Genomic DNA, 53,214 nt, shown 5'->3' with positions numbered 1-53,214 from the left:
ACGCTCGGGTGCGACCAGCGAACCCTTCTGAGCAACGTGCGTACCAAGCACCTCGCGCAGCGCCTCATGCAGCAGGTGGGTGGCGGAGTGGTTGGCGCGCAGACGCGAGCGGCGGTCGTGATCGACCGTCAGCTGCACGGCGTCATCGAGCTTTAATCCACCCTTGGACACCGTGCCGGAATGCACGAAAAGGCCCTCGCCCTTTTTCTGGGTTTCTGAAACGGTAAAGGTGCCGTTATCGCCAGAGATTACGCCGGTATCGCCCATCTGACCGCCGGACTCGCCATAAAATGGCGTCTGGTTGACGACGATCTGAACCGTCTCGCCCTCGGCAGCACTATCCACCAACTTGCCGTCCTTGACGATCGCCTGAATAACGCCTTCGGCGGTTTCAGTGTCGTAACCAAGGAATTCGGTCGCGCCGAGCTTTTCCTTCAGTTCGAACCACACCGTTTCGGTCGCCTTGTCGCCGGAACCAGCCCAGTGCGAGCGTGCTTCCGCCTTCTGGCGCTGCATGGCATCGGTGAAGCCGGAAATATCGACGCCGATTTCGCGGGCGCGCAGCGCATCCTGCGTCAGATCGAGCGGGAAGCCATAGGTATCGTAAAGCTTGAAGGCGGTTTCGCCGTCCAGCATGTCGCCCTTGTGCAGGGTCGAAGTCGCGTCAGACAGCAGCGACAGGCCGCGTTCCAGCGTCTTGCGGAAACGGGTTTCCTCAAGCTTCAGCGTCTCGGAGATCAGCGCCTCGGCGCGAACCAGCTCCGGATAGGCGCGGCCCATCTGCTGTATCAGCGCCGGCAGCAGCTTGTAGATCAGCGGCTCGCGCGAACCGAGAAGCTCGGCATGGCGCATGGCACGGCGCATGATGCGGCGCAGAACGTAACCACGGCCCTCATTCGACGGCAGAACGCCATCGGCGATCAGGAAAGCGGAGGAGCGCAGATGGTCGGCAATGACGCGGTGGCTGGCGCGCTTCTCGCCCTCTGCCGGAACGCCGGTCGCTTCGACAGAGGCCGAAATCAGCGCCCGGAACAGATCGGTGTCGTAATTGTCGTGTTTGCCCTGCAACAACGCCGAAATGCGCTCGAGACCCATGCCGGTGTCGATAGAAGGGCGCGGAAGATCGATGCGCTCTTCCTTCGTCAGCTGCTCATATTGCATGAAGACGAGGTTCCAGATTTCGATGAAACGGTCGCCATCCTCTTCCGGCGAACCGGGCGGTCCGCCCCAGATATGATCGCCGTGGTCATAGAAGATTTCCGAGCAGGGACCGCACGGACCGGTATCGCCCATGGCCCAGAAATTATCGCTGGTCGGAATACGGATGATGCGATCGTCAGAGAAACCGGCGATCTTCTTCCAGAGATTAAAAGCCTCGTCGTCGGTGTGATAGACCGTGACCAGCAGACGGTTGCGATCGATGCCGAATTCCTTGGTGATCAGGTTCCAGGCATGGGTAATCGCCTCTTCCTTGAAATAGTCGCCAAAGGAGAAATTGCCGAGCATTTCGAAGAACGTATGGTGACGGGCCGTATAACCGACATTGTCGAGGTCGTTATGCTTGCCACCGGCGCGCACGCATTTCTGCGCCGAGGCGGCGGTGGAATAAGGACGGCTTTCGAGACCGGTGAAGACGTTCTTGAACTGCACCATGCCGGCATTGGTGAACATCAGCGTCGGATCGTTGCGCGGCACCAGCGGGCTGGAGGGCACAATCTCGTGTCCGTTCTTCTTGAAGTAGTCGAGAAAGGTCGACCGAATTTCATTCACACCGCTCATGCCCACACACCGCTCACAGCTGGAGTCCATCACCGCCATCCCGAATGATGGCTATCTTGCAAAATCAAAGGCTTTTATCGTCCGCATCCTGCCCTGTCCAGCCATGGAGGCGCACCAAGGCGTCTAGGCAAAGAAAAAGGGCCACGCGAGGAAAATCGCACGACCCTTTTGATCCATACCGGCTCATGCCGGCAAAGCCACCGGACGCGAACGCCCGGACCTTCGAATGCATCAGCCCTCGTCGGGACCGTCGTCGCTTTCGCCAGCTTCCGGGCCGCCATTTTGCAGGAACCGATCGGCGATCAGACCGGCGTTCTGGCGCAGCGCCAGTTCGATCTCGCTTGCCATTTCCGGATTGTCGCGCAGGAAGGTCTTGGCATTTTCACGCCCCTGCCCCAAACGCTGGCTGTTATAGGAGAACCATGCACCGGATTTCTCGACGATACCGGCTTTCACGCCGAGATCGACAAGCTCGCCGGTCTTGGAAACACCTTCGCCATACATGATGTCGAATTCCACCTGTTTGAAAGGCGGTGCCATCTTGTTCTTGACGACCTTGACGCGGGTCTGGTTGCCGACAACCTCTTCACGCTCCTTGACGGCGCCGATACGGCGAATGTCGAGACGCACCGAGGCGTAGAATTTAAGCGCATTACCACCCGTCGTCGTTTCCGGCGAACCGAACATGACGCCGATCTTCATGCGGATCTGGTTGATGAAGATCACCATGCACTTCGACTTGGAGATCGAGGCGGTCAGCTTGCGCAGCGCCTGGCTCATCAGACGTGCCTGAAGGCCCGGCAGGCTGTCGCCCATCTCACCTTCGATTTCGGCACGCGGCGTCAGCGCCGCAACCGAGTCCACCACCAGAATGTCGACGGCACCGGAGCGCACCAGCGTATCGGTGATTTCAAGCGCCTGCTCGCCCGTATCCGGCTGCGAGATCAGAAGGTTCTGCAAATCCACACCGAGCTTGCGGGCATAGACCGGATCGAGCGCGTGCTCGGCATCCACGAAGGCGCAGATGCCGCCCTTCTTCTGGGCTTCCGCGATCGTCTGCAACGCAAGCGTCGTCTTACCGGAGCTTTCCGGGCCGTAAATCTCAACGATACGCCCCTTCGGCAGGCCGCCGATACCGAGCGCTATATCCAGGCTGAGAGAACCCGTCGAAATGGTCTCTACTTCAACCACGTTTTCATTGGAACCGAGCTTCATGATCGATCCCTTGCCGAACGACCGTTCGATCTGGGAGAGCGCCGCTTCCAGTGCCTTGCTTTTATCCACCGATTTATCCTCTACGAGACGCAAAGAATTTTGTGCCATCCGATCCACCTTTAGGTTATTGAAGCCGCACAGGCAATGAAGCAGTATGGAAATAGGATGTACTCTATTTGTTCTCATATCGCAAGGCGCAGCCAGCATATTGAAAACAAATAGCGATAAGTGGTTTGTTCTGCTTTCGTTTTTCCGTGTCCGGCCTATCGCTGCGGACCGGATGTGAAGGGGAACAAACAGAAGATTGGGACGAATCGTCCACCTTTTCCATTCGCGAAAGAGGGAAACACAAGAGTGAAGAAAATACTCGTTCTGGGCGGCGCGCATATAGACAGGCGCGGCATGATCGAGACTGAAACGGCGCCCGGCGCCAGCAATCCTGGCTCATGGATGGAAGAGGCTGGCGGCGGCGGTTTCAATGCGGCGCGCAATCTTTCCCGGCTCGGTTTTGCCGTCCGTATCATTGCACCGCGCGGCGGCGACGTGACCGGCGAAGCGGTGGCGGAGGCAGCAAGGCAGGCGGGCGTGGAAGATACGCCCTTCGTTTTCCTCGATCGCCGCACGCCAAGCTACACCGCCATTCTGGAGCGCGACGGCAATCTTGTCATCGCACTTGCGGATATGGATCTTTACAAGCTGTTTTCGCCGCGCCGCCTCAAAGTTCGCGCGGTGCGTGACGCGATTACCGCGAGCGACCTTCTGCTTTGCGATGCCAATCTGCCGGAGGATACGTTGAAGGCGCTCGGTCTCATTGCCCGCGCCTGCCAAAAGCCGCTCGCGGCCATCGCCATTTCGCCCGCCAAGGCGGTGAAGCTGAAGGACATGCTCGCCGATATCGACATTCTCTTCATGAACGAGGCAGAGGCGCGCGCGCTGACGGGACAGACGGCAGACAATGTTCGCGACTGGCCGGGTATTCTCCGCAGGGTCGGCCTTGCTGGCGGCGTCATCACCCGTGGGGCAAGCGAAGTGGTAGCCTTCAACGCGACGCAAACCGCAAGCCTCCACCCACCCATCATCCGCGAGGTGAAAGACGTAACCGGCGCCGGAGACGCCATGGCGTCAGGTTATCTCGCGGCGATTGCGGAGGGCAAAACCATCGCTGAGGCCCTGCGACTGGGTGCCGCGGCGGCCGCCATCACCGTGCAATCGCCTTTCGCCACCGCCCAAGACCTGTCAAAAGACAGTGTCGAGACCATGTTGGGGCTTGTCCCCAAGGCCGAAATGCTGGCATGAACCCGTTTTTTATAGTCTGGAACAAACAGAATGACCCGCCCCATCTCCCCGCTCCTGCCCATCGTCTATTCGCAAGAGGTTGCCGCTGCCAAACAGCGCGGCGCGCCGATCGTCGCGCTGGAATCGACCATCATCACCCACGGCATGCCCTATCCCGGCAATATCGAGATGGCTGAAGGCGTCGAACAGATCATCCGCGATCAGGGAGCCGTTCCGGCAACCATCGCCGTCATTCACGGCACGCTGCATATCGGCCTCGAGAAGGAGCAGCTCGAAGCGCTTGCCCAGACCACCGACGCCATGAAGGTCTCGCGCGCCGATATTGCCTTTGCGATTGCCGAGCGCCGCACCGGTGCCACGACAGTGGCAGCCACCATGATTGCCGCTGCCCGCGCCGGCATCCGCGTTTTCGCCACCGGCGGCATCGGCGGTGTGCACAAGGGCGCGGAGGAGACCTTCGATATTTCCGCCGATCTGACCGAGCTTGCCAAAACCGGCGTGATCGTCGTCTGCGCCGGCGCCAAGGCCATTCTTGACATCCCGAAGACGCTGGAAGTTCTCGAAACCAACGGCGTGCCTGTCGTGACTTTCGGTTCGGAAGAGTTCCCGGCTTTCTGGTCGCGTTCTTCGGGCCTTCCCAGCCCGCTGTCGCTCAACAGCCCTGCAGCCATCGCCAATTTCCAGACGACCCGCGAACAGCTCGGCATCGATGGCGGTATGCTGATTGCCAATCCCGTGCCGGAAGAGGACGAAATTCCGCGCGAGGAGATGGAAATCTACATCAATCGCGCCATTTCCCACGCCGAGCGCGAGGAAATCACCGGCAAGGCCGTCACGCCCTTCCTGCTCGGCGATATCTTCCGCCTGACCGACGGCCGCAGCCTCGCGACCAATATCGCGCTGGTACGCAACAATGCCCAACTCGCCGCAGAGATTGCTGTGGCGCTTAACTAAGCGTTAGAGGCTGGATTATCCTCAAATTTGAGGATGATGGCAGGGTGAGAAGCATCCCAGTCATGCCGGATTTGATCACGCCGGACCCCGGATCTGGTCCGGCGTTACGGATAATGTGTCGGCCTGGGAACTTTGCTACCAATAAAAAAGCCCGGAAAGCTTTGCGCTTTCCGGGCTTTCATTTTTCAGTTCCTGAACCTTATCAGTTCTGGGCGACCGGTCTTACCAGCGGTGTCACGCGGCGGATGGTGACGCGGCGGTTCTGCTGTTCCGGGCCGAGTGTCTGAACCTTCAGGTAACGCTCGCCGTAGCCTTGCGTCGCCAGGTTTTCCGGCGGAATGCCGTAAACATCGGTCAGGACATTAGCGACGGAAGCGGCACGCTCGTCGGAAAGAACGAGGTTGCTTTCATCCGAACCAACGGCATCGGTGTGGCCTTCGATCAGGAAGGTTTCCGCCGGGTTCTTTGCCAGCGCCTTGTTGATCGCATCCGCTACCTTCCGCAGCGAACGGGCCTGCGCCATCGGAATGTCAGCGCTTCCAGTGGCAAATGTGATCGTATCGAGGTCGATACGGCGCACCTTGTCGCGGATACGGGCCGAATAACGCACTTCATCCAGCGAGTAGACACGCTCCACCGGCTCGACCGGCGGCTGCTCCAGGAAGCGGTAATAATCGCGGTCCGGATCGCTCGACGTGTCGATGATGTAGTCACGAACCGGAATGCGCAGACGCATCGGCGGCAGGTCGAGGCCGGGATCGCGATAGACATATTCACGGTCCGGTTCGTCCATCAGTTCCGGTGCATAGAACAGAACATATTCCCGGCCACGGTCGTCGATGCGCGAACGCTGGATGACGTCGCCATAGCGGTTGCGGATCGTCACCACCTGCGTGCCGTCGCGACGCTCGACGGTCTCGCGGACACGTCCGCCGGGCAGGCGCTCGTAATAGGGCTCGCCGCCATCGCGGATGAAGCGCTGATTGTCGTCGCCGCGCACAACCACGCGGTCGCCAAACTGCAGGATGATCGGCGCATCGCGATCCTGATCGCGCCGGCCGCCTTCGCGCGGCTGCCATTCCCGCGCACCTTCCGGCCGGTCATATTGCGGACGGCGGTCGACACGCTCGCCCTGCTGAGAGGTAATCGCCTCCATCTTCACGGGCGGCGGAGCCTTGCCTCCGGCAGCACCGGCGCGCTGCGCTTCGGCGTCGGAAGTCGGCACCTTCACGTCACCGGCCTGCTCACGCTCGCGGCGGCGTTGCTCGCGTGCCTGGTTGTTACCGGAGCGCTCCACTTCCTTGTCGCTGTCGAGAACGGCGGCACCCTTGTCGACGGGCAGAATGACGGTGTCGGCAGTCTTGGACGGGTCCTTGGCGATAGCCTTGGCCTTGTCCAGTTCCTGCTTCGTCGTCGGAGGCGCTTCCGTCTGCGGAATGGCGACCTGATTAGGGACGGCTTCGCCGGCAGGCGCCTGTCCTGTCGTGGCACCGCTTGGCGGCGGAGGTGTCGGAGTACCCGGCAGCGGCGCTGCAGGCTCCGTCTTGCCCTGGCCTTCTACCGGCTGCTTTTCAGAAGGCTGCTGGCCGGGCGCAGGATTGGGCTGAGCTTCCGGAGCCGGTGGCCGTGCCGGTGTCGGCGCTTCCGTTGGAACAGGAGCCTCCTTTACAGCTGGTTCAGGAGCCGCTGGCTTTTTCTCTGGAACGGCCTTTTCGGCGGGTTCCGATTTCGGTTCCGGTGCTGGAGCGGGCGCCTTTTCCTCTACCGGCTTTTTCTCGGCGGCGGGCTCGCGCTGTTTCGCCGGCTGCTCGGTATTTTCTGGGCGTGCGGCTGGCTGTTCGGCCGCCGGCTCCGGCTTGCGCGGACGTGCGGGGCGTTGCTCGCCCTCGCCTGCCGGCTGCTCGGCTCTAGCCGGTTTGCGCGGCCGTTCCTGCGGCTGCTGCTCGGCGGGTGCAGGTGCGGCTTCGGGCTCAGGCTGCGGACGCTGCTTGCGGGCGGGTGGCTGTTCAGCTGGCGCCGGTTCCGGCTGGGCTTCGCGCTGCTGCGGCTGCCGTTTCGGTTCTGGCTGAGGCTCGCGTTGCGGCTCGGGCTGAGCTTCACGCTTGGGTTCAGGACGCGGTTCGGCCGGTGCAGCTTCAGCCTTCGGCTGTTCGCGCTGCGGTTCCGGAGCCTGCTCCTGCTTTTTCGGCTCTGGCTCTGGCTTCGGCTGCGCCTCTTCTGCTTGCTGGCGTTGCTTGCGCAGCAGCTCTTCCGGGTTCTGCTCCTCCGCCTGCGGCTGCGCCTGCGCCAATATCACCGGGGCCTGTGCCTGGGGCATTTGCGTTTGCGTCCGTGCGGCGCCGGCATAACCGGCGGCGGCCGGCTCCACCGCGATCGCCAGCGACATGAGGGGGAAAACCACCCCCGTCAGCAATGTGTTCTTCTTCAGCATCGGTGCTTCCTCATCTGCCAATCGTTGTACGCCGCTTATGCCGCGACATTGTGAATCCGGCCGCGCGTGCAGGCGCTGGTCAACGCCTTGCATACGCTTCGGTTCCCATGATGACCAAAGCGTTCTGTACCGGAAATGAACAGATCAAGGCCATTTCGTGAAAGCTCCGCGACGAAAAAGAGGGCGCTAATATTGCAGTTGCATTTTTTGACCAACCGGACGAATAATTGCCGCGCGCTGAAGGCCACGAATGGCAACCCGTTCTGTTGCGCCTGCGCTCACGACGTCCGCACTGAAAACAACAACAGACTGCGGATGAACGACCAAAAGAGAGGATCGAAATGCCTATTTCCACCCGTCTGCTCGCAGCCGTATCGATTGCCGCCATCTCCCTGTTTTCCGGCGCGGCCCTCGCGCAGGACAAGATCGTCATCGGCACGGAAGGCGCCTACCCGCCCTTCAACAATCTGGAAGCCGACGGTACGTTGACCGGCTTCGACATCGACATCGCCAAGGCGCTGTGCGTCGAAATGAAGGCTGAATGCACCTTCGTCACCAATGACTGGGACGGCATCATCCCCGCCCTGCAGGCAAAGAAGTTCGACGCCATCATCGCGTCCATGTCGATCACGCCGGAGCGTCTCCAGAAGGTCGATTTCTCCAAGAAATATTACAACACCCCGCCGGCAATCGCCGTACCGAAGGACTCGCCGATCAAGTCCGTCGACGACCTGAAGGGCAAGTCGCTCGGCGCGCAGGGTTCCACGACCCACTCCAACTATGCCGAAAAGCACTTCCCGGGTTCCGACCTGAAAATGTACCCGACCGCCGACGAATATAAGCTCGACATCTCCAACGGCCGCATCGACGCCGTCATCGACGATATCGTCGTCCTGTCGGAGTGGCTGAAATCGGATGCAGGCAAGTGCTGCAAGATCCTGACGCCGCTTCCGGTGGATGTCGAGATCAACGGCAATGGTGCAGGCGTAGCCGTTCGCAAGGGCGATACCGCGCTCGCCGACAAGTTCACGGCTGCCATCGCCGGCATCCGCGCCAACGGCAAGTACCAGGAAATCAACAAGAAATACTTTGATTTCGACGTTTACGGCCAGTAAGCGGCGCGTCGCCTGTTGAAATCTGGTGGCGGAAGGCTTGCCCTTCCGCCATTTTTGTTTGAAAACGTAACCATAACAATCACGGCGGCTTAAGACCGCGGGGGAAAACTGGCATGAGCGGAGCATTTTCCGCCATAGGTGCGTTCTGGACCTATGTCTCGACACTTCTCGACCCTTTCTGTGGGCCGGTCGGTCTCTTCACGCTTTTCGGAAACGGCACCCTCGTCACCTGTGGCGATGCCGGCTGGGGCGACGAAATCGCCTTCGGCGTCAAGGTCACGATCTCGCTGGCGCTCGCCACCCTGCCCGTCGGGCTTGTGATCGGTTTCCTCATTGCGCTCGCCGCGCAATCGGAGGAAAAATCGCTGCGGCTGGCGGCCGGTGTCTATACCACCATCTTCCGTGGCCTGCCGGAACTCCTGACGCTGTTCATCGTCTATTACGGCATACAGATGCTGCTGCAATCGGCCGCCGGTTATGTCGGGATAACAGGCCCGGTAGAGATCAACGCCTTCGTGGCGGGCATGGTTGCGCTGTCAGTGGTGTTTTCGTCCTATTCCTCGGAAGTGTTGCTATCTGCCTTCAAGGCCATCCCAAAGGGCCAATATGAGGCGGGCCATGCACTCGGCCTCTCGCGCGGCCACACCATGGTGCTTGTCATCATTCCGCAGCTGGTCAGGATCGCCCTGCCCGGCATGACCAACCTTTGGGTCATCCTGCTCAAGGATACCTCTTACGTCTCGATCATCGGCCTTGCCGATATCGTGCGCCAGACCGGCATCGCTGCCCGCGTCAGCAAGGAAGCCTTCTTCTTCTACGGCATCGCCTGTCTGCTCTACCTCATCCTCGCTCTGCTCTCCTCCATCGGCATCGGCTTCATCGATCGCTGGTCGCGCAAGTCGGAGGCAAGCCGATGAGCCATATTCAGGAACTCATTCCGCCGCGCCCCGCGCCGGTTGCCACAGACAAGCCCCTCAACATATCGCGCGTCGTCGGCATCGCCGTCATAACGCTCTGGCTGCTGCTGGCCGCCGGGCTGATCTTTGCGATGATCGAAGGCTGGGACTGGGCGAAATTCGAACGTTACGGGCCGCGTTATATCGATGGCCTCATCACCACCATTACGCTGGTTGGCAGTTCGATCATCCTCGGCGCACTTCTCTCGGTGCCGATCGCCTTCGCCCGCATGTCGGAAAATCGCGTCATCAGCGCGCTGGCCTATGCCTATGTCTACGTCTTTCGCAGCACCCCGCTGCTGGCGCAGCTTTTCCTGATCTATTACGGCCTCGGCAGTTTCCGTCAGGGGCTGGAAACCGTTGGCCTGTGGTGGTTCTTCCGCGAGGCCTGGTATTGCGGCCTCTTGTCGCTCACCCTCAACACCGCCGCCTATCAGGCCGAAATTCTGAGGGGCGCGATCCGAAGCGTGCCACGCGGCCAGATTGAAGGTGCCGCCTCGCTCGGCCTGTCGAAATTCATCACCTTCCGCAAGGTCATTCTGCCGCAGGCCCTCATCGTGGCTCTGCGCCCCTACGGCAACGAGATCATCCTGATGATCAAGGGTTCGGCAGTGGTCTCCATCGTCACGGTCTTCGACCTGATGGGACAGACGCGCTACGCCTTCTCCCGCACATTCGATTATCAGGCCTATCTCTGGGCGGCGATCTTCTACCTGACGATCGTCGAGACGCTCCGGCATGTCTGGGCATGGCTCGAAGCCCGCCTGACACGCCATCTCAAGCGCTAGGGACACCGTTGGCAGCACTCAATAGAGAAGACTGCCAACATTTTGAAAAATATAACTATTTTGTGACAACCCAGACCTTTGGCAAGGTTGGGTTAACCCTGTCGTGTTCCCATATCAGATACAGCGACAACGCTGTGATCGGCAATCATGAGAACGGGAACAGCCGACATGAACAAGGAAATGGAAATGATGCTGAGGGGCTACGGCCTCACCACCGCCCAGATTTTTTATCGCATGCCGGACCATCCGCTGGTTCTCCAGACCTATGTCTGGCAGGACTATGATCTCGCCCCGGATTTCCCCGAAATGCACGGTTTCCTCAAATTCTGGCAGGAAAAGCTAGACGGTCCGTTGCACTCGGTCCGCTACGTACACCGGCAGGTTATCTCGGCGCAGGAATGGCGCGCATTGAAAGGAGAGTTCATTCTCCACTGAGGCCCATCGCCACATAAAGCATTGCGCCCATCCGTCTTGCGGCTTACAGCAGACTTCAACTGAAGATGCTGACGGATACCGCACGATGACGAAGAACCAGAAAATTGACGAAGAGGCGCTTGCCGAAGCCTATAACCGCGCGCTCGCGCTTGAAAAAGCCGGCGATGTTGACGCGGCGGTGAAGGCCTATGAAGAGGTTCTGGCCATCGACCCGGACGATCATGGCGGCGCAGCCGTTCGCATCGCCGCCATGGGCCGCGGCGAACCGCCTTCCAAAGCGCCCGACGCCTATGTCGAAACCCTGTTCGACCAGCACGCCGAAGCCTTCGAGGATATTCTTGTCGAACAGCTCGGTTATGCAGTGCCGATGATGGTGCGCCAGCGCCTGCAAACGCTCGATCTCGGCCCCTTCAAGCGCCTGCTCGATCTCGGCTGCGGCACCGGCCTCACCGGCGAAGCGCTGCGCGACATGGCTGATGACATCACCGGCATCGACATTTCCGAAAACATGGTCGAGATCGCCCACGAGAAGGACCTCTACGAGACGCTCTATGTCGCCGAAGCCGAGGACTTTCTCGAAGACAATGACGACGAGCCCTTCGACATCATCACCGCAACCGATGTGCTGCCCTATCTCGGCGCGCTGGAACCGCTGTTTTTCGGCGCCGCTGAAAACCTCGTCCCTGGTGGCCTGCTGATCTTCTCGTCGGAAACGCTGCCCGAAGCAACCATGGCCGGACGCCCCTATATGGTAGGCCCGCACCAGCGTTTCGCCCACGCCGAAACCTATGTTCGGGAAAGACTGGCAGCGACCGGTTTCGACATAGTCGAAGTCACCGACATCAACGTGCGCATGCAGGACGGCAACCCCACACCCGGCCATCTGGTGATTGCCAGGCTCAAGGGCTAAGGTAGAGGCAAGCGCTCCTGACATGGAGCGCTTGCCTGAATCAATCTCTCAGCAACAACAGCCAGACGATTGAAGAGCCTCAGCTTTCGCCCGGCTCAACTCGCTTTCGGACGCCAGACGATATCGGTAACCTTGAGTTTCTTCGGCACGATTTTCAGATCGTAGAACTCGTCGGCCAGCGCCTGCTGATAGCTGATGGCCTCATCCGAAACCAGCGAGACACGCCCCAGATCCGCTCCCGGACGCGTCAGCGACACCTTGGTTACATCCTGCGGGACGCCGGTTATCGCCGCCAGCAATTTTGCAGTCTCATCGATATTGGCCTGAGCCTTTGCGCCGACGCTTGCGAGTTCCTTAAGGATCAGCGGCACGAGGTCGGGATTGCTTTCCACGAAGTCGCCATTGGCGAGGAAATAGCTCCAGGGATCGACAATACCTTCGGCAGTCGCGAGAACTCGTGTCGTCGGCTCCTTTTCCGCCACGGCAAAATAAGGATCCCAGATCGACCAGGCATCGATGCTGCCGCTGCGGAAAGCGGCCGCCGCATCCGGCGGGGCAAGGTCGATGGATGTTATGTCGTTCAGCGTCAGACCGGCCTTTCGCAATGCTTTGACAGTAACGTTATGAGCGCTGGAGCCGCGCTTGAACGCCACCTTCTTGCCCTTGAGGTCGGCCAGCGTCTTCAGCGGCGAATCCTTCTGCACAAGGATTGCCGATCCGCCGGCGGCGCCCTTGTAAGTTCCCACATAGCGCAGATTGCCACCGGCAGCCTGCGCGAAAAGCGGAGGCACATCGCCCGTCGGTCCGATATCCAGCGCACCTGCGCCCAGCGCTTCAAGAAGCGGCGGCCCGGAGGAGAACTCCGACCATTTGACCTCAATGCCGCGATCCTTCAACAGCGCTTCAAGCGCGCCCTGGCTCTTTGCCAACGCGATCACGCCATTCTTCTGCCAGCCGATCCGTAATGTGGTGGTCGCGGCTCCAGCCCGCCGGATATGCGGCAGGAACGCCGCCCCCGTTGCACCCGCAATCAGTCCCAATGTTCCGCGTCGTGTGAGCATGTGGATATCCTTCGCTGTTGCCATCATCAGATATACAAAGCGTAGATATTCGAGTGATTTTATCAAAATCCCACTTTGCGCGGCGCGAGTGCAAAGAGAATTGAATGTGCTAATTTGCCGTCGCAGGCGGAATAAGATTGCCTGGCCGCCTCGGCACGCCAGGAGTGTGCATTCCCCGGACAACCGCCGGATGGCCGACTTGAGTGCTTGCGGAAAAGCAAACTGCCCAACGAAAAATGCCCTCCCCGGCAGCCGGAAAGGGCATTGTTCAAAAAGCCTGATCAGCTGGAATCATTCCTCGCCGGATTTGGGATTATCCAGCAGCATGTAATCGAGCGGCAGTTCCGTCGTATATTTGATCTGTTCCATCGCAAAGGCAGACGACACGTCACGAATCTCGATCTTGGCGATCATCCGCTTGTAGAAGGCATCGTAGGCCGCGATGTCAGGCACGACAACGCGCAGCAGATAATCGACATCGCCGCTCATGCGGTAAAACTCGACGACTTCGGGGAACTCGGACACCACCTCGGAAAACCGCTTCAGCCATTCGATGGAATGGGAGGCAGTGCGGATGGAGACGAAAACGGTGACCTTGGTGTTGACCTTGACCGGATCCAGCAGCGCCACGCGCCGGCGGATGACACCGTCCTCTTCCATCTTCTGGATACGCCGCCAACAGGGCGTCGTGGAAAGGCCGACCTTTTTCGCCAGATCAGCGACAGCCAGCGTGGAATCCTCTTGCAGAATGCGCAAAATCTTACGGTCTAGGCGATCCAATGCGTCTACCCTCCTGAATTAATTTCCTTTCAATACACTAATTTTTAGAGAAAAACAGAAAATTGTTTCACTAAAGTCGCATTTCCACATGTTCTCGCAGAACAGGAAGCAGCTCCTCGGTAAACCACGGATTCTTTTTCAGCCAGCCGGTGTTGCGCCAGCTCGGATGAGGCAGCGGCAAAATGGCCGGTCCCGAATTTGAATGAAAATAGCTGCGCCAGTCGTACACGGTCTCGGTCATGGTTTTCCGCCGTCTTTCGCCGAGATGAAATGCCTGGGCATATTGACCGATGGCAAGGACCAGCTCCACCTGCGGCATCGCCACCAGCACCTTCTCCCGCCATTGCGGCGCACATTCGCGTCGAGGCGGCAGGTCACTGCCCTTGTCGTCATAGCCGGGGAAACAGAACCCCATGGGCACGATGGCGAAGCGGTCCGGATCGTAGAATGTCTCACGATCAACACTCAGCCATTGGCGCAGCCTGTCGCCGGAGGCATCGTTGAAAGGCACACCCGTTTCATGCACGCGAAGCCCGGGCGCCTGCCCTGCAATCAGGATACGCGCCTTGGTCGACATCACCAGGACCGGTCGGGGTTCGTGCGGCAGGCGTCCGTAGGTCGGGGTGTCGCGACAGATGCGACAGAGGGCAATCGCGCCCCTCAGCCCGTCGTCATTCATCGGCAGGGCTCGATCCGCCTCAGCCATGATTCCATCCCAGAAGATGACGGATGATGGTGAGGAAACCCGCGGCGGGCGTTTGCAAATCCGCTGCGCGATGTTCGCGCCGCCACTCCGCCGGTTTTTCGAATTCTCCGGCCCATATGCCGCGAGCTTCTTTGCGCGCCAGCGCCTGTTCGCCGGAGAACTGGAAATAACCTGACGCGATGGCAAAACCCGACGCCACCATTTCCGAGGACACGTCCCGGTCTCCCGCCGAGCAATAGACCAGCAGACGTCCGTAACGGTCCCTGGAACTGCCGGAACAGGAAAAGGTCGTGCCTTCGATCATCTGTTGCAGAACGCGGCGCGCCTCCGCGCCGCATGGCCAGGTTTCGCTGCCGCGCCGGCACGTCTGCGAAAGCTCCGGCGCATCGATGCCGAGCAGCCGGAACCGGTCCTCGCCCTTTGAAAGCGTATCGCCATCGATCACAAAGAAACGGCCGGTATGGGTCTCGCTATTGATCTGATCGAGCTTGGCGGCAATCAGAATGCCGAGAAAAACGGTGGCAAGGAAAAGCCCGCCGTCGCGAAACGTCGAGAAAAAGCCGCGCCTGCCTCCATTTCGTCTCATGTCACAACAAACCCTTGTCAGAAATGGCAAACAAATCCTTTCACGGCAGCATCTTCTTAAGATTTTGTGCGTAGCCTGCAAAGGGTTCATGTCACCTGCGTTGTAACAATGAGTAAAAGCGTCAGCACGTCCACCGATAAGATCATCGTCGACCGTTCACGAAAGCACCGTAACAAGGCTGTTTTCGACACGGTGAAGACGACGCGTGAACGCTTGCAGCAAGGCGCTGGCGGCAGCGAAGCCTATGAACGTGAAATGCTGACGATGCACATCGCAGAAGCCCTTCAGGGCGCGATGGTCATGCCGCTTTTCATCGTATTCGCCTCCATCATCGGTTTGTATATCACGGGTGACATAGGGCTGATCATCTGGTCGCTCATTGCGCTGAGTTTCCATGCCATGTCTCTGGTGCTGGCCAAAAGAGCCGCCAAACAGGGGATAACGGCCGAAAATCTGCCGAAGTGGCGCAATCTCTTCCTTGCCATGCAGATCCTCATCGGTTGCGCCTGGGCAATGTTCGCCTTGGCCGAACCGGTGCGCAACAACCCGACACTCGTTATTTTCTTCAAGGGCGCGACGCTGCTGATCGCGCTTTCGCTTACCGCCATGGCCAATTTCATGCTGCGGCGGGCCACCTTCATGACCTTCCTGCCGGTGCTGGCGGCGCTGTGCGTCACCTCCGTCGTCTCCCGCGATCCCTTCGATGTTGGCCTCGCCCTGATGTTCGGCATGGCGATTCTTTTCTGTCATCGCATCACCAGCAGGCTTTACCAGACCAGCATCAAGCTGCTGTCGTCGCAGACTGAAAAAGATGATCTGATCGCCGAACTCGAAGTCGCCAACTCGATGTCGGATGAGGCGCGGCGGCGTGCGGAAGAGGCCAATCTGGCGAAATCGCGCTTTCTCGCCTCCATGTCGCACGAGCTGCGAACCCCGCTCAACGCTATTCTCGGCTTCTCCGAAGTCATGTCAGCAGAGGTGCTCGGTCCGCTCAACAATCCGCTCTATAAGGAATATTCCGGCGACATCCACCGTTCCGGCCAGCATCTGCTCGACCTCATCAACGAAATCCTCGACCTGTCGCGTATCGAGGCCGGTCGCTACGACCTCAATGAAGAAGCGGTCTCGATGCTTGAAATCGCCGAAGATTGCATCGGCATGATCCAGCTTCGCGCCCGCGCCAAGACCATCAGGATTTCGCAGCAGTTTGAAAGCAGCCTGCCGCAGGTCTGGGCGGATGAAAAATCGATCCGCCAGGTCATCCTCAACCTGCTCTCCAACGCCGTCAAATTCACCCCGCAGGGCGGTGAAATCCTCGTGAAGGCAGGCTGGACGGCGGGTGGCGGGCAATATGTGTCGATCAAGGACAACGGCCCCGGCATTCCAGAGGAAGAAATCCCCGTGGTGTTGTCTGCCTTCGGTCAGGGATCGATCGCGATCAAGAGCGCCGAACAGGGAACCGGGCTCGGCCTGCCCATCGTTCAGGCCATCCTTGCCAAGCATGACGGCCAGTTCATCCTGAAATCGAAATTGCGTGAAGGCACCGAAGGCATCGCCATCCTGCCGGCAAAACGCGTGCTGCAAAGCCTGCCAGCCGTGGAGGAAACCCACGCCATCCAGCCACGCCGCCGGTCCTTCGCCTAAGCGTCAAATCTGCCGTTCAGAAGAACAGCGTCGTCACCAGCGAATAAAGCACGAAAAATCCGTTTGCCGTCAAAAGGCAGAAGACGGCGAAGGAACCGAGATCCTTGGCGTGCCGCCCGACGGAAGAAATTTCCGGCGAGATGCGATCCACCAACTCCTCAATCGCGGTATTGAGCGCCTCGACCGCGAACAAAAGCAGCATCAGCACCGTAAAGACGAGAAGATGCGCAAACGGCGCGCGGGCGACCAGAAGCAGGGCAAGGCCGACGCCGAAGGCGAGAACCTCGTGCCGGAACGCCGCTTCCTGCCACAGCCGTCCAAGCCCCTGCAAGGAATAGCGGGCAGCAGCAAAAAGATGCCGCCATCCCTTTTCCTTGCGAAAGGCAGGTTCCGGTTGCTTCTTCTGCGGCGTTGCGTCCATCTTGGGCCTCAATGCTCAGTGTGGGAATGGGTACCAGTATCGACACCGGCAGCTTCGAAAGTCGCCATGCCGGAATGGCAGGCGGCGGCAGCCTTGACGATGCCGGCGGCCAAAGCGGCACCCGTGCCCTCGCCAAGCCGCATGCCCAGCGCCAGAAGCGGCGTTTTGCCAAGTTTCTCGACGGCAGCCAGATGGCCCGGTTCACCGGAGACATGGCCGATCAGGCAATGGTCGAGCGCCGAAGGATTGGCAGCCTTCAACAGCGCGGCAGCGGCAGTCGCCACATAACCGTCGATCAGCACGGGAATGCGCTGCACGCGCGCGGCAAGGATCGCGCCGGCAATCGCCGCAATCTCACGGCCACCAAGACGGCGCATGATTTCGAGCGGATCGGACAGATGGTCCTTGTGGAACTCGACGGCAGCCTTCACCGCCGCGATCTTGCGCGCCATGACCTCGCCTTCGGAGCCGGTACCGGGACCGGTCCATTCTTCAGCCGTACCGCCATAGAGCGCCAGATTGATCGCCGCTGCGATGGTCGTGTTGCCGATGCCCATTTCGCCAACGCAGAGAAGGTCGGTACCGCCAGCAATCGCCTCCATGCCGAAGGCCATGGTGGCGGCGCAATCGCGCTCGGAAAGGGCAGGCTCGCAGGTGATGTCGCCGGTCGGGTAGTCAAGTGCCAGATCGAAAATCTTCAGACCGAGATCGTTGGTGACGCAAATCTGGTTGATCGCCGCACCGCCTGCCGCAAAATTCTCCACCATCTGCTGCGTCACGGACGTCGGATAGGGCGTGATGCCGTGCCGGGTGACGCCATGATTGCCGGCGAAAATCGCCACCAGCGGACGGGTGACGGCGGGCGAGCGACCCGACCATGCGGCAAGCCACATGGCGATTTCTTCCAGCCGACCGAGCGAACCGGCCGGTTTCGTCAGTTGCGCATTGCGCTCCTTGGCCGCGACCAGCGCATGCGTATCCGGGCCGGGAAGCTCGCGCAGCAGCGCGCGGAAATCGTCGAAGGGCAATCCGCTCATGCTCATGGTATCTGTCTTTCTCGTCGTCGGATTGGCGGAAACTTGTGTTTTCCGGCAAATCGGTCTTTGTTGCGCCTCTCATAATCGCGGACGCGCCGCGGAACAACCGGAAATGCAAGCACAGCAGCGGAGAGAGCATGAAGGCCGGGGATTTTATAACAGATGTCATGCATTCCGTTGCCTTTCTCAGCCGCCTGCCGGTCCCATCGCGCTTCTTCGGTGAAGGTGACGGTCCATCGATGCGCCGGACAGCACGCGCTTTTCCCGCCGCAGGCCTCCTGATCGCCCTGCCCGCTGCTGTGCTCGTGGTGGCATTAGCGAAGTTCGACGCCTCACCGCAGCTCACCGGCTGGCTTGCCATCGCCGTCACCGCGCTCATAACCGGTGCGTTGCACGAAGACGGCTTGGCGGATATGGCCGATGGCTTCGGCAGCGGCAAGGACAAGCCGAAAACGCTTGAGATCATGAAGGACAGTCGCATCGGCAGCTATGGCACGATCGCCATGGTCCTGTCCTTTGCACTGCGCGCCACGGCACTCGCATCGCTTATAGAAACCCTGCCTGCCAAGACCGCCGCCGCCTGCCTGATTGCCGCGCTGGTGGTGAGTCGCGCCCTGATGGTATGGCACTGGCAGTCACTGCCCGCCGCCAAAACCTCCGGCATCGCCGCCGGCGCCGGCCAACCCGGGGAAAGCGAGCGCAACATCGCGCTCGCAACAGGGTTGCTGCTGCTCGTGCTTTTCACGCTGCATGCCCTGCCCTTTGTGTCTATCGTAGTCGTTCTGGCGGCTGCCTGCCTCGCGACGATGCTGTTCGGCAGGCTCTGTGTCAGCAAGATCGGCGGCCACACCGGCGACACAATCGGCGCCAGCCAGCAGATCACGGAGATCGTTACTCTCATCGCTCTTGCCCTTGCGACGTGACAGACTGATATAGATCCCCATGGAAACACCCTGCATTCATATCTGCTCCCTCGACGCCACAAACAGCCTCTGTATCGGTTGCGGACGCACGCTGGACGAGATCGGCGGCTGGGCAAGCTATAGCGACGAAAAGCGCCGCATGATCATGCAGGCGCTTCCCGAAAGACTGGCAAAAACAGGCAAGGACACCTCCAGGGAGACGCACACCGCATGAACAGGCTGACTTTCGTTCTTCTCTTGCTGGCCGTGGGTCTCGGCCTGCTTCTCGTCAATCACGACAGCGGCCGCACCTTCGGCATCGACAACGAGAAATTCGGGCAGATCGTCTATCTCCTGCCGATTGCGGGATTGCTATCCGTCGGCATTCTGGCGGGAAGCCGCGGCAGCTTCGCAAGCGTTGTCCGGCAACTCGCCATCTGGCTCGTGATCATCCTCGGCCTCGTATCCGTCTATCTCTATCGCTACGACCTGCAATCCTTCGCCGACCGGCTGCTGGGTGGACTGATGCCCGGCCGTGCGGTGGTGGTGACGACCGCTGGCGGCGAACAGGAGATCATACTGCACAAATCCATGAGCGGCCATTTCGAGGCGAATGTCAGCATTGAAGGCAAAACCATCCACATGCTGGTCGATACCGGCGCGAGCTCCGTGGTGCTGGCCAATGCCGATGCCGCCGCCATCGGCATCGACACCACGAAACTGCGCTACACCGTGCCGGTGATGACCGCGAACGGCCGCACGGCCGCAGCGCCCGTCACCCTGTCCGAGATCGGCATCGGCCCGATCGCGCGGAGCAACATCCCCGCCCTCGTCGCGCAGGAGGGCCAACTGGGCCAGAGCCTGCTCGGCATGAGCTTCCTGTCGACGCTTGGTTCGATGCAGATACAGACCGATGAGTTGAGATTGCGAGACAGGTGAAACCTGCCGGGCAGACAGTTCCTGCTCGAGATCAAAAAATAACGTCTCGCTATCCGAATACGAAAACGCGCGGTGCAAACCGGGCGTATCACATTCACGGCAAACCTCTTTCCGGTCAGTTGCGCAGCCGGTAACCGGTCTTGAACATCCAGCCGACGACGCCGAGGCAGAGTGCGAGAAACAGCGTGATCATCGCCAGGCTGATGACGGGATTGACGTCGGCGATCTCGTAGAAGCTCCAGCGGAAACCGCTGATGAGGTAGAGCACCGGGTTGAAATGACTGACCGTCTGCCAGAAGGGCGGCAGCATGTCGATGGAGTAGAAGCTGCCGCCAAGGAATGTCAGAGGCGGCACCACCAGCATCGGGATGAGGTTCAGCTGCTCGAAATTCGTGGCCCAGATGCCGATGATGAAGCCGAACAGGCTGAAGCTCACCGCCGTCAGCACAAAGAACAGGATCATCATAAATGGATGGGCGATGGTGATATCCACGAAGAAGGAGGCCGTTATCAGGATGATCGTGCCGATCATCAGCCCCTTGGTCGCCGCCGCCCCGACATAACCGGCAACAATTTCCGTCATCGCCACTGGCGCAGACAATATCTCGTAGACCGTGCCGGTGAATTTCGGAAAATAGATGCCGAAAGAGCCGTTGCTGATGCATTGCGTCAAAAGCGTCAGCATGATTAGGCCGGGCGTTATGAACGCGCCATAGGAAACCCCGCCAACCTCCTGAATCCTTGAACCGATCGCCGTTCCGAAAACGATGAAATAGAGAGAGGTGGAAATGACGGGCGACACGACGCTCTGCAACAGGGTGCGGCGGGTGCGCGCCATTTCGAACAGGTAGATGGACTTGACGGCTTCGAAATTCATTTCTGGTCTCCTACCAGCGAGACGAAAATATCCTCAAGAGAGCTTTGACGTGTCGAAATATCCTTGAAATGGATGTTGGCACCGGAAAGCGCAGTCAGCAGATCGGCAATGCGCCCCTGCTCGCCGTTGTCCTCGATCTCGTAGGTGATGGTGTTGCGGTCATCCGAGAGCGAAAGGCCGAAGGATGAGAGACTGTCCGGCAACGCCTCCACCGGCTGCGAAAGTTCAAGGAAAAGCTGCTTGCGGCCGAGCTTCTTCATCAGCGCGGTCTTTTCTTCCACCAGCAACAATTGGCCGCCATTGATAACGCCCACCCGATCAGCGATCTCTTCCGCCTCCTCGATGTAATGCGTGGTCAAAATGATTGTGACGCCCTTGGAGCGCAGCTCGGAAACGACATTCCACATGTCGCGGCGCAAGGTAACATCCACACCCGCCGTCGGCTCGTCGAGGAAGAGGACCTTCGGTTCGTGCGCAAGCGCCTTGGCGATCAGCACGCGTCGCTTCATGCCGCCGGAAAGCTCCCGCAGCATATTGTCCTTCTTGTCCCAGAGCGACAGCGATTTCAGGACCCGCTCGATCAGTTCCGGGTTCTTCTTCTGCCCATGCAGACCACGCGAGAAGCTGACGGTGTTCCACACGGTCTCGAACTGGTCTGTCGTCAGTTCCTGCGGCACAAGGCCGATCAGGGCACGCGTCTGGCGAAAATCCTTCACCACATCATATCCGCCAACGAGAACCGAGCCTTCGCCCGGATTGACAAGCCCGCAGATGATAGAGATCAGCGTCGTCTTGCCGGCTCCGTTAGGCCCGAGAAGAGCAAGGATTTCCCCCTCCCTGATATCGAGGCTGACACCTTTGAGCGCCTGAAAGCCATTTGAGTAGGATTTGGTCAGATTCCGTATCGAAACAATGGCATTCATCGCGAATCTTTCGAAAAAAACGAGTAAGATGCACGCCATATAGGCCGTACAACCCGCAATTGCCAGCCCAACGGCCTGAACACTGCATTCGGCGGAGAGGGAAAATCAGCTGTAGACGCTGTAGAAAAACTGGGCCGCGACGAAGACCAGAAACACCCCGAAGGCCCGCTCCAGCTGCTTCTTGCTGAGTGCATGCGCCAGCCGCGCGCCATAGGGCGCGACGACAAGCGTGATGGGGATCAGCAGCGCGACGGCGATCCAGTTGATGAAGCCGGTGGAAAAAGGCGGCAGACCTGCATCACCCCAGCCGGCCCAGATATAGCCGAGGAGACCCGGCAGCGAAATAAGCACTCCGACACCGGAGGATGTGGCAACCGCCTGATGGATGGTGCGTCCGTAAAGCGTCATGAAAGTATTGTTCATTACCCCGCCGCCCACACCCATCAGGCCAGACAGAAGGCCGATGCCGGTGCCGACCAGAAAGCGGACCGGGTTTTTCGGCAGGTCTGAACCGAGATGCCAGCTCGCCCGGTTGAAGATCATCCGGAAGGCGAGCGCAAGCGCAATGAAAGCGAAGATCAGCCGCAGGGCGACGCTCGAGGCATGCGCAGCCACCACAGATGCGAGGATGGTGCCGAGCGGCACGGCGACGATCCAGCCCTTCAGGAGATCGATATCAACGGCACCTTTCTGGCGATGCGTCAGGAAGGAACGAACGGAGGTCGGCACGATGATGGCGAGCGAAGTCCCAAGCGACAGATGCATGCGCACCGCCTCCGGCACATCCAGAAGCCCGAACACATGGTAGAACACCGGCACCAGCACAGCACCGCCGCCAATGCCGAACAGCCCCGCCAGAAGTCCAGCGACCACGCCCGCGGCCGCAAGCGCCGAAGCAAAGACCAGTATCTCTGAAACAGGGGGCATGAAAGCAGGCTCCAGCGGGCCGTTGTCACAAACATGTGACGCTCATAGCGTATCAGAAAAGGGCGGCAAGCCATGTTGGCCGCAGGTCAGTACGGCGCGATGTTTTTTGCCGGATATCCGCACCGGATGGACCGTTTTATGGGATTTCTTCCCATTGCATGCCCTTGCAAAGACGCCGATATCCCCCGATTTAGGCAGTCTTCTTCAACCGGCCTTAGGGCCGGTCTTTTTTTGGGCGGCTAACACCAAACCCAACAGGCCCAAATTGTAATGTGGTCACATCCCCCCACTCCGTCATTCCGGGTAGCACCGGGACGGACGGGAAGTTACGGGTCGACGTGACGTACCACAACTAATGCCTCACGCCTATCGTCATGCACCACGGTGTCGTCTCGTCGCCCCCTAGTCGCAATGCCTGTAACCGGACTTGCGGGTGCGCAGGTCGAAGTGGAAATGGTTCCAGTGGTTGGGATCGCTGCCCGGCCCGAGAACCGTGGAGAAATATTTGCAGCTATCGGACCTCACTGCCTTCAGCAGCGCCTTTTCCCGGAAGGCGAAGAAGTTCTTGCTGCGAACGTCGATCTCCTTGCCGTTGTTCAGCGTTATGGTGCCGATATCGATGGCGTTGCCACGCGCATGTTCGGACCACGGATTGCTGGAGCGCGAATTCATCTTGCGGCAGGAATAACCGCCCATGGGCGTGATGCGCCCGACGCCTGAGAGGTAACGGAAGCGGGAGGACGGCACGAGTTCGAACTTTACCCATTTGGCGAAGGCAAGCGTGACCTGGCAATTGAGCTTCACTGCCGGGCGGATGGCAACGCCGCTGGCAAGCCCGCTGAGTTCGATCGGATAGTCGATACCGCAGGTCGGTCCATCTGCAATGCGCGCAACATCGCGGAAGGCGACGCCGAGACGGCGCAGCTCGGAGCGACAGGCCACTTCCGAGGATGGCATGACGCCGGGCGGCATGGCCGAGCGGTTGCTTTGCAGTCCGTCGCGGGCCATCGGATCATTGGGCATCAGCATGGCGACCTCCTCCACCGGCTGGCGGCGGGAAGAAGACCCCGGCGGCGGTGGCGGTATCAACCGCGACTGACCCGCACTTTGTTGCCGGCGAGCCGGAGAAACGGCAACCGGATTGTCGGTGCCGATGCCGTCCACCACCGGCTGGGCGGAAGCGCCTTCGGCAATATCGGCATCCTGCTCTTCCGCAAGTCCGCGAACCGGCTCCACGCCCAGCATGGAATCCATGTTCACCCCGCCCTCGCCTTCGGCGATCTGATTTGCGGCGCCCTGCTGGTTGGGCATGGCTGGGGAGGCCATACTTTGGCCGTTCGCGGCCATCCGCGCCTGATGCTGGCCATCCAGCGTGGAATAGCCCTGGCCGCGCTGTGGCGATTGCAGCAGGGGATCCTGCGAGGCATAAGGCTCCGGCATCGGCTGCGACACGGCTGCGGGATAATTGGTGGCCTGCCCGGTCCGCTCGGCCTGATAGACCGCACCCGGCGGCGCGCTGTAGCCTTGCTGCCGCGACGACCGGATGGCGCCGACACGTGTCGTGCCGTCAACCTCGGCCGGCGGCACAAGGCCCTCCGCCGAACACGACACCATGACCGTGGAAATCATCAACAACGTCACAAGACGACGCGGAAGGGAAACATACGCCATACGAGAACCTGTACCTTCAGCGGCCGCTACCCGCGGCAATACAGGTAAATTTTAAAGAAACGGGGTAAACGAATCCTTATTGGTTGGGAGAAATAACGAACCGGGCTGTTCCGTGAAGCGAGAAATGCGGAAGCCTCGAGCGAAATCATACCAAAGGTGTCAGCAAAGCTCCGCAAACCAACGCCTCTCACGATGCAGACACACCACGGGTCCGGCACGACGGAGGAGAGGTTGTCTCACTTCCTCGAAACAGAAAGGGCGCAGCCAAAGCCGCGCCCTGTAAACTATCTCAAGCGGATAAAAATCAAGCCGCCCGCGAAACCTCGCGCCCTGCCCCATGCCCGAGTTCGAAACGGGACAGCAGCGCGCGGAGCTGCCGGCTTTCTTCGGCCAGCGTCTGGCTGGCCGCCGTCGTCTCTTCCACCATGGCGGCGTTCTGCTGGGTCATCTGGTCCATGTGGTTGACGGAGGTGTTGATCTCCTGCAGGCCGGTGGCCTGTTCCCGCGCCGCCGTGGCGATGGAATTGACGTGGCCGTCGACCCGGTTGACCAGCGTCACGATCTCATCCAGCGCATCGCCCGTGGAGCGAACGAGTGCTACACCGCCGCCGACCTCTTCCGCCGAACGATTGATAAGGGTCTTGATCTCCTTGGCGGCATTGGCAGAGCGTTGCGCGAGTTCGCGAACCTCCTGCGCCACCACGGCAAAACCGCGTCCCGCTTCGCCTGCCCTTGCGGCCTCGACACCGGCATTCAGCGCCAGAAGGTTGGTCTGGAACGCGATTTCGTCGATGACGGAAATGATCTGCCCGATGCGCCGCGAAGATTCCTCAATACGGCCCATCGCATCGACGGCATTGCGCACGATCTCGCCCGAGCGACCTGCGCTCGTTTTTGTATCCTGCACCATTTGTCGGGCCTCGTTCGCCCGTTCGGAAGCGGTGCGCACCGTCGCGGTGATTTCGTCAAGAGCCGCCGCCGTCTCCTCCAGCGCCGCTGCCTGCTGCTCTGTCCGGCGCGAAAGATTGCCGGTCGCACCGCTGATGTCAGATGCGCTATCGTTGACGACATGGCCGGTTCTGGCGATCGCCTCGATCGCCCCATGCAGCGCGCCGACGGCGCGGTTGAAATCCATGCGCAGCTTTTCATATTCGCCGCCGATATCGGCAAGCTCGACGGTCAGATCGCCATTGGCGAGTGCTTCCAGCGAACTGCCGAGCTCGTTCATGGCATGAGCCTGACGCTCGGATGCGGAGCGCAACGCCATCTCGTTGCCATGCCGCGCCTCCTCCAGCGCCCGCTGCTGCCCCGCCTCGCGGGCCTGCAAGGCGCTGCGCTCGTTGACGCTGTCACGCAGCACCAGCAACGTCTTTGCAATGGCGCCGATTTCGTTGCGACGGTCGGCGAATTCAATTTCCGCCTCGCCGTCACCATCAGCGATCCGCTTCATACTCTGCCGGATGCGATCAATAGGCCGTGTCACGCTGCGCACGACGGCTGCAGCCACGCCGACCACCAGAAGGCCGGACAGAACACACACTGCGATGTTGAAATAGGCGTTGCTCCAGAAAACCGCCTCAAGATCGTCGACATAAACGCCAGTGCCGACAATCCATCCCCAAGGCGCGAAACCGGCGACATGGGAAAACTTCTCGACTGGGTCCGGCGCGCCGGGCTTGGGCCAATAATAATCGACAAAGCCCTGGCCGCCCGCCTTCACCGTATTGACGAATTCGACGAACAGCGCCTTGCCGTTCGGATCCTTGTTGGCAGTGAGATCGCTGCCGTTCATCTCGGGCTTGATCGGATGCATCACCATCTTGGGATGCATGTCGTTGATCCAAAAATAGCCGCTGCCGTTGCCATAGCGCATCGCCGCAATCGTGGTCTTGGCTTGCTGCTGCGCAGCCTCACGCGTCAGGGTGCCACCCTGCTCCAGCCGGTAATATTGCTCAAGAATGGCGACAGCCGTTTCGTTCATGGATGCGAGCCCCGCTTTACGCTCGCGTTCCATCTCATGAAAGGTCTCGAACAGGCTGAATGTAAGTGCCGCAGTCAATATTGCCAGAAACAATGCAACGAGCGCATAAAGGCGCATAGATATCGTGACGTTTTTCATATTCCCCCCAACGCCGCTGACGGCACTTCGACCAGCGTATGTTAGAGTTAAAAAATTTATTATAACTGAATACGCTTATTATACGTTAGTATTATTCCAGACCTCCTCCTCCCAACCCGCCAATACTCTCCACGGCCCTTCAAAGCCGGCGCAGCGACCCGAAATTCTACAGGGTGCTGCCGTTTTAAAGAGCTCGTTAACCCTGACGTCCTATCCTCTTTTGCCAAAATACAGGTACAGGGAGACGCGCAATGTCACGGCCGAATTTCCGCTTTACACACTATGACCTGAAGGAATTGCGGGCTGGGACGACCATTGAGGTGTCCCTTTCGGCCGTCAACAATGTACGGCTGATGACAGGCGCAAATTTCCAGCGTTTCACAGAATTGCTCGATTTCAAATATCTCGGCGGCGTCGCGAAAAAATCGCCGATCCGCATCAGCATTCCCGAGACCTTGCACTGGCATCTGGTGATCGATGCCGAAGGGCATAGCGGTCTGGCGGAATCCTCGGTCAAGATGCTGCCTGCGCCGTCGCAAGTCATACAACACCGGAAGGCATCCTGATTTCCCTTTGGAAACAGTTGGATGGCGCGGTTTTACGACTCATTTTGGCAAGCGCCTGATTCTTTTTGTGAAGAAAGCTTTTTAACGCGAACCGCGCTCGCGGCGCAGCTTCGCCCACCAGTCGAGACGCTTGCGGATGTCCCGCTCGAAACCCCTGTCGGGCGGATCGTAAAACGTCTTGCGACCCATTTTTTCCGGAAAATAGTCCTGTCCCGAAAAGGCATCCGGCTCGTCATGGTCGTAACGGTAGCCGTCACCGTAACCCTCGCCCTTCATCAGCTTTGTGGGCGCGTTCAGAATATGTTTTGGCGGCACCAGCGAGCCGTTTTCCTTGGCCGCCCGCATCGCCGATTTGAAGGCTGTGTAAACGGCATTCGATTTCGGCGCGGTGGCGAGATAGACGCAGGCCTGCGCCAGCGCCAGTTCGCCTTCCGGTGACCCCAGATAATCATAGGCGTCCTTGGCGGCATTGCAGACGGCAAGCGCCTGCGGATCGGCAAGGCCGATATCCTCCACCGCCATGCGCACCAGCCGCCTCCCGATAAAGAGCGGGTCTTCGCCGGCATCGAACATGCGGCAGAGATAATAAAGCGCCGCATCCGGGTCCGAACCGCGCACCGATTTATGCAGCGCGGAAATCAGATTGTAGTGGCCGTCCTGTCCCTTGTCGTAAACCGGCGCGCGCCGCTGCACGATGCGCGTCAGCCCTTCGGTATCGAAAGTCTCGTCCTTGCGCGCCGCACGCCAGACCTCTTCGGCAAGCGTCAGCACGGCGCGGCCATCGCCATCGGCCATCCGGATCAGGCTGACACGCGCCTCCTCGGTCAGCGGCAGAGGCTTGCCCTCCGCCTCTTCGGCGCGCTTCAAAAGCTCGCCCAGGCTCTCTTCGTCATGCGAACCGAACGTGAGGACACGCGCCCGCGACAAAAGAGCGGCATTCAGTTCAAAGGACGGGTTTTCGGTGGTTGCACCCACAAGAATGATGGTGCCGTCTTCCATGACCGGCAGGAAGCTGTCCTGCTGGGCACGGTTGAAACGATGGATCTCGTCAACAAAAAGCAGCGTCTGCCGGCCGTTCATCCGGCGTGTGCGTGCTACCTCGAAAACCTTCTTGAGATCGGCAACACCGGAAAAGATCGCCGAAATCTGTTCGAAAGCCAGCCCGGCCTCGCCCGAAAGCAGACGGGCGACCGTCGTCTTGCCGGTGCCGGGCGGTCCCCAGAAGATCATCGATCCGAGTGAGCCGCTATCGATCATACGGCGCAGCACGCCCTCTTCACCCGTCAGATGCGGCTGCCCGGTCACCTCCGCCAGTGTCTTCGGACGCAGGCGGTCGGCAAGAGGCCGCCGGTTGGCGACCTCGACAGGCACCTGTGGGGCAAAGAGGTCATCGCTCATCGCAGGAACTGCCGGATACGTTGACCGTCACGCAGGATTTCCACCCGCCAGAAGCCGGGATTGTCGTCCAGCGCCTTTTCGACCGCAGCCGTGGAGCCGATATCCGAGCCATTCAGCGATAGGATGACGTCCTTCGGCTGGAAACCGACCCGATAGGCCGGCGAACCGCGCTTCACATCGGTGACGACAACGCCGGTCACCTGCGAAGGCATGCGCAGTTCATCCGCAAGCTTCGGCGAGAGATTGGCGACAGTCGCGCCCGCCAGGGGATTGCGTCCCTCCAGCAGGCGTTCATCACGCGGCGCGGTTTCCGGCGCCGTGTCGAGCGCAATGGTCACCTTCTTCTCTTTGCCCTTCTCCACCAGCGTCAATTCGGCAGACTTGCCGATGCCAGCCGTCGTGAGGCGATAACCGAGTGCATCGGGATGTTCCACCTCCAAACCGTTGACCGCCGTTACGACCTGCCCCGGCTCGATGCCAGCCTTCTCCGCCGGGCCGCCCTTGACGACGCTGACGACGAGCGCACCGCGCGCGCGGTGCAGGCCAAGCGCCTCGGCGACATCGGAGGTGACGGGATCGAAGGTCGCGCCGATATAGGGCCGCTGGAAGTTGGCGTCGCCACGCTCGGCGGCGGCAACGAAAACGCGGACCAGATTGGCGGGAATGGCAAAACCGATGCCGTTCGACCCGCCGCCCTTGGAGAAGATGGCAGTATTGATGCCGATCAACTCACCCGCCATGTTCATCAGCGCACCGCCGGAATTGCCGGGGTTGATGGAGGCGTCGGTCTGGATGAAGAAGCCGAAATCGCCCTGCGTCACCTGGTTGCGCGCCAGCCCCGAGACGATGCCGCTTGTTACCGTCTGGCCGACACCGAAGGGGTTGCCGATGGCAAGCACGAGATCGCCGACTTCAATGGCATCCGAATTACCAAGCGAAAGCACCGGAAACTGTTCCTTCGCGTCGATCTGCAGAATGGCAAGATCGACCCGGTCGTCCTTCAGCAGCACCTTGGAGGAGAATTCACGCCCATCCGCCAGCGCCACCTTGATGTCGTCGGCGCCATCGATGACGTGATTATTGGTCACCACGAGGCCGCCGGCCGTCACGATCACACCCGATCCTAGCGACGACTGTTTCTCCGTGCGGTTCGGCATCTGCTGGCCGAAGAACTGTTCGAAGAACGGGTCGCCGGCAAAGGGCGACGAGCGCCGCTGCACGATGCGTTCGGCATAGACATTCACCACAGCGCCTGCGGTACGCTTGACCAGCGGCGCGAAGGAAAGCTGCATTTCCGTGTGGCTTGCGGGCACGGTCTTGTTGTCCTGCGCCTGCGCTCCGACCGGAACGAGAAGCAGCGCCGCAAGAAAGCCGGTGGACAGATACTTCAGCACGCTCTGCATGTGATTCCTCATCCTCATCAGTATGATGGAGTTATAACGTGAAAGCCTATAAAGCAAAGCGCGGCAAGATGATGGCCGATCTTTTTCATGCGATGACCGGCTTGTGCTGGTGGAACCAACAGCACCCCATTTCGGTTTCCCCCACACGAGCCTGTCCTCAAAATGAGACGACCCATGCACATGAAACAGACAATCCTTGCCTCCGGCATCCTCTTCGCCTGCGCTTCACTGGGTTCGCCCGCCAACGCCGCCAGCTTCGATTGCACGAAGCCTGATCTGGCCGCGGATGAAAAGGCGATCTGCGACAACCGCGCCCTCAACGACCAGGACGTGAAGATGGTCACCACCTTCGACATCCTGACACAACTGATGGCGATGGGCGCACGCGACACCTTGCGCGAAGAACAGAGCCAATGGTTGAAAAAGCGCCAGGAATGCAACGCGGATGTCGCCTGCATCACAAGTGCCTATGAGGAGCGCATGAAGCGGCTCGGGGAAGCTTTCCAGAGCATAAACAGACCGCTCTGATTTTCACGCAACGCGAATGATATTCTCCATCAGCCCATGCAATTGGTCGCGATAACCGGTTCTCGCCGAAGGCGCATCCTCACGGGACGTCATAACCACCGAGAGCCGTTTGGCGGGGACGATATAGAGCATCTGCCCGCCATAGCCCCAGGCATAATAAACCGTCTCGCCCGCCATCTCCTTGATGAACCAGCAATAGCCGTAACCATCGCCGTTGAAGACGGAATTGGTGCGTTGTTGCCAGGATTGATCGATCCAGCTCTGCGAAATCAAACGCTCGCCGCCTGGCGTCACCCCGCCCAGCCGGTAAAGCTCGCCGAAAGCCAGCAGCGACCGCGCCGTCATCGCCATCTGGTTGCCGCCGAGATAGATGCCCTGCGGATCGCGCTCCCAGCCGCCGATTGAGAAGCCCTCCAGCGGCCGGAACCAGTCGCGCGCCAGCGACAGCGTCGAACGGCCGGATGCCTTGGTCAAAATCGCCGAAAGCAGATGCGTGGAACCGGTGGAGTAAAGCATGCCACCGCCCGGCTCTCCGGCAAAACCCGACCCCAGCGCCATTCGCACCCAGTTGCGGCTGGCGACCCAGCGGCCGTAGTTCGGGCCGGACATTCGTTCCAGACCGGATTGCATGGAAAGCAGGTTGCCGATGGTTACCCTTTCCAGACGCGCATCGGGGTTCGGCGGAAAATCGCTGCGCAGGATCGTGGCAATCGGCTGATCCGCCCCGGCCAATATCTTGCGGTCGATCGCCATGCCGACCAGCGCGGAAATCACAGATTTCGAGGCCGACTTGATGTTGGTGGAACCCATAAGGCTGGCGCCGTGATAGGCACGGCTGGCCACCTCCTGGCCGTCAATACTGACGATGGCGGCTTTCAGGCTCGAAAGCGCATCCGCCTCGTTGAGCAATGGACTGAAGCGGGCGCCATTGCCGGGTGTTTGCCCGTGGGCAAGGCGGGCGAAAGGCAGGGATGCGATAAGGCCGAGTGCGGTTCGTCTTTTCATGGTGCTGAAGTTAGGCATCGCGGCGCGTTGGAAAAGGGCAAGTGACGGAACATCACTCCAATGTGACTGCTGGCATGGAGGGTGGACGGCCGGATGGTTTAGAATTTGCGTTTCAGAAACAACGTGTTGCGCGAGCTTGGAGAATCAAGCTCTGAGGCAATTGAATCTGTTTCTTAACGACGCGCGTAATCTGGGTCAGAACAAGAAAAAGCCGCTCAGAAGAGCGGCTCAGGCTGCCTGCAATGTAGGACCCTGCCCGCCAGATTACTCCGGCAAAATCCGAACAGCACCCTTGTCGGCACTGGACGCAAAAGCCGCATAGGCCTTCAGCGCTGTCGTGACGTTGCGCTTGCGGAACTCCGCAGGCTTCCAGCCGAGCTGATCCTGCTCGGCGCGGCGGGCTGCCAGTTCCGCATCCGTAACTTTGAGGTTGATCGTGCGGTTGGGAATATCGATCTCGATCAAGTCGCCCTGACGCACGAGGCCGATAGCGCCGCCCTGCGCCGCTTCCGGCGAGGCATGGCCGATGGACAGGCCGGATGTGCCGCCCGAAAAACGTCCGTCGGTGATCAGCGCGCAGGCTTTGCCGAGGCCCTTGGACTTGAGGTAGCTGGTCGGATAGAGCATTTCCTGCATTCCGGGGCCGCCCTTCGGTCCTTCGTAACGAATGACGACGACATCACCTGCCTTGACCTCGTTGGAAAGAATGCCCTTCACCGCCGCGTCCTGGCTTTCGTAAACAACCGCCGGACCGCTGAATTTAAGGATGGATTCGTCGACACCCGCCGTCTTCACGATGCAGCCATCAAGAGCGATGTTGCCATAAAGCACGGCCAGACCGCCATCCTTGGAGAAAGGCTTTTCAACCGAGCGGATAACGCCGTTTTCACCGTCCGTATCCAGATCGTCCCAGCGCGACGACTGGCTGAAGGCCACCTGCGTCGGAACGCCGCCGGGGGCAGCCTTGAAGAACTGCCGCACGGTTTCGCTGTTGGTGCGGGTGATGTCCCAACGGTCGATGGCGTCGCCCAGCGTCGCCTCGTGCACCGTGTAGGTATCGCGATTGAGGAGACCGCCACGATCCAGCTCACCGAGAATGCGCATGATGCCGCCGGCGCGGTGAACGTCTTCCATGTGCACGTCCTGCTTGGCAGGCGCGACCTTGGAAAGGCAGGGAACCTTGCGGGAAAGACGGTCGATGTCTTCCATGCCGAAATCGACACCGCCCTCATGCGCTGCCGCCAGAATATGCAGCACCGTGTTGGTGGAACCGCCCATGGCGATATCCAGCGACATGGCGTTTTCAAACGCAGCCTTGTTGGCAATGGTGCGCGGCAGAACGGTCTCGTCGTCCTGCTCGTAATAACGGCGCGCCAGATCGACGATCAGGTGACCGGCCTCGACGAACAGGCGTTTGCGGTCCGAATGGGTGGCAAGCGTCGAACCGTTGCCGGGCAATGACAGGCCTAGCGCCTCGGTCAGACAGTTCATGGAATTGGCAGTGAACATGCCGGAACAGGAACCGCAGGTCGGGCAAGCGGAACGCTCGATGATCTTGACGTCCTCATCGGAAATCTTGTCGTCCGCAGCTGCGACCATGGCGTCAACCAGATCGAGCGCGACCGTCTTGCCATGCAGAACGACCTTGCCCGCTTCCATCGGACCACCGGAAACGAAGACGGCGGGGATGTTGAGGCGCATCGCCGCATTCAGCATGCCGGGGGTGATCTTGTCGCAGTTGGAGATGCAAACCATCGCGTCGGCGCAATGGGCATTGACCATGTATTCGACCGAGTCAGCGATGATTTCGCGCGACGGCAGCGAATAAAGCATGCCGTCATGGCCCATGGCGATGCCGTCATCGACAGCGATGGTGTTGAATTCCTTGGCAACGCCACCGGCCGCTTCGATTTCACGCGCAACGAGCTGGCCGAGATCCTTCAGATGCACATGGCCCGGCACAAATTGCGTGAAGGAATTGACAACCGCGATGATGGGCTTGCCGAAATCGCTGTCCTTCATGCCGGTGGCGCGCCATAGGCCGCGCGCGCCCGCCATGTTGCGGCCGTGGGTTGTCGTTCTGGAGCGATAGACTGGCATGGTGTTTTCCTCGATCTCTTGGGCAGAAGAGCGCATTCCCGCACCGCGGTCAAAATGCCCTCGCCCTATTTTGCGGTTTTTCTAGCGCAAACCGTAAGCCCTGTCACTGTCACCTTCGGGCAAAACAGTACGGTTCGGTACGGTACGCCCGGTTTGAATGTTGCAATTCGCGCGGCCCGTCATCACAAATGCGCGATTTTTGCCGCCCGACCGCTGTTTTTGCGCAGAGTGCTGAAACATATCTGTGCAGCGGCCGTATAGCCTATCATAATCGATTTATCGCCGATGCACCCGGCTTTTGTGGAGGTTGAAATGCCCGCCTATCGTCCGCCCCTCATCCCGGCACGAGAAATCACGCCGAAGAATATCTACCTCTCGAGACGTGGCTTCCTGGGCACGGCGGCGGGGCTTGCGGCAATCGGGCTTTCCGGCCGCGAGGCTGTCGCCACTCCGCTTGCTGCCAAAGCAGGCGCCTACAAGCTGGACGAGAAGCTCACCCCGCTCGATGCCGTCACCAGCTACAATAATTTCTATGAGTTCGGAGTGGGCAAATCCGACCCGAAGGAAAATTCCGGCAAGTTCAAGCCCACCCCATGGACGGTGAAGGTGGATGGCCTTGTCTCCAAACCGCAGGAATTCGGCATCGAAGAGCTGATGAAATATCAGCTAGAGGAGCGCACCTATCGCATGCGCTGCGTCGAGGGCTGGTCGATGGTCATTCCGTGGATCGGTTTCCCTCTCGCCGCGCTTCTCGACAAGGTGGAGCCACTCGGCAGCGCGAAATACGTGTCCTTCGAAACCGTGGTGCGGCCGGAGGAAATGCCGGGCCAGAGCGGCCTGTTCCAGCCTCTGTCCTGGCCCTATGTCGAGGGTCTGCGCCTAGATGAGGCCCGCCATCCTCTCACCATTCTTGCCGTTGGACTATACGGCGAAACCCTGCCGAACCAGAATGGCGCGCCCATTCGCCTCGTCGTTCCCTGGAAATACGGCTTCAAGGGCATCAAATCCATCGTACGTATTTCGCTTGTCGAGAAACAGCCGGACACGACGTGGAAAAACTCCAACGCCCGCGAATACGGTTTCTATTCCAACGTCAATCCGCATGTGGACCATCCGCGCTGGAGCCAGGCAACGGAACAGCGCATCGGCGAAGGCGGCTTTTTTGGCACCCAGAACCGCCCTACCCTGATGTTCAACGGCTATGACGAGGTGGCAAGCCTCTATACCGGCCTCGACCTAAAGGCGAATTACTGATCATGGCCCTCGCCTTTTCGCTTCCCTCACTGCCGAAGCGTTACCAGCCGGCAGCCATCTGGTCGCTTTATGTCATCGGCCTCTGTCCCGGCCTCTGGTATTTTTACCTCGCCGCAACCGGCGGCCTCGGCTTCAACCCAGTCAAGGATTTCGAGCACCTGCTCGGCATCTGGGCACTGCGCTTTCTATGCCTCGGCTTGCTGGTGACGCCGCTGCGCGATCTCTTCAACATAAACCTCATCGCCTATCGCCGGGCGTTGGGACTGATCGCCTTCTATTACGTGCTGGCACATTTCAGCGTCTATCTGGTTCTGGACCGCGGCCTGGTCTTCAGCTCCATCGCCGCTGATATTCTCAAGCGGCCCTATATCATGTTCGGCATGGCGGGGCTCGTCATGCTGCTGCCGCTCGCGCTCACCTCCAACCGCTGGTCGATCCGCAAGCTCGGCAGCCGCTGGAACACGCTGCACAAGCTCGTCTATCTCGTGCTCATCGTCGGCGTACTGCATTTCGTGTTGGCGCGAAAATCGATCACGCTCGAGCCGGTGTTTTATATCAGTACGATGGTGGTGTTGCTCGGGTATCGGCTGGTGCGGCCCTCGATCATGGCGGCGAAGAGGGCAAGGCGCGCAAGCCCCGTCCGGACGTAAAGGACGCCACCGCGATCCCGCCGATATAGCAAACGATATTCCACACCGAGAAAACGCGGCCGAGCAGCAAAGCTCCGGCCGCCGTTGCGCGAAACGCGTCCAGCGCCGGGAAATGAACGAGCCGAATCAATTCCACGACGACGACGGCGATGACGGCGATGTGAACCTCGTAACCGTACCAGCGGGACGGAAGGATGGCCGCCAGCAGCAGATAGACCATCGCCCCCCAGAGCACGGATCCGCCATATTTTACCGCCACGAACGGCAATCCCACCTCGTAGCCGAACGCCCGCAAGCAAAGACCGCCAATGATCACAATCATGGCCGCCGCCAAAAGCCGGATGCGGGCAAAATAAGGCGGGGAAAGGCGTGACGGACCCATGCGAGTTCCTTCCGGTTTTCGTATGAAAATTTAACGGATACAAATCGAGGCGCGAACATGAGCATAGCAACAGGCCCAGCCGCAACCCGCCTCTCGGTTTTGGACAATCTTCTGTGCGATACCTATCCTTGGGGCGAACTCAAGGGCATCAGGCGCTTTGTCATCGAATTTCTCTATTTCGGTATCAAGGAAGCCCGTGCCTGCCTGTTTGCGGGATTGTTCTTCATTTCCATCTTCGTAGTGCCGCATGGTGGGGTATTTGGCATTCCGCGTTATGACGTGCTGCTGATCGTCGCGCTCGGCATCCAGTTCTTCATGATCTGGAGCAGGCTGGAAACGCTTGACGAGGCCAAGGCCATCCTGCTGTTCCATATCGTCGGCTTCGCGCTTGAGGTGTTCAAGACGTCAAGCGCTATCCAGTCCTGGTCCTACCCCGACTTCGCATATAGCAAGGTCCTCGGCGTGCCGCTCTTTTCCGGCTTCATGTACGCCGCCGTCGGCAGCTACATCATCCAGGCGTGGCGCCTGCTGGATGTGCGCATTCGCAATTATCCCACCTATTGGATGGCAACGCTGATCGGCATCGCCATCTACGCCAACTTCTTCACCCACCACTTTATCGGTGACTACCGCTGGTACATCGCCGCCTGCGCCATCGGCCTCTATTCCCGCGCAACAGTGGTCTACCGTCCCTATGATCGGGATCGAAAGATGCCGCTGCTTCTCTCCTTCGTCCTGATAGGGTTTTTCGTCTGGCTGGCGGAAAACATCTCCACATTCTTCGGTATCTGGAAATATCCCGATCAGATCGGCGCCTGGTCCGTGGTGCATATCGGCAAGTGGAGTTCGTGGTCGCTGCTGGTCATCATGACGTTTACGATTGTCGCGCAACTCAAGCACATCAAGGCCCGCATCCACGTTCCGGAGTGAAGCGAGCGCTTTCCAAGCATCGTTAAAAACGACGATTGCAGGACATCGAGCCGATAGAGAGCAATAACTTAGATATCATTAAGTAAATCCTGCCAAAAAATCTACCGGGCGATATACAAGACAAGCGAAAATACCGAAGTTGGCGTATTTATTGTTCACGACGCCAGCCGCCCTAATGGCTTCTATGTTGATACAGCTTACCATCGGAACGCCGATATTGTGAAAAAGACCATTACACCCGCGCCCGTATTCCTGAAATTTACAGGCTATATGATCCAAGACTTCGAAATGTTCGAAAGCTTGGATGGCGTCTTACTTTTAGGTTTGTATCACTTAACCAAAAAGGAGCGAAATGAGCTCAATACATTCCTTGCATCCCTGTTGCGCTCTGATGTTTCAGATGGCTTGATTGGAGATCTTTGGAACACATCCAATGCTGAATTTGGTGCCGAAGGTAAGGGAATTAGATGGCTTCTCAACCGGACCGTCGAGTTGATCGAAGGTGACGACGGCACTGACGGTTACTATCTGCGTCGTTCATGACTATTCTTTTGGAAAATAAAAAAGCCGGGTGATTTCTCACCCGGCTTTTTAATTCACGACGCCTGAACGGCGTCAGACCTTACGCAGCTTCGGCAGCAGCAGCTTCCGCAGCAACGCGAGCCTTGTCGGCTGCGCCCTTGGCGTCAACGTCACGCTCGACGAATTCAACAACGGCCAGAGCCGCGTTGTCGCCCTGGCGGAAGCCAGCCTTCATGATGCGCAGGTAGCCGCCGTTGCGGGTTGCGTAACGCGAAGCGATTGCGTCGAACAGCTTGCGAACAGCGTCCTGATCCTTGATCTGCGAGATCGCCTGACGACGAGCGTGCAGGTCGCCGCGCTTGCCAAGCGTCACGAGACGCTCAACGATCGGACGGATTTCCTTCGCCTTAGGAAGGGTGGTGACGATCTGCTCATGGGTGATGAGCGAAGCAGCCATGTTGGCAAACATTGCCTTGCGGTGGCTGGCGGTTCTATTGAGCTTGCGGCCTGAATTACCGTGGCGCATTGCTATTCTCCTTCTACGCAGGTGCCTTCTCTAAGGCCTGCCGTTTCCTGGCACATGCAGATGACTTATCTGCTGTTTGACGGGGAAAGGCAGTCTTTAAGGTCTGCCTTCTTGTTTGTTAGTATTGGTCTTCGTAACGCTTGGCGAGATCTTCGATGTTCTCAGGCGGCCATGCCGGTACTTCCATACCGAGGTGCAGACCCATGGAAGCGAGAACTTCCTTGATTTCGTTCAGCGACTTGCGACCAAAGTTCGGCGTGCGAAGCATTTCGGCTTCGGTCTTCTGGATCAGGTCGCCGATATAGACGATGTTGTCGTTCTTCAGGCAGTTTGCCGAACGAACGGACAGTTCCAGCTCGTCGACCTTCTTGAGAAGCGCCGGGTTGAACGCGAGTTCGGTAACCGATTCTTCTTCTGCTTCCTTCTGCGGCTCGTCGAAGTTGACGAAGACGCCGAGCTGGTCCTGAAGAATGCGAGCGGCGAAGGCAACGGCGTCTTCGCCGGAAACCGAACCGTTGGTCTCGATCGTCATGATCAGCTTGTCATAGTCGAGAACCTGACCTTCACGGGTGTTTTCCACCTTGTAGGACACTTTCTTGACCGGAGAATACAGGCTGTCCACCGGAATGAGGCCAATTGGGGCATCTTCCGCGCGGTTGCGCTCAGCCGGTACGTAACCCTTGCCGTTGTTGACGGTGAATTCCATGCGGATTTCAGCGCCTTCGTCCAGCGTGCAGATCACGTGGTCGGGGTTCAGGATCTCGATGTCGCCAACCGTCTGGATGTCACCAGCGGTTACCGAACCCGGACCCTGCTTGCGCACGACCATGCGCTTGGAATCGTCACCATCCATCTTGATGGCGATTTCCTTGATGTTGAGCACGATATCCGTCACATCTTCCCGAACGCCGGGGATGGAGGAGAATTCGTGCAGGACACCGTCGATCTGCACGGCCGTAACAGCGGCACCACGCAGAGAAGACAACAGAACGCGACGCAGCGCGTTGCCGAGAGTAAGACCGAAACCACGCTCCAGCGGCTCGGCAACGAGAGTTGCCTTGGTGCGGCTGGACGAGGTGAACTCGACCTTGTTCGGCTTGATAAGTTCCTGCCAGTTCTTCTGAATCATCTTTAAACCTTCCGTTCGCCGCCACCATCCAATCGTGACGGACCGAGCATGAAAACACTGAGAGGAACCTAATTCCGCGGTTCATCAGTGGGTTCTTGAGCGCAAGTCCGTCGATCGAAATCGACGCGCACACGCCAGATACACGAAAATTCCGCCAGACCGAAGGAAAGGCGGAATTTCCGAACCACGGTCGCGTCAGACGCGGCGCTTCTTGCGCGGACGGCAACCGTTGTGCGGGATCGGCGTCACGTCGCGAATGGAAGTGATCATGAAACCGGCAGCCTGCAGAGCGCGAAGTGCCGATTCACGGCCGGAACCCGGACCGCAAACTTCAACTTCAAGCGACTTCATGCCGTGTTCCTGAGCCTTCTTCGCGCAATCTTCAGCAGCGATCTGGGCAGCAAACGGGGTCGACTTGCGCGAACCCTTGAAGCCCTTGGCACCAGCGGACGACCAGGCAATAGCATTGCCCTGTGCGTCGGTGATGGTGATCATCGTGTTGTTGAAGGTCGAGTTGACATGCGCGACGCCCGACGTGATATTTTTACGTTCGCGACGGCGAACGCGTGCGGCTTCCTTGGCCATTTTATACCTTTCATTGATCTCTTCACCGCCGTAACACCAGCGGCTACACCGGCGATCGACCCGTTTCCGAGCTTCACGCCAAACTCAGAAAGGCTGGCGCAGACCGCACCAGCCTCTCCTTTCCGGAGAACCGGAAAATTACTTCTTCTTACCAGCGATAGCCTTCGCCGGACCCTTACGGGTGCGGGCGTTGGTGTGCGTGCGCTGACCGCGGACCGGAAGCCCACGACGGTGACGCAGGCCGCGGTAGCAGCCGAGGTCCATCAGACGCTTGATGTTCATCGAGGTCTCGCGACGAAGATCGCCTTCGACCTGATAGTCGCGGTCGATGGCTTCGCGGATCTGAAGAACTTCAGCATCCGTAAGCTGATGAACGCGCTTGTCAGCCGGAAGACCGACCTTGTCCATGATTTCCTGCGCGAATTTCGGACCAATCCCGTGAATATACGTCAGCGCAATAACAACGCGCTTTGCAGTCGGGATGTTGACGCCAGCGATACGTGCCACGTCTTTTCTCCTTGGTTCCAGTTGCCATCCGGCAAGTGGTGATTCCATTCGAGCGGCCGACACGACCGCCAGTTCAAAATTGATGTCCGTGACAAGTCAAAACGACCGAACCCGGATTTCCCTCCCTTAAGGGAAATCCGCGCCAGTCGCTTGGGATGTCGCGAGTTGGCGCGGTGTTTAACGGAATCAGCGCTAAAAAGCAACCGGCTCCGCCAAGATTCTTTTGCGATCCAAAGGATACGCCGTATCAGGAGCACAGGATTTGCCGGGAAAACCGCCTGCGGTTTTCACCATCCCGCTCCAACCATCAGGCCGAGGCCTTTTCCAGAACCCGTTCGATGGCCGCAGTCACGGCATCGACATCAGCCATGCCATCCAGTGTCACAAGTTCGCCCTGCTCGCTGTAATATTGCGACAGCGGCGCAGTCTTCTCGCGATACTCCGTCAACCGCTTGCGGAAGGCTTCCGGATTGTCGTCGGAACGAACCGTGCCACCGGCAGCGATGGTCTCTGCAACGCGATTTTCGATTCGGCGAATCAGCGCCTCCTCGTCCACCTTCAGTTCGATGACGGCATCGAGGGCGACGTTCTTCTTGTGCATGTTCTCGGCAAGCGCCTTGGCCTGCGGAACGGTGCGCGGATAGCCATCGAGAATGAAACCCTTGGCACAGTCCGGAGCTTCGATGCGTTCGGAAACGATCTGATTGACGATATCGTCGGAAACCAGCCCGCCGGCGTCCATGACGGCCTTGGCGCGCTTGCCTATTTCCGTGCCCGCGCTAACCGCAGCGCGAAGCATGTCACCGGTGGAAAGCTGCGGGATCCCGTACTTGTCAGTCAGGCGTTTGGCCTGGGTTCCCTTGCCCGCACCCGGCGGACCTAAAAATATCAGTCTCATCGTCCCCTCTTTCCTCCACGCAACTTCGACTTCTTGATCAGTCCTTCATACTGCTGCGCGATCAGGTGTCCCTGAATTTGCGCAACCGTGTCCAGAGTTACACTGACAACGATCAAAAGCGAAGTACCACCAAGGGCTAATGGAATGCCCGTACGTGCGATAAGTGTCTCAGGAAGGATACACACGAAGACAAGATAAACAGCGCCGACAACCGTGATACGGGTCAGAACGTAATCGATGTACTCCGCGGTGCGCTCGCCCGGACGAATGCCCGGAATGAAGCCGCCATGCTTCTTGAGGTTATCGGCCGTGTCCTTCGGATTGAAGACTATAGCCGTGTAGAAAAATGCAAAGAACGCGATGAGCAGGCCGTAGAGCGCCATGAACAGCGGCTGTCCATGCTGCAACGACGCGATGATCGAGGTTGCCCAGCCCGGCAGGTTGGTGTTTCCGGCAAAACCGGCAGCCGTCGCAGGCAGAAGCAGCAGCGAGGATGCGAAGATCGCGGGAATAACGCCAGCCGTGTTGAGCTTCAGCGGCAGATGCGAGGTATCGCCCTGGAACATCCGGTTGCCGACCTGGCGTTTCGGATATTGTATAAGCAGACGGCGCTGGGCGCGCTCCACGAAAACGATCAGCGCGATGACGCCGATTGCCACGATAACGACCATGAGGATGAGCGTCGTCGACAGCGCACCGGTGCGGCCGAGTTCCAGCGTGCCGGCAAGCGCCTTGGGCAGACCTGCCGCAATACCGGCAAAGATGATGAGCGAAATACCGTTGCCGATGCCGCGCGAGGTAATCTGTTCGCCAAGCCACATCAGGAACATCGTGCCGCCGAGCAGCGTGATGACGGTGGAAATACGGAAGAACAGGCCAGGATCGACAACGAGGCCGTTGCCGCTCTCAAGGCCGACAGCGATGCCGTAGGCCTGCAGGGTGCCAAGCAGTACCGTGCCGTAGCGCGTGTACTGGTTGATGATCTTGCGTCCGGCTTCGCCTTCCTTCTTCAACGCTTCGAGCGAAGGCACGACCGAGGTCATGAGCTGCACGATGATCGAAGCGGAGATGTAAGGCATGATGCCGAGGGCGAAGATCGCCATACGCTCGACTGCGCCACCCGCAAACATGTTGAAAAGACCGAGAATACCGTTGGCCTGGCCACGGAAGGCCTGCGCATAGGCTTCTGGGTTTAGACCCGGAAGCGGAATGTGGGTACCAAGACGGTAGACGAGAAGTGCGGCAAGAGTAAACCAGAGACGCTTTTTCAGATCCTCCGCCTTAGCGAAGGTCGAAAAATTCAGGTTCGAAGCCAGTTGTTCCGCTGCTGAAGCCATAAATTTCTCCGAATGACCCTTGCCGGCCAGCGAAACCGGCCAATGCGGAAAGGTCTAAAAATACCGGTTCAAAAACGGGCTTCGGACGAACACGGCGTTGCGCCGCCATCATGCCTCACCCTGTTTTTTTATGTCCTATCCCCTCCCTCAAGGAAGTTCAAGAACTGTGAGGCTCTCCCTGCGGCACTTTATGCCGCATGTGGCGCGCATAACAGCTGCACCGCGAAGAGTTTGCCGTGATGCCACAATAAATCGATTTAAATCGAGAGCACCATAAGCCAGGGAGCGCAAACGCCCGGAGCGACTATGCCCCGGGCGTCTGAAGTCTATATATTACTCGGAAGCTTCAGCTGCAACTGCGAGAAGCTTGATAGAGCTGCCAGCCTTCTCAATCTTTTCGAGTGCAGGCTTGGAAGCGCCGGCAACTTCAAAAGCAACCTTGCTCGTCAGTTCGCCGTCAGCGAGAATGCGAACGCCGTCCTTGGTGCGACGGATAACGCCAGCAGCCTTGAGAGCAGCAGCATCGATCGTTGCGGAAGCGTCGAGCTTCTTGGCGTCGATGGCGGTCTGAATGCGGCCGAGCGATACAACAGCAAATTCGGAAGCGAAAATGTTGTTGAAACCGCGCTTCGGAAGACGACGGTAGATTGGCATCTGACCGCCTTCAAAACCGTTGATGGCGACGCCCGAACGAGCCTTCTGACCCTTCACACCGCGACCACCGGTCTTGCCCTTGCCGGAACCGATACCGCGACCTACGCGGATACGGTCCTTGGTGGAGCCTTCGTTGTCTCTGATTTCATTGAGTTTCATGATAGGTTACTCCGTCTCACTTCTCGTCAACGACGCGAACGAGATGCTGGACCGCACGGATCATGCCGCGAACCGCAGGAGTATCTTCCAGGGTGCGCTGACGGTGCATCTTGTTGAGACCCAGACCGACCAGCGTCTGACGCTGGATTGCCGGGCGGCGGATAGGGCTGCCGATCTGTTCGACCGTAACAGTCTTTTTGGCTTCAGTAGTCTTCTTGGCCATGATCCAGCTCCTTATTCTTCAGAAGCGTTGCCGGAAGCGGCACGACGAGACTGAAGGGTCGCATACTTGAGACCACGCTGTGCAGCGATGTCCTTAGGATGAACCTGATGCTTCAGAGCGTCGAACGTTGCGCGAACCATGTTGTACGGGTTCGAAGAACCGGTCGACTTGGCAACAACGTCATGAACGCCCAGCGTTTCGAAAACAGCGCGCATCGGACCACCGGCGATGATACCGGTACCGGCCTTGGCCGAACGCAGCAGAACCTTGCCTGCGCCGTGACGGCCATTGACGTCGTGATGCAGCGTGCGGCCATCGCGCAGCGGAACGAAGATCAGATCGCGCTTTGCGCTCTCGGTTGCCTTACGGATGGCTTCCGGAACTTCGCGAGCCTTGCCGTGACCGAAGCCAACGCGGCCCTTCTGGTCGCCGACGACGACGAGAGCGGCGAAGCCAAAGCGACGGCCACCCTTAACAACCTTTGCAACGCGGTTGATCGCGACCAGCTTGTCGACGAATTCGCTATCGCGTTCTTCACGGTTCTGGCGGTCGTCGCGAGAACCTCTTTTTTCCTGTGCCATTGTCCTTGTCCTTTTTCTTTTACGGGTGGAACGGCAAACGAAAAGACCACCGGCCTCGATGAAGAGACCCGCATGGCCCGGTGAAATTCCGCCCAGATCGTTGTCAGGGCGGAAACTGCAGCGCCGCGTGTCGAAACCGACACGCAAAGGACGCTGCAGGATCTTGAGTGGTGCATGACCCTTTCTCTCGATTGCGAACAATCAAAAGGGTCAAGCACTCAGAAGTTCAGACCGCCTTCGCGGGCAGCTTCTGCCACAGCCTTGATACGGCCGTGATAGATGAATGCGCCACGGTCGAATACGACATCCTTGACGCCAGCCTTGACGCCACGCTCTGCAACCAGCTTGCCTACGACAGCTGCTGCTGCAACGTCGGCGCCGGTCTTGAGCGAGCCGCGCAGATCGGCTTCGAGCGTGGAGGCAGACGCAAGCGTCTTGCCAGCAACGTCATCGATGATCTGAGCGTAGATGTTCTTCGACGAGCGATGAACCGACAGGCGCGGGCGGCCATTGGCAACCGCCTTGATCTGGCGGCGCACACGGCTCGCGCGACGTGCAAGTGCTTCTTTCCTGCTAGCCATTTCGCGTGATCCTTACTTCTTCTTGCCTTCTTTGCGGACGATACGCTCTTCAGCGTACTTCACGCCCTTGCCCTTGTAGGGCTCGGGACCACGGTATTCGCGGATTTCCGCGGCAACCTGGCCAACCTGCTGCTTGTTGATGCCGGAAACGATGATTTCCGTCGGCTTCGGAACGGCAATGGTGATGCCGACCGGAGGCTCGTAAACTACATCGTGGCTGAAACCGAGAGCCAGCTGCAGGTTCTTGCCCTGCAGGGCGGCACGGTAACCGACGCCATTGATTTCGAGCTTGCGTTCGTAGCCGTCCTTAACACCCTTGAAGATGTTCTCGATCATCGTGCGGGACATGCCCCACTTGGAACGAGCTTCCTTGGTGTTGTTGGCCGGCGTTACGGAAACGCCATTATCTTCGAGTTTTAGCTGGATGTCGTCATTAGCGACGAAAAACAGTTCACCCTTCGGGCCCTTAGCAGTGACCTTCTGGCCGTCGACATTGGCCGTAACACCTGCTGGAACCTGAACGGGCTTTTTACCGATACGAGACATTGTTCAATCCTGTCTGTTCGTTATGGAGATCCGTGCTCGGGTCTTAGAAGACCGAGCAAAGAACCTCGCCACCAACGTTCTGTTCGCGAGCTTGGTGATCGGCCATCACGCCCTTCGGGGTCGAAAGGATGGTGATGCCGAGGCCGTTCGCGACCTGCGGAATGGACTTAACCGAGACATAAACTCGGCGGCCCGGCTTGGAAACGCGGCCGATCTCACGGATCACGGACGCGCCTTCGTAGTACTTCAGTTCGATCGTGAATTCGGCCTTGCCGTTTTCGAAATCGACCTTGGAATAACCGCGAATGTAGCCTTCAGCCTGCAGCACGTCGAGAACGCGTGCGCGGAGGCTGGAAGCAGGCGTGCTTACCGAAGACTTACGGCGAGCAGCACCATTGCGGATGCGGGTGAGCATATCACCCAAAGGATCAGTCATGGTCATGTGCCCGTCTCCTTACCAGCTCGACTTGACAATGCCCGGCACCTTGCCGGAATTGCCCAGCTCACGAAGCGCGATACGCGACATCTTGAGTTTGCGATAGAACGCGCGCGGACGGCCCGTTACTTCGCAGCGGTTGCGGATACGCGTCTTCGAGCCGTCACGCGGCAGCGAAGCGAGCTTCAGAGTGGCCTTGAACCGGTCTTCGATCGGAAGGGACTGGTTCATCACGATCGCCTTCAGTGCAGCCCGCTTGGTGGCCTGCTGGGCGACCGACTTGCGGCGGCGCTTGTTCTTTTCAACTGCGCTTGTTTTCGCCATATCGGAGTTCCTTTTCTACGCTCGTCGTTACGGTTAGTGACGGAACGGGAAGTTGAACTCTGTAAGCAGAGCCCGTGCTTCGTCGTCCGACGTCGCCGTCGTGCAAACGATGATGTCCATGCCCCACATCTGATCAACCTTATCGTAGTTGATCTCAGGGAACACAATGTGTTCCTTGATGCCCATGGCGAAGTTGCCACGGCCGTCAAAGCTCTTCGGGTTCAGACCCCGGAAGTCGCGAACGCGCGGCAGCGCGATGTTGACCAGGCGATCAAGGAATTCATACATGCGGGCGCCACGAAGGGTAACCTTCGCACCGATCGGCATGCCTTCGCGAACCTTGAAACCAGCGATCGAGTTGCGAGCGCGGGTAACAACCGGCTTCTGGCCGGCAATCGCAGCCAGGTCACCGGCAGCAATGGTTGGCTTCTTGGAGTCGGCAGTCGCCTCGCCAACACCCATGTTGATCACGATCTTTTCAAGCTTCGGGATCATCATCACGTTGGCGTAGGAGAACTTCTCCTGCATGGCGCCACGGATACGGGAAACGTACTCCGTCTTGAGACGCGGCTCGTACTTATCAGCCATCGATCACTTCTCCCGAACGCTTGGCCACGCGGACCTTCTTGCCGTCTACAACAGTAAAGCCAACGCGGGTCGGCTTGCCATCCTTATCGACGATGGCAATGTTGGAGATGTGCAAGGACGCTTCCTTGTTGATGATGCCAGCTTCCTGAGCCTGGGTCTGGCGCTGGTGACGCTTCACCATGTTAACGCCACGCACAACGGCCCGATCTTCCTTCGGCAAAACCTGGATTACTTCGCCGGTACGGCCCTTGTCCTTACCGGTCAATACGACAACGTTGTCGCCTTTACGAATTTTCTGCATCGCATACGCTCCTTACAGTACTTCCGGAGCCAGCGAGATGATCTTCATGTGGTTCTTGGCGCGAAGTTCGCGCGGAACCGGTCCGAAGATACGGGTGCCGATGGGCTCTTTCTTGTTGTCGATAAGAACGGCTGCGTTGTTATCGAAACGGATGACGCTGCCGTCAGCGCGACGGATGTCCTTGGCGGTGCGAACGACAACCGCCTTCATCACATCGCCCTTCTTGACGCGGCCGCGCGGAATAGCTTCCTTGATGGAAACGACAATAATGTCGCCAACAGAAGCATATTTGCGCTTCGAGCCGCCCAGCACCTTGATGCACATGACACGACGTGCGCCGGAATTATCCGCCACGTCGAGGTTTGTTTGCATCTGAATCATGTCAGGTCGCCTTCTTGTTGTTACCGGAACGGTTGGGCAAACTCTCCCGAGTGAGCCCCCTGCCCCAGCTTATGAATGTCTCTTTTTTTGCGCGGAAATGTCGTGACAGGGTGGTTTCCCGAAGGACCTTCCGTGCGCATCAAAGCAAAAGACGCTCGATTCACGAGCGTCCTTGCGGTGCTTCATACAGTATTTCGCGCCAAGTACAAGAGACCTGGCGCGATTCTGATGAAATTAAGCCTGGGCGGAAACGACCGTCCAGCGCTTGTCCTTGGAGATCGGTGCGCATTCCTCGATGGAAACGACATCGCCGACCTTATACTGATTGTTTTCGTCGTGTGCCTTGTACTTCTTCGAACGGCGAACGGTCTTCTGGAGCAGCGGGTGAGCGAATCGGCGCTCAACCCGGACTACAACAGTCTTCTCGTTCTTGTCGGACACTACGACGCCCTGCAGAATGCGTTTCGGCATATTATTTTTCCTTAGGCCTTGGCTTCTGCCGCCTTCTGGCGGGCAATGGTTTTAACGCGGGCGATGTCCTTGCGGACTTCGTTGATGCGCGAGGACTTCTCCAGCTGGCCAGTCGCCTTCTGGAAGCGCAGGTTGAACTGCTCCTTCTTCAGATCGGCGAGCTTGTCCTTGAGCTGGTCGGCGCTGAGGCCGCGAACTTCATCGGCTTTCATGTGCCTTGCTCCTTACTCTGCGATGCGCTGTACGAAGCGCGTCTTGACCGAGAGCTTGGCAGCGCCGAGACGAAGCGCCTCGCGGGCGATCTCCTCGGACACACCGTCGATCTCGAACATCATACGACCGGGCTTGACCTTGCATGCCCAGTATTCGACCGAACCCTTGCCCTTACCCATACGAACTTCGGTCGGCTTTGCCGTTACCGGAACGTCTGGGAATACGCGGATCCACACACGACCTGCGCGCTTCATGTAACGCGTGATCGCGCGGCGGGCCGCTTCGATCTCGCGTGCGTTCACGCGGTTCGGTTCCTGCGACTTCAAGCCGAATTCACCGAATGCCAGGTCAAAGCCGCCCTTGGCGACGCCCTTGATGCGTCCCTTGAACTGCTTGCGGTACTTAGTACGCTTTGGCTGCAACATTTTCTTACTTCTCCGAGCTTATCTTTCGCCAGCGTCAATCAAGCGTTTTCGCGACGACGATCGGGACGATCGCCACGCTCACGGCTTGCAGGGCCCTGAGCATCGCCTTCGAGACCACGACGCTCAGAAGCCATCGGATCGTGCTCAAGGATTTCGCCCTTGAAGATCCAGACCTTGATGCCGCAGATGCCGAACGCGGTTTCCGCTTCAGCTGTGCCGTAGTCGATGTCCGCACGCAGCGTGTGCAGCGGAACGCGTCCTTCACGGTACCATTCGGTACGAGCGATTTCGGCGCCACCGAGACGGCCACCGCAGGTGATCTTGATGCCTTCGGCGCCAAGACGCATTGCGGACTGAACCGAACGCTTCATCGCACGGCGGAAAGCCACGCGGCGCTCGAGCTGCTGGGCGATCGACTGAGCGACGAGAGTCGCGTCGATTTCCGGCTTGCGCACTTCAACGATGTTGAGGTGCGTTTCGGAGTTGGTCATCTCGGAAAGCTTCTTGCGAAGCTTCTCGATGTCCGCGCCCTTCTTGCCGATGATGAGACCCGGACGAGCCGAATGGATCGTAACGCGGCACTTCTTGTGCGGACGCTCGATGACCACCTTGGCGATACCGGCCTGCTTGAGTTCCTTGATCAGGTAAGCCCGGATCTTCAGGTCTTCATGCAGCAGCTTGCCGTATTCAGCGGTGTCAGCGTACCAGCGGCTATCCCAGGTACGGTTGATGCCGAGGCGGAAGCCGATCGGATTGATTTTCTGACCCATTATGCGGCCTCCCCTTTTTCCTCAACTTCACGAACAACGATCGTGAGGTGAGAGAACGGCTTTTCAATGCGGGATGCACGACCACGGCCACGAGCGTGGAAACGCTTCATGGTGATGGACTTGCCAACATAGGCCTCGGCGACGACGAGAGCGTCGACGTCGAGGTCATGGTTGTTTTCCGCATTGGCAATCGCAGATTCGAGCGTCTTCTTGACGGTCCCTGCGATGCGCTTGCGGGAGAATTCGAGCTCGGCGAGAGCGCGATCAACCTTCTTGCCACGGATAAGAGCGGCAACCAGGTTCAGTTTCTGGGGGCTGACGCGGAGCGTACGGGCAATGGCCTGAGCCTCATTGTCCTTCAGCCGGCGTTCGGTCTTAGCCTTCGCCATGATTACTTCCTCTTTGCCTTCTTGTCCGCGCCGTGACCGTAATAGGTACGGGTCGGAGAGAATTCACCGAACTTGTGTCCGACCATGTCTTCATTGACAGAGACGGGCACATGCTTGCTGCCGTTGTAGACGCCAAACGTCAATCCGACGAACTGCGGCAGGATCGTGGAGCGACGGCTCCAGATCTTGATTACTTCATTGCGTCCGCTTTCGCGCACCTTCTCAGCCTTAGTGAGAAGATAGCCGTCAACAAACGGACCTTTCCAAACTGAACGAGCCACTTGAGACTTCTCCTCTTACTTCTTGCGCTGATGGCGCGAACGCATGATGAACTTGTCGGTCGACTTGTTCGAACGGGTGCGCTTGCCCTTCGTGGGTTTACCCCACGGAGTAACCGGGTGACGACCACCCGACGTGCGACCTTCACCACCACCGTGCGGGTGGTCGACCGGGTTCATGACGACGCCGCGAACGTGCGGACGCTTGCCACGCCAACGCGAACGACCGGCCTTGCCGTCGTTGGTGTTGCCGTGATCGGAGTTCGAAACTGCGCCGATCGATGCGAGGCAGGAGCCGTGCACCAGACGCTGTTCGCCCGAGTTGAGACGCAGGATAGCCATACCGGCATCGCGGCCGACGAGCTGGACGTACGTACCGGCGGAGCGGGCAATCTGACCGCCTTTACCTGGCTTCATCTCGACGTTGTGGATGATCGAACCGACCGGAATGTACTGAAGCGGCATGGTGTTGCCGGGCTTCACGTCCACTGCCTTGTCGGAGGCGATCACCTTGTCACCGGCAGCGAGACGCTGTGGCGCGAGAATGTAAGCCTGTTCGCCGTCGGTATACGTAACCAGCGCGATGAACGCGGTGCGGTTGGGGTCGTATTCCAAACGTTCAACGGTGCCTTCAACGTCGAACTTGCGACGCTTGAAGTCCACCAGACGGTAGGTCCGCTTGTGACCACCACCCTGGAACCGGACGGTGATCCGGCCCTGGTTGTTGCGGCCACCCTTGGAGCTGAGGCCCTGGGTGAGAGCCTTTACCGGCTTGCCCTTGTAGAGCGAAGCGCGGTCCACGATAACCAGCTGACGCTGGCTTGGCGTGGTCGGATTGAAACTTTTCAATGCCATATTCTTGTTCCCTTTTGGGTCTTTGCCCGCTTGGGCCTAACCTTTAGAGTCCGGTGGACACGTCGATGGATTGACCTTCGGCGAGCGTAACGACGGCTTTCTTGACGTCTTTCAGCTTACCGGCGAACCCACGGAAACGACGGGTCTTACCCTTGCGGATAAGCGTGTTCACAGCCGTGACTTTGACGCCGAAGAGAGCTTCCACGGCAGCCTTGATTTCAGGCTTGGAAGCGCTTTTGGCGACGTTGAATACGACCTGGTTCTGTTCGGATACCAGCGTCGACTTTTCCGTGATCGAAGGAGATACGATCACATCGTAGTGGCGAAGATCCGTCATTTGAACCGCTCCTCCAGAGCCTCTACAGCAGCCTTGGAAAGCACGAGCTTACCACGACGCAGGATGTCGTAAACATTGATGCCCTGAACCGGCAGAACGTCCACATTCGGGATGTTCTGAGCTGCGAGCTTGAAGTTGCCATCAAGTTCTGCGCCACCGATAACGAGAGCGTTGGTCAGGCCAAGCGAAGCGAAGCTGCCCAGCAGAGCCTTGGTCTTTGCTTCGGACGCGACGAGCTGATCGACGATGATCAAATCTTCAGCCTTCAGCTTTGCAGACAGGGCGTGACGCAGAGCAAGCGCGCGAACCTTCTTGGGAAGGTCGTGTGCGTGGCTGCGAACGACCGGGCCGTGGGCCTTGCCGCCGCCGCGGAACTGCGGTGCGCGAGCCGAATGGTGACGAGCGCGGCCCGTACCCTTCTGCTTGTACATCTTCGCACCAGTACGGGAAACTTCCGCACGGGTCTTGGTCTTGTGCGTTCCCTGCTGCTTCTTTGCAAGCTGCCAGCGAACCATACGGGCCAGGATATCCTGACGGGGATCGAGGCCGAAAATCTCGTCCGACAGAGAAACCTTGCCGGCGTCTTTTCCCTCGAGGGTCTTGACGTTCAATTCCATGATAAGGCTCCCTTACTTCGCGGCCGACTTGACGGCGTCGCGGACGATGATCCAGGCGCCCTTGGAACCGGGAACTGCACCCTTAACGAGGATCAGGCCACGGTCTTCATCGGTCGAAACGACTTCGAGGTTCTGGGTCGTAACGCGCGTCTGGCCCATATGACCAGCCATGCGCTTGCCCTTCCACACGCGGCCCGGATCCTGGTTGTTACCAGTCGAACCGTGCGCACGGTGCGATACGGAGTTACCGTGCGAAGCGCGACCACCACCGAAGTTGTGACGCTTCATAGCACCGGCAAAACCCTTACCGATCGTGGTTCCCGTTACGTCGACCAGCTGGCCGGCCTGAAAATGAGTTGCGGTCAGTGTTGCACCGATATCGATCAGGTTCTCGGGGGAAACCCGGAACTCGACGAGCTTTGCTTTCGGTTCGACATTGGCAGCGGCAAAATGACCGCGAAGCGCCTTCGTCGTGTTTTTGACCTTGGACTGGCCGGCACCGAGCTGAACTGCGGTGTAGCCATTCTTGTCTTCCGTGCGCTGGGAAACGACTTGTACGTTATCCATCCGCAATACTGTTACTGGAATATGTTCACCAGCGTCGTTGTAGACGCGGGTCATACCCACTTTCTGTGCAATCACACCTGAACGCATTGGTTCATCCTCTTGCGAGCCTTGAAGGGAAAACCCTTTTTGGCCTTTGTTAAGGAGTGCCCTTCGACATCTCACGATGTTTCCGGTCTCCGGATTGGAAGCCGTTGGATTTCTCCACGTACCTTCCTTGTTATATGGCCCTCACTTGGATGAGGTCAGGCCAGTCTTAGAGCTTGATTTCAACGTCAACGCCGGCAGCCAGGTCAAGCTTCATCAGAGCATCGACGGTCTGCGGGGTGGGGTCAACGATATCGAGAAGACGCTTGTGCGTCCGCATTTCGAACTGTTCACGGCTCTTCTTATCAACGTGAGGAGAGCGGTTGACGGTAAACTTTTCGATGCGGGTGGGGAGCGGAACCGGGCCGCGAACGCTGGCGCCGGTGCGCTTTGCGGTCGACACGATTTCACGGGTAGAGGCATCGAGGATCCGGTGATCGAACGCCTTGAGGCGGATACGGATATTCTGGCCGTTCATTCGTCTTGTCCTTGTTCTTTGTTATTCGTTTCCGCACGCGGAAACACATGAACTTCTATTGATCGTGGCGCCGCAGATTTTCAAAAATCGAGAGGGATGCGCGTCGCACCCCAATCATTTCAGTAGTCTGTATTGCTAAAACACCGCGCTCCGCAATTGCTTGCGAATCCAGCGGGTGAGTGTGAATGCGCGTTTACGCGCTTTCACCGAATTTTTCAAGCACTAAAAATGCAACGCCGCCAGGCTTTTTTACTAAAAGCCCGGCGGCGGTGTGGGTTACACCGCCGCCGGTCTGAATTTCAACGTCGTGAAATTACTCGACGATAGAAGCGACGATGCCGGCGCCGACGGTACGGCCGCCTTCGCGGATAGCGAAGCGCAGCTTTTCTTCCATCGCGATCGGAACGATCAGCTCGACTTCAACAGTCACGTTGTCGCCAGGCATAACCATTTCCGTGCCTTCTGGAAGCGAAACGATACCGGTAACGTCAGTCGTACGGAAGTAGAACTGCGGACGGTAGTTCGTGAAGAACGGCGTATGACGGCCGCCTTCTTCCTTCGTCAGGATGTAGGCTTCTGCCATGAACTTCTTGTGCGGCTTGACCGAACCCGGCTTGCACAGGATCTGACCACGCTCAACGCCGTCACGGGTAACGCCGCGAACCAGAGCACCGATGTTGTCGCCAGCCTGGCCCTGGTCGAGCAGCTTGCGGAACATTTCAACGCCGGTAACCGTCGTCTTCGACGTCGGACGAATGCCGACG

The 53,214-nt window shown here is 58.9% G+C and carries 64 protein-coding genes (1 of these 64 only partly in view); 17 read left to right on the top strand and 47 right to left on the bottom strand.

Annotated elements, in window-relative coordinates:
* Together alaS and recA are read right to left on the bottom strand one after the other, a co-directional pair.
* Window positions 1-1,779, bottom strand: the 5' portion of a protein-coding gene (gene alaS, locus ACQZ45_RS26430; protein ID WP_448742617.1) for an alanine--tRNA ligase. The gene continues 885 nt to the left of window position 1, outside the view; the window shows 1,779 of its 2,664 coding nt (coding positions 1-1,779); its start codon is at window positions 1,777-1,779; the stop codon falls past the left edge of the window.
* Window positions 1,780-2,010: 231 nt separating this feature from the next.
* A complete protein-coding gene (gene recA, locus ACQZ45_RS26425) occupies window positions 2,011-3,102 on the bottom strand; it encodes a recombinase RecA (RefSeq protein WP_003516062.1) in 1,092 nt (363 codons plus the stop codon).
* Between the two features lie 246 nt (window positions 3,103-3,348).
* Between recA and ACQZ45_RS26420 the strand changes: the two genes are divergently transcribed.
* Together ACQZ45_RS26420 and ACQZ45_RS26415 are read left to right on the top strand one after the other, a co-directional pair.
* Window positions 3,349-4,290, top strand: a complete 942-nt coding sequence (locus ACQZ45_RS26420) for a carbohydrate kinase family protein (RefSeq protein ID WP_113291132.1) — start codon at window positions 3,349-3,351, stop codon at window positions 4,288-4,290.
* 30 nt (window positions 4,291-4,320) lie between these two features.
* Window positions 4,321-5,244 carry a pseudouridine-5'-phosphate glycosidase gene (locus ACQZ45_RS26415; RefSeq protein ID WP_065659254.1) on the top strand — a complete coding sequence of 308 codons (924 nt, stop codon included), beginning with the start codon at window positions 4,321-4,323 and terminating at the stop codon, window positions 5,242-5,244.
* 202 nt (window positions 5,245-5,446) lie between these two features.
* Here ACQZ45_RS26415 and ACQZ45_RS26410 read toward each other — a convergent pair whose 3' ends face one another.
* Entirely contained in the window at window positions 5,447-7,675 is a 2,229-nt protein-coding gene (locus ACQZ45_RS26410; RefSeq protein WP_003516065.1) for an OmpA family protein, read from the bottom strand.
* A gap of 341 nt (window positions 7,676-8,016) precedes the next feature.
* Here ACQZ45_RS26410 and ACQZ45_RS26405 point away from each other — a divergent pair, with 341 nt between their 5' ends.
* The 5 genes from ACQZ45_RS26405 to ACQZ45_RS26385 all read left to right on the top strand — a co-directional run bounded on the left by ACQZ45_RS26405 (window position 8,017) and on the right by ACQZ45_RS26385 (window position 11,879).
* Complete coding sequence (locus tag ACQZ45_RS26405) at window positions 8,017-8,790, top strand: ABC transporter substrate-binding protein (RefSeq protein ID WP_013636412.1); 774 nt, start codon at window positions 8,017-8,019, stop codon at window positions 8,788-8,790.
* A 113-nt stretch (window positions 8,791-8,903) separates the two neighbouring features.
* A complete protein-coding gene (locus ACQZ45_RS26400; RefSeq protein WP_003516067.1) occupies window positions 8,904-9,707 on the top strand; it encodes an ABC transporter permease in 804 nt (267 codons plus the stop codon).
* The gene (locus ACQZ45_RS26395; RefSeq protein WP_113291133.1) at window positions 9,704-10,534 is read left to right on the top strand and encodes an ABC transporter permease; all 831 of its coding nucleotides are present in this window, start codon (window positions 9,704-9,706) and stop codon (window positions 10,532-10,534) included. The genes ACQZ45_RS26400 and ACQZ45_RS26395 overlap by 4 nt, the downstream gene beginning before the upstream one ends.
* 168 nt (window positions 10,535-10,702) lie before the next feature.
* Window positions 10,703-10,969: an usg protein gene (locus tag ACQZ45_RS26390; protein ID WP_003516070.1), complete on the top strand. Its 267-nt coding sequence runs from the start codon at window positions 10,703-10,705 to the stop codon at window positions 10,967-10,969.
* An 85-nt stretch (window positions 10,970-11,054) separates the two neighbouring features.
* Window positions 11,055-11,879: a class I SAM-dependent DNA methyltransferase gene (locus ACQZ45_RS26385; RefSeq protein WP_025593927.1), complete on the top strand. Its 825-nt coding sequence runs from the start codon at window positions 11,055-11,057 to the stop codon at window positions 11,877-11,879.
* Window positions 11,880-11,974: 95 nt separating this feature from the next.
* Here ACQZ45_RS26385 and ACQZ45_RS26380 read toward each other — a convergent pair whose 3' ends face one another.
* The 4 genes from ACQZ45_RS26380 to ACQZ45_RS26365 form a co-directional block, all read right to left on the bottom strand.
* The gene (locus tag ACQZ45_RS26380; RefSeq protein ID WP_097102961.1) at window positions 11,975-12,940 is read right to left on the bottom strand and encodes an aliphatic sulfonate ABC transporter substrate-binding protein; all 966 of its coding nucleotides are present in this window, start codon (window positions 12,938-12,940) and stop codon (window positions 11,975-11,977) included.
* A 291-nt stretch (window positions 12,941-13,231) separates the two neighbouring features.
* On the bottom strand, window positions 13,232-13,720 hold the full coding sequence (locus tag ACQZ45_RS26375; RefSeq protein ID WP_003507846.1) for an Lrp/AsnC family transcriptional regulator: 489 nt from the start codon (window positions 13,718-13,720) through the stop codon (window positions 13,232-13,234).
* A 70-nt stretch (window positions 13,721-13,790) separates the two neighbouring features.
* Entirely contained in the window at window positions 13,791-14,426 is a 636-nt protein-coding gene (locus ACQZ45_RS26370; RefSeq protein ID WP_162736123.1) for a uracil-DNA glycosylase family protein, read from the bottom strand.
* On the bottom strand, window positions 14,419-15,012 hold the full coding sequence (locus ACQZ45_RS26365) for a thermonuclease family protein (RefSeq protein ID WP_003516079.1): 594 nt from the start codon (window positions 15,010-15,012) through the stop codon (window positions 14,419-14,421). Before ACQZ45_RS26365 ends, ACQZ45_RS26370 begins: the two co-directional genes overlap by 8 nt.
* Before the next feature lie 108 nt (window positions 15,013-15,120).
* Here ACQZ45_RS26365 and pdhS2 point away from each other — a divergent pair, with 108 nt between their 5' ends.
* Entirely contained in the window at window positions 15,121-16,656 is a 1,536-nt protein-coding gene (pdhS2, locus tag ACQZ45_RS26360; protein WP_111801625.1) for a two-component system sensor histidine kinase PdhS2, read from the top strand.
* Between the two features lie 16 nt (window positions 16,657-16,672).
* Here pdhS2 and ACQZ45_RS26355 read toward each other — a convergent pair whose 3' ends face one another.
* Window positions 16,673-17,077, bottom strand: a complete 405-nt coding sequence (locus tag ACQZ45_RS26355; RefSeq protein WP_003516084.1) for a diacylglycerol kinase — start codon at window positions 17,075-17,077, stop codon at window positions 16,673-16,675.
* Between the two features lie 8 nt (window positions 17,078-17,085).
* A complete protein-coding gene (cobT, locus tag ACQZ45_RS26350) occupies window positions 17,086-18,120 on the bottom strand; it encodes a nicotinate-nucleotide--dimethylbenzimidazole phosphoribosyltransferase (protein WP_003516086.1) in 1,035 nt (344 codons plus the stop codon).
* 131 nt (window positions 18,121-18,251) lie between these two features.
* On the opposite strand from cobT, the gene ACQZ45_RS26345 reads away from it, so the two are divergent.
* Genes ACQZ45_RS26345 through ACQZ45_RS26335 form a run of 3 tightly spaced genes read left to right on the top strand, consistent with a single transcriptional unit; the run spans window position 18,252 to window position 19,955 of the window.
* Window positions 18,252-19,037 (top strand): adenosylcobinamide-GDP ribazoletransferase, encoded by a 786-nt coding sequence (locus ACQZ45_RS26345; RefSeq protein WP_112682347.1) that lies wholly within the window; start codon window positions 18,252-18,254, stop codon window positions 19,035-19,037.
* Between the two features lie 19 nt (window positions 19,038-19,056).
* Complete coding sequence (locus ACQZ45_RS26340) at window positions 19,057-19,251, top strand: DUF1289 domain-containing protein (RefSeq protein ID WP_113291135.1); 195 nt, start codon at window positions 19,057-19,059, stop codon at window positions 19,249-19,251.
* Window positions 19,248-19,955, top strand: a complete 708-nt coding sequence (locus ACQZ45_RS26335; RefSeq protein ID WP_113291136.1) for a retropepsin-like aspartic protease family protein — start codon at window positions 19,248-19,250, stop codon at window positions 19,953-19,955. The genes ACQZ45_RS26340 and ACQZ45_RS26335 overlap by 4 nt, the downstream gene beginning before the upstream one ends.
* Window positions 19,956-20,070: 115 nt before the next feature.
* Here the strand turns inward: ACQZ45_RS26335 and ACQZ45_RS26330 are convergent, their stop codons facing one another.
* The 5 genes from ACQZ45_RS26330 to ACQZ45_RS26310 form a co-directional block, all read right to left on the bottom strand.
* Window positions 20,071-20,832, bottom strand: a complete 762-nt coding sequence (locus ACQZ45_RS26330; RefSeq protein ID WP_003516094.1) for an ABC transporter permease — start codon at window positions 20,830-20,832, stop codon at window positions 20,071-20,073.
* Window positions 20,829-21,755, bottom strand: coding sequence for an ABC transporter ATP-binding protein (locus ACQZ45_RS26325; RefSeq protein ID WP_019567066.1), 927 nt, complete (start codon window positions 21,753-21,755; stop codon window positions 20,829-20,831). Before ACQZ45_RS26325 ends, ACQZ45_RS26330 begins: the two co-directional genes overlap by 4 nt.
* Window positions 21,756-21,860: 105 nt before the next feature.
* Window positions 21,861-22,682 (bottom strand): sulfite exporter TauE/SafE family protein, encoded by an 822-nt coding sequence (locus ACQZ45_RS26320; protein ID WP_113291137.1) that lies wholly within the window; start codon window positions 22,680-22,682, stop codon window positions 21,861-21,863.
* A gap of 402 nt (window positions 22,683-23,084) precedes the next feature.
* Window positions 23,085-24,353, bottom strand: a complete 1,269-nt coding sequence (locus tag ACQZ45_RS26315) for an extensin-like domain-containing protein (protein WP_019567064.1) — start codon at window positions 24,351-24,353, stop codon at window positions 23,085-23,087.
* A gap of 304 nt (window positions 24,354-24,657) precedes the next feature.
* Window positions 24,658-26,472 (bottom strand): methyl-accepting chemotaxis protein, encoded by a 1,815-nt coding sequence (locus ACQZ45_RS26310; RefSeq protein ID WP_448742616.1) that lies wholly within the window; start codon window positions 26,470-26,472, stop codon window positions 24,658-24,660.
* Window positions 26,473-26,723: 251 nt separating this feature from the next.
* Here ACQZ45_RS26310 and ACQZ45_RS26305 point away from each other — a divergent pair, with 251 nt between their 5' ends.
* The gene (locus tag ACQZ45_RS26305) at window positions 26,724-27,038 is read left to right on the top strand and encodes a DUF1883 domain-containing protein (RefSeq protein ID WP_013636426.1); all 315 of its coding nucleotides are present in this window, start codon (window positions 26,724-26,726) and stop codon (window positions 27,036-27,038) included.
* Between the two features lie 81 nt (window positions 27,039-27,119).
* On the opposite strand, the gene ACQZ45_RS26300 is transcribed toward ACQZ45_RS26305, so the two are convergent.
* Window positions 27,120-28,436, bottom strand: a complete 1,317-nt coding sequence (locus tag ACQZ45_RS26300) for a replication-associated recombination protein A (protein WP_113291139.1) — start codon at window positions 28,434-28,436, stop codon at window positions 27,120-27,122.
* On the bottom strand, window positions 28,433-29,839 hold the full coding sequence (locus tag ACQZ45_RS26295; protein WP_003516104.1) for a DegQ family serine endoprotease: 1,407 nt from the start codon (window positions 29,837-29,839) through the stop codon (window positions 28,433-28,435). Before ACQZ45_RS26295 ends, ACQZ45_RS26300 begins: the two co-directional genes overlap by 4 nt.
* Before the next feature lie 174 nt (window positions 29,840-30,013).
* On the opposite strand from ACQZ45_RS26295, the gene ACQZ45_RS26290 reads away from it, so the two are divergent.
* Complete coding sequence (locus ACQZ45_RS26290; RefSeq protein WP_003516106.1) at window positions 30,014-30,367, top strand: lysozyme inhibitor LprI family protein; 354 nt, start codon at window positions 30,014-30,016, stop codon at window positions 30,365-30,367.
* 3 nt (window positions 30,368-30,370) lie between these two features.
* Here ACQZ45_RS26290 and ACQZ45_RS26285 read toward each other — a convergent pair whose 3' ends face one another.
* Together ACQZ45_RS26285 and ilvD are read right to left on the bottom strand one after the other, a co-directional pair.
* Window positions 30,371-31,372 (bottom strand): serine hydrolase domain-containing protein, encoded by a 1,002-nt coding sequence (locus ACQZ45_RS26285; RefSeq protein ID WP_113291140.1) that lies wholly within the window; start codon window positions 31,370-31,372, stop codon window positions 30,371-30,373.
* A gap of 264 nt (window positions 31,373-31,636) precedes the next feature.
* Window positions 31,637-33,472, bottom strand: coding sequence for a dihydroxy-acid dehydratase (ilvD, locus tag ACQZ45_RS26280; protein WP_013636431.1), 1,836 nt, complete (start codon window positions 33,470-33,472; stop codon window positions 31,637-31,639).
* 312 nt (window positions 33,473-33,784) lie between these two features.
* Here ilvD and msrP point away from each other — a divergent pair, with 312 nt between their 5' ends.
* Window positions 33,785-34,726, top strand: coding sequence for a protein-methionine-sulfoxide reductase catalytic subunit MsrP (gene msrP / locus ACQZ45_RS26275; protein ID WP_003516111.1), 942 nt, complete (start codon window positions 33,785-33,787; stop codon window positions 34,724-34,726).
* A gap of 2 nt (window positions 34,727-34,728) precedes the next feature.
* Window positions 34,729-35,376 carry a protein-methionine-sulfoxide reductase heme-binding subunit MsrQ gene (gene msrQ, locus ACQZ45_RS26270; protein ID WP_003516113.1) on the top strand — a complete coding sequence of 216 codons (648 nt, stop codon included), beginning with the start codon at window positions 34,729-34,731 and terminating at the stop codon, window positions 35,374-35,376.
* Here msrQ and ACQZ45_RS26265 read toward each other — a convergent pair.
* Window positions 35,330-35,758, bottom strand: a complete 429-nt coding sequence (locus tag ACQZ45_RS26265; protein WP_003516114.1) for a ribosomal maturation YjgA family protein — start codon at window positions 35,756-35,758, stop codon at window positions 35,330-35,332. The genes msrQ and ACQZ45_RS26265 overlap by 47 nt on opposite strands.
* Window positions 35,759-35,815: 57 nt before the next feature.
* Between ACQZ45_RS26265 and ACQZ45_RS26260 the strand changes: the two genes are divergently transcribed.
* A complete protein-coding gene (locus tag ACQZ45_RS26260; protein ID WP_003516116.1) occupies window positions 35,816-36,688 on the top strand; it encodes a DUF817 domain-containing protein in 873 nt (290 codons plus the stop codon).
* Between the two features lie 219 nt (window positions 36,689-36,907).
* Complete coding sequence (locus ACQZ45_RS26255; RefSeq protein WP_333717822.1) at window positions 36,908-37,231, top strand: hypothetical protein; 324 nt, start codon at window positions 36,908-36,910, stop codon at window positions 37,229-37,231.
* A 79-nt stretch (window positions 37,232-37,310) separates the two neighbouring features.
* On the opposite strand, the gene rplQ is transcribed toward ACQZ45_RS26255, so the two are convergent.
* The 28 genes from rplQ to ACQZ45_RS26115 all read right to left on the bottom strand — a co-directional run.
* Entirely contained in the window at window positions 37,311-37,736 is a 426-nt protein-coding gene (gene rplQ / locus ACQZ45_RS26250; RefSeq protein WP_003495230.1) for a 50S ribosomal protein L17, read from the bottom strand.
* Window positions 37,737-37,854: 118 nt separating this feature from the next.
* The gene (locus ACQZ45_RS26245; protein ID WP_003516121.1) at window positions 37,855-38,865 is read right to left on the bottom strand and encodes a DNA-directed RNA polymerase subunit alpha; all 1,011 of its coding nucleotides are present in this window, start codon (window positions 38,863-38,865) and stop codon (window positions 37,855-37,857) included.
* Window positions 38,866-39,060: 195 nt separating this feature from the next.
* Window positions 39,061-39,450, bottom strand: a complete 390-nt coding sequence (gene rpsK / locus ACQZ45_RS26240; RefSeq protein ID WP_003495225.1) for a 30S ribosomal protein S11 — start codon at window positions 39,448-39,450, stop codon at window positions 39,061-39,063.
* Window positions 39,451-39,588: 138 nt separating this feature from the next.
* The gene (rpsM, locus tag ACQZ45_RS26235) at window positions 39,589-39,957 is read right to left on the bottom strand and encodes a 30S ribosomal protein S13 (RefSeq protein ID WP_003516122.1); all 369 of its coding nucleotides are present in this window, start codon (window positions 39,955-39,957) and stop codon (window positions 39,589-39,591) included.
* Between the two features lie 307 nt (window positions 39,958-40,264).
* Window positions 40,265-40,855 (bottom strand): adenylate kinase, encoded by a 591-nt coding sequence (locus ACQZ45_RS26230; RefSeq protein ID WP_003516123.1) that lies wholly within the window; start codon window positions 40,853-40,855, stop codon window positions 40,265-40,267.
* A complete protein-coding gene (secY, locus tag ACQZ45_RS26225) occupies window positions 40,852-42,192 on the bottom strand; it encodes a preprotein translocase subunit SecY (protein ID WP_003516124.1) in 1,341 nt (446 codons plus the stop codon). The genes ACQZ45_RS26230 and secY overlap by 4 nt, the downstream gene beginning before the upstream one ends.
* A gap of 333 nt (window positions 42,193-42,525) precedes the next feature.
* Window positions 42,526-43,005: a 50S ribosomal protein L15 gene (gene rplO / locus ACQZ45_RS26220; RefSeq protein ID WP_003516125.1), complete on the bottom strand. Its 480-nt coding sequence runs from the start codon at window positions 43,003-43,005 to the stop codon at window positions 42,526-42,528.
* 16 nt (window positions 43,006-43,021) lie between these two features.
* Window positions 43,022-43,228, bottom strand: a complete 207-nt coding sequence (gene rpmD, locus ACQZ45_RS26215; protein WP_003495212.1) for a 50S ribosomal protein L30 — start codon at window positions 43,226-43,228, stop codon at window positions 43,022-43,024.
* 11 nt (window positions 43,229-43,239) lie between these two features.
* Entirely contained in the window at window positions 43,240-43,809 is a 570-nt protein-coding gene (gene rpsE, locus ACQZ45_RS26210) for a 30S ribosomal protein S5 (RefSeq protein ID WP_003516126.1), read from the bottom strand.
* A 218-nt stretch (window positions 43,810-44,027) separates the two neighbouring features.
* Complete coding sequence (gene rplR / locus ACQZ45_RS26205) at window positions 44,028-44,390, bottom strand: 50S ribosomal protein L18 (protein WP_003516127.1); 363 nt, start codon at window positions 44,388-44,390, stop codon at window positions 44,028-44,030.
* A 12-nt stretch (window positions 44,391-44,402) separates the two neighbouring features.
* The gene (gene rplF, locus ACQZ45_RS26200) at window positions 44,403-44,936 is read right to left on the bottom strand and encodes a 50S ribosomal protein L6 (protein ID WP_003516129.1); all 534 of its coding nucleotides are present in this window, start codon (window positions 44,934-44,936) and stop codon (window positions 44,403-44,405) included.
* Window positions 44,937-44,979: 43 nt separating this feature from the next.
* Window positions 44,980-45,378, bottom strand: coding sequence for a 30S ribosomal protein S8 (rpsH, locus tag ACQZ45_RS26195; protein ID WP_003516131.1), 399 nt, complete (start codon window positions 45,376-45,378; stop codon window positions 44,980-44,982).
* Window positions 45,379-45,390: 12 nt separating this feature from the next.
* Window positions 45,391-45,696 (bottom strand): 30S ribosomal protein S14, encoded by a 306-nt coding sequence (gene rpsN, locus ACQZ45_RS26190; RefSeq protein ID WP_003495202.1) that lies wholly within the window; start codon window positions 45,694-45,696, stop codon window positions 45,391-45,393.
* Window positions 45,697-45,729: 33 nt separating this feature from the next.
* Window positions 45,730-46,284 carry a 50S ribosomal protein L5 gene (gene rplE / locus ACQZ45_RS26185; RefSeq protein WP_003495201.1) on the bottom strand — a complete coding sequence of 185 codons (555 nt, stop codon included), beginning with the start codon at window positions 46,282-46,284 and terminating at the stop codon, window positions 45,730-45,732.
* A complete protein-coding gene (rplX, locus tag ACQZ45_RS26180) occupies window positions 46,277-46,585 on the bottom strand; it encodes a 50S ribosomal protein L24 (RefSeq protein WP_003516133.1) in 309 nt (102 codons plus the stop codon). The genes rplE and rplX overlap by 8 nt, the downstream gene beginning before the upstream one ends.
* A 12-nt stretch (window positions 46,586-46,597) precedes the next feature.
* Window positions 46,598-46,966 carry a 50S ribosomal protein L14 gene (gene rplN, locus ACQZ45_RS26175; protein WP_003495199.1) on the bottom strand — a complete coding sequence of 123 codons (369 nt, stop codon included), beginning with the start codon at window positions 46,964-46,966 and terminating at the stop codon, window positions 46,598-46,600.
* A gap of 234 nt (window positions 46,967-47,200) precedes the next feature.
* Window positions 47,201-47,437 carry a 30S ribosomal protein S17 gene (gene rpsQ, locus ACQZ45_RS26170; protein ID WP_003495195.1) on the bottom strand — a complete coding sequence of 79 codons (237 nt, stop codon included), beginning with the start codon at window positions 47,435-47,437 and terminating at the stop codon, window positions 47,201-47,203.
* Between the two features lie 11 nt (window positions 47,438-47,448).
* Window positions 47,449-47,649: a 50S ribosomal protein L29 gene (gene rpmC, locus ACQZ45_RS26165; RefSeq protein WP_003495193.1), complete on the bottom strand. Its 201-nt coding sequence runs from the start codon at window positions 47,647-47,649 to the stop codon at window positions 47,449-47,451.
* Window positions 47,650-47,661: 12 nt separating this feature from the next.
* Window positions 47,662-48,075, bottom strand: a complete 414-nt coding sequence (rplP, locus tag ACQZ45_RS26160) for a 50S ribosomal protein L16 (protein ID WP_003516136.1) — start codon at window positions 48,073-48,075, stop codon at window positions 47,662-47,664.
* Window positions 48,076-48,113: 38 nt separating this feature from the next.
* Window positions 48,114-48,845 (bottom strand): 30S ribosomal protein S3, encoded by a 732-nt coding sequence (rpsC, locus tag ACQZ45_RS26155; protein ID WP_003516138.1) that lies wholly within the window; start codon window positions 48,843-48,845, stop codon window positions 48,114-48,116.
* The gene (gene rplV, locus ACQZ45_RS26150; protein WP_003495184.1) at window positions 48,845-49,234 is read right to left on the bottom strand and encodes a 50S ribosomal protein L22; all 390 of its coding nucleotides are present in this window, start codon (window positions 49,232-49,234) and stop codon (window positions 48,845-48,847) included. Before rplV ends, rpsC begins: the two co-directional genes overlap by 1 nt.
* A gap of 2 nt (window positions 49,235-49,236) precedes the next feature.
* Window positions 49,237-49,515: a 30S ribosomal protein S19 gene (rpsS, locus tag ACQZ45_RS26145; protein WP_003507772.1), complete on the bottom strand. Its 279-nt coding sequence runs from the start codon at window positions 49,513-49,515 to the stop codon at window positions 49,237-49,239.
* 15 nt (window positions 49,516-49,530) lie between these two features.
* On the bottom strand, window positions 49,531-50,367 hold the full coding sequence (rplB, locus tag ACQZ45_RS26140; RefSeq protein WP_003516146.1) for a 50S ribosomal protein L2: 837 nt from the start codon (window positions 50,365-50,367) through the stop codon (window positions 49,531-49,533).
* Between the two features lie 43 nt (window positions 50,368-50,410).
* Complete coding sequence (locus ACQZ45_RS26135; protein ID WP_003495178.1) at window positions 50,411-50,704, bottom strand: 50S ribosomal protein L23; 294 nt, start codon at window positions 50,702-50,704, stop codon at window positions 50,411-50,413.
* A complete protein-coding gene (gene rplD / locus ACQZ45_RS26130) occupies window positions 50,701-51,321 on the bottom strand; it encodes a 50S ribosomal protein L4 (protein WP_003516147.1) in 621 nt (206 codons plus the stop codon). The genes ACQZ45_RS26135 and rplD overlap by 4 nt, the downstream gene beginning before the upstream one ends.
* A 12-nt stretch (window positions 51,322-51,333) precedes the next feature.
* Window positions 51,334-51,975 (bottom strand): 50S ribosomal protein L3, encoded by a 642-nt coding sequence (gene rplC / locus ACQZ45_RS26125; RefSeq protein WP_003516149.1) that lies wholly within the window; start codon window positions 51,973-51,975, stop codon window positions 51,334-51,336.
* A gap of 166 nt (window positions 51,976-52,141) precedes the next feature.
* Entirely contained in the window at window positions 52,142-52,450 is a 309-nt protein-coding gene (gene rpsJ / locus ACQZ45_RS26120; protein WP_003507767.1) for a 30S ribosomal protein S10, read from the bottom strand.
* A gap of 313 nt (window positions 52,451-52,763) precedes the next feature.
* The coding region (locus tag ACQZ45_RS26115) for an EF-Tu C-terminal domain-related protein (RefSeq protein ID WP_448742615.1) at window positions 52,764-53,214 on the bottom strand (451 nt) is incomplete at its 5' end.

This window comes from Agrobacterium sp. 16-2014-1-2a, from assembly GCF_053522705.1.
This window is presented reverse-complemented; position numbering and strand designations above follow the sequence as displayed.

Excerpts from the sequence above, each read along its gene's own strand:
- recA (WP_003516062.1), bottom strand. The coding sequence starts at position 3,102 with ATGGCACAAAATTCTTTGCGTCTCGTAGAGGATAAATCGGTGGATAAA.
- ACQZ45_RS26415 (WP_065659254.1), top strand. The coding sequence starts at position 4,321 with ATGACCCGCCCCATCTCCCCGCTCCTGCCCATCGTCTATTCGCAAGAG.
- ACQZ45_RS26410 (WP_003516065.1), bottom strand. The coding sequence starts at position 7,675 with ATGCTGAAGAAGAACACATTGCTGACGGGGGTGGTTTTCCCCCTCATG.
- ACQZ45_RS26405 (WP_013636412.1), top strand. The coding sequence starts at position 8,017 with ATGCCTATTTCCACCCGTCTGCTCGCAGCCGTATCGATTGCCGCCATC.
- ACQZ45_RS26400 (WP_003516067.1), top strand. The coding sequence starts at position 8,904 with ATGAGCGGAGCATTTTCCGCCATAGGTGCGTTCTGGACCTATGTCTCG.
- ACQZ45_RS26395 (WP_113291133.1), top strand. The coding sequence starts at position 9,704 with ATGAGCCATATTCAGGAACTCATTCCGCCGCGCCCCGCGCCGGTTGCC.
- ACQZ45_RS26390 (WP_003516070.1), top strand. The coding sequence starts at position 10,703 with ATGAACAAGGAAATGGAAATGATGCTGAGGGGCTACGGCCTCACCACC.
- ACQZ45_RS26385 (WP_025593927.1), top strand. The coding sequence starts at position 11,055 with ATGACGAAGAACCAGAAAATTGACGAAGAGGCGCTTGCCGAAGCCTAT.
- ACQZ45_RS26380 (WP_097102961.1), bottom strand. The coding sequence starts at position 12,940 with ATGCTCACACGACGCGGAACATTGGGACTGATTGCGGGTGCAACGGGG.
- ACQZ45_RS26370 (WP_162736123.1), bottom strand. The coding sequence starts at position 14,426 with ATGGCTGAGGCGGATCGAGCCCTGCCGATGAATGACGACGGGCTGAGG.
- ACQZ45_RS26365 (WP_003516079.1), bottom strand. The coding sequence starts at position 15,012 with ATGAGACGAAATGGAGGCAGGCGCGGCTTTTTCTCGACGTTTCGCGAC.
- pdhS2 (WP_111801625.1), top strand. The coding sequence starts at position 15,121 with ATGAGTAAAAGCGTCAGCACGTCCACCGATAAGATCATCGTCGACCGT.
- ACQZ45_RS26355 (WP_003516084.1), bottom strand. The coding sequence starts at position 17,077 with ATGGACGCAACGCCGCAGAAGAAGCAACCGGAACCTGCCTTTCGCAAG.
- cobT (WP_003516086.1), bottom strand. The coding sequence starts at position 18,120 with ATGAGCATGAGCGGATTGCCCTTCGACGATTTCCGCGCGCTGCTGCGC.
- ACQZ45_RS26345 (WP_112682347.1), top strand. The coding sequence starts at position 18,252 with ATGAAGGCCGGGGATTTTATAACAGATGTCATGCATTCCGTTGCCTTT.
- ACQZ45_RS26340 (WP_113291135.1), top strand. The coding sequence starts at position 19,057 with ATGGAAACACCCTGCATTCATATCTGCTCCCTCGACGCCACAAACAGC.
- ACQZ45_RS26335 (WP_113291136.1), top strand. The coding sequence starts at position 19,248 with ATGAACAGGCTGACTTTCGTTCTTCTCTTGCTGGCCGTGGGTCTCGGC.
- ACQZ45_RS26330 (WP_003516094.1), bottom strand. The coding sequence starts at position 20,832 with ATGAATTTCGAAGCCGTCAAGTCCATCTACCTGTTCGAAATGGCGCGC.
- ACQZ45_RS26325 (WP_019567066.1), bottom strand. The coding sequence starts at position 21,755 with ATGAATGCCATTGTTTCGATACGGAATCTGACCAAATCCTACTCAAAT.
- ACQZ45_RS26320 (WP_113291137.1), bottom strand. The coding sequence starts at position 22,682 with ATGCCCCCTGTTTCAGAGATACTGGTCTTTGCTTCGGCGCTTGCGGCC.
- ACQZ45_RS26315 (WP_019567064.1), bottom strand. The coding sequence starts at position 24,353 with ATGGCGTATGTTTCCCTTCCGCGTCGTCTTGTGACGTTGTTGATGATT.
- ACQZ45_RS26310 (WP_448742616.1), bottom strand. The coding sequence starts at position 26,472 with ATGAAAAACGTCACGATATCTATGCGCCTTTATGCGCTCGTTGCATTG.
- ACQZ45_RS26305 (WP_013636426.1), top strand. The coding sequence starts at position 26,724 with ATGTCACGGCCGAATTTCCGCTTTACACACTATGACCTGAAGGAATTG.
- ACQZ45_RS26300 (WP_113291139.1), bottom strand. The coding sequence starts at position 28,436 with ATGAGCGATGACCTCTTTGCCCCACAGGTGCCTGTCGAGGTCGCCAAC.
- ACQZ45_RS26295 (WP_003516104.1), bottom strand. The coding sequence starts at position 29,839 with ATGCAGAGCGTGCTGAAGTATCTGTCCACCGGCTTTCTTGCGGCGCTG.
- ACQZ45_RS26290 (WP_003516106.1), top strand. The coding sequence starts at position 30,014 with ATGCACATGAAACAGACAATCCTTGCCTCCGGCATCCTCTTCGCCTGC.
- ACQZ45_RS26285 (WP_113291140.1), bottom strand. The coding sequence starts at position 31,372 with ATGAAAAGACGAACCGCACTCGGCCTTATCGCATCCCTGCCTTTCGCC.
- ilvD (WP_013636431.1), bottom strand. The coding sequence starts at position 33,472 with ATGCCAGTCTATCGCTCCAGAACGACAACCCACGGCCGCAACATGGCG.
- msrP (WP_003516111.1), top strand. The coding sequence starts at position 33,785 with ATGCCCGCCTATCGTCCGCCCCTCATCCCGGCACGAGAAATCACGCCG.
- msrQ (WP_003516113.1), top strand. The coding sequence starts at position 34,729 with ATGGCCCTCGCCTTTTCGCTTCCCTCACTGCCGAAGCGTTACCAGCCG.
- ACQZ45_RS26265 (WP_003516114.1), bottom strand. The coding sequence starts at position 35,758 with ATGGGTCCGTCACGCCTTTCCCCGCCTTATTTTGCCCGCATCCGGCTT.
- ACQZ45_RS26260 (WP_003516116.1), top strand. The coding sequence starts at position 35,816 with ATGAGCATAGCAACAGGCCCAGCCGCAACCCGCCTCTCGGTTTTGGAC.
- rplQ (WP_003495230.1), bottom strand. The coding sequence starts at position 37,736 with ATGCGCCACGGTAATTCAGGCCGCAAGCTCAATAGAACCGCCAGCCAC.
- ACQZ45_RS26245 (WP_003516121.1), bottom strand. The coding sequence starts at position 38,865 with ATGATTCAGAAGAACTGGCAGGAACTTATCAAGCCGAACAAGGTCGAG.
- rpsK (WP_003495225.1), bottom strand. The coding sequence starts at position 39,450 with ATGGCCAAGGAAGCCGCACGCGTTCGCCGTCGCGAACGTAAAAATATC.
- ACQZ45_RS26230 (WP_003516123.1), bottom strand. The coding sequence starts at position 40,855 with ATGAGACTGATATTTTTAGGTCCGCCGGGTGCGGGCAAGGGAACCCAG.
- secY (WP_003516124.1), bottom strand. The coding sequence starts at position 42,192 with ATGGCTTCAGCAGCGGAACAACTGGCTTCGAACCTGAATTTTTCGACC.
- rplO (WP_003516125.1), bottom strand. The coding sequence starts at position 43,005 with ATGAAACTCAATGAAATCAGAGACAACGAAGGCTCCACCAAGGACCGT.
- rpmD (WP_003495212.1), bottom strand. The coding sequence starts at position 43,228 with ATGGCCAAGAAGACTACTGAAGCCAAAAAGACTGTTACGGTCGAACAG.
- rpsE (WP_003516126.1), bottom strand. The coding sequence starts at position 43,809 with ATGGCACAGGAAAAAAGAGGTTCTCGCGACGACCGCCAGAACCGTGAA.
- rplR (WP_003516127.1), bottom strand. The coding sequence starts at position 44,390 with ATGGCTAGCAGGAAAGAAGCACTTGCACGTCGCGCGAGCCGTGTGCGC.
- rplF (WP_003516129.1), bottom strand. The coding sequence starts at position 44,936 with ATGTCTCGTATCGGTAAAAAGCCCGTTCAGGTTCCAGCAGGTGTTACG.
- rpsH (WP_003516131.1), bottom strand. The coding sequence starts at position 45,378 with ATGACCATGACTGATCCTTTGGGTGATATGCTCACCCGCATCCGCAAT.
- rpsN (WP_003495202.1), bottom strand. The coding sequence starts at position 45,696 with ATGGCGAAAACAAGCGCAGTTGAAAAGAACAAGCGCCGCCGCAAGTCG.
- rplE (WP_003495201.1), bottom strand. The coding sequence starts at position 46,284 with ATGGCTGATAAGTACGAGCCGCGTCTCAAGACGGAGTACGTTTCCCGT.
- rplX (WP_003516133.1), bottom strand. The coding sequence starts at position 46,585 with ATGCAGAAAATTCGTAAAGGCGACAACGTTGTCGTATTGACCGGTAAG.
- rplN (WP_003495199.1), bottom strand. The coding sequence starts at position 46,966 with ATGATTCAGATGCAAACAAACCTCGACGTGGCGGATAATTCCGGCGCA.
- rpsQ (WP_003495195.1), bottom strand. The coding sequence starts at position 47,437 with ATGCCGAAACGCATTCTGCAGGGCGTCGTAGTGTCCGACAAGAACGAG.
- rpmC (WP_003495193.1), bottom strand. The coding sequence starts at position 47,649 with ATGAAAGCCGATGAAGTTCGCGGCCTCAGCGCCGACCAGCTCAAGGAC.
- rplP (WP_003516136.1), bottom strand. The coding sequence starts at position 48,075 with ATGTTGCAGCCAAAGCGTACTAAGTACCGCAAGCAGTTCAAGGGACGC.
- rpsC (WP_003516138.1), bottom strand. The coding sequence starts at position 48,845 with ATGGGTCAGAAAATCAATCCGATCGGCTTCCGCCTCGGCATCAACCGT.
- rplV (WP_003495184.1), bottom strand. The coding sequence starts at position 49,234 with ATGGCGAAGGCTAAGACCGAACGCCGGCTGAAGGACAATGAGGCTCAG.
- rplB (WP_003516146.1), bottom strand. The coding sequence starts at position 50,367 with ATGGCATTGAAAAGTTTCAATCCGACCACGCCAAGCCAGCGTCAGCTG.
- ACQZ45_RS26135 (WP_003495178.1), bottom strand. The coding sequence starts at position 50,704 with ATGACGGATCTTCGCCACTACGATGTGATCGTATCTCCTTCGATCACG.
- rplD (WP_003516147.1), bottom strand. The coding sequence starts at position 51,321 with ATGGAATTGAACGTCAAGACCCTCGAGGGAAAAGACGCCGGCAAGGTT.
- rplC (WP_003516149.1), bottom strand. The coding sequence starts at position 51,975 with ATGCGTTCAGGTGTGATTGCACAGAAAGTGGGTATGACCCGCGTCTAC.
- rpsJ (WP_003507767.1), bottom strand. The coding sequence starts at position 52,450 with ATGAACGGCCAGAATATCCGTATCCGCCTCAAGGCGTTCGATCACCGG.